The 56,144-nt window shown below is 62.8% G+C and carries 53 protein-coding genes, 1 tRNA gene and 2 pseudogenes (1 of these 56 running past the window's edge); 29 read left to right on the top strand and 27 right to left on the bottom strand.

The annotated features are described in order from the left end of the window. Positions 1 to 36, bottom strand: partial view of a hypothetical protein gene (locus A3A9_RS0119000; RefSeq protein ID WP_027060186.1) — the 5' portion only. Its footprint begins 273 nt before the window's first position; 36 of the gene's 309 nt are visible here — the first part of the coding sequence; it begins with the start codon at positions 34 to 36; its stop codon lies off the left edge, out of view. A gap of 538 nt (positions 37 to 574) precedes the next feature. On the opposite strand from A3A9_RS0119000, the gene A3A9_RS46310 reads away from it, so the two are divergent. Continuing rightward, the gene (locus A3A9_RS46310) at positions 575 to 8,659 is read left to right on the top strand and encodes an autotransporter outer membrane beta-barrel domain-containing protein (RefSeq protein ID WP_275451173.1); all 8,085 of its coding nucleotides are present in this window, start codon (positions 575 to 577) and stop codon (positions 8,657 to 8,659) included. Between the two features lie 35 nt (positions 8,660 to 8,694). Continuing rightward, complete coding sequence (locus A3A9_RS0118990; RefSeq protein ID WP_027060184.1) at positions 8,695 to 9,276, top strand: invasion associated locus B family protein; 582 nt, start codon at positions 8,695 to 8,697, stop codon at positions 9,274 to 9,276. Between the two features lie 49 nt (positions 9,277 to 9,325). Here A3A9_RS0118990 and coaBC read toward each other — a convergent pair whose 3' ends face one another. From coaBC to ubiE, 3 genes are all read right to left on the bottom strand, one after another. After that, on the bottom strand, positions 9,326 to 10,861 hold the full coding sequence (coaBC, locus tag A3A9_RS0118985; RefSeq protein ID WP_027060183.1) for a bifunctional phosphopantothenoylcysteine decarboxylase/phosphopantothenate--cysteine ligase CoaBC: 1,536 nt from the start codon (positions 10,859 to 10,861) through the stop codon (positions 9,326 to 9,328). A 66-nt stretch (positions 10,862 to 10,927) separates the two neighbouring features. Next, the gene (gene ubiB / locus A3A9_RS0118980; RefSeq protein ID WP_027060182.1) at positions 10,928 to 12,502 is read right to left on the bottom strand and encodes a 2-polyprenylphenol 6-hydroxylase; all 1,575 of its coding nucleotides are present in this window, start codon (positions 12,500 to 12,502) and stop codon (positions 10,928 to 10,930) included. Positions 12,503 to 12,572: 70 nt separating this feature from the next. Further along, a complete protein-coding gene (gene ubiE, locus A3A9_RS0118975) occupies positions 12,573 to 13,349 on the bottom strand; it encodes a bifunctional demethylmenaquinone methyltransferase/2-methoxy-6-polyprenyl-1,4-benzoquinol methylase UbiE (RefSeq protein ID WP_027060181.1) in 777 nt (258 codons plus the stop codon). 134 nt (positions 13,350 to 13,483) lie between these two features. Between ubiE and A3A9_RS0118970 the strand changes: the two genes are divergently transcribed. From A3A9_RS0118970 to A3A9_RS0118960, 3 genes are all read left to right on the top strand, one after another. Further along, the gene (locus A3A9_RS0118970) at positions 13,484 to 14,458 is read left to right on the top strand and encodes an adenosine deaminase (RefSeq protein ID WP_027060180.1); all 975 of its coding nucleotides are present in this window, start codon (positions 13,484 to 13,486) and stop codon (positions 14,456 to 14,458) included. Between the two features lie 148 nt (positions 14,459 to 14,606). Further along, positions 14,607 to 15,236, top strand: coding sequence for a uracil phosphoribosyltransferase (gene upp / locus A3A9_RS0118965; RefSeq protein WP_015315749.1), 630 nt, complete (start codon positions 14,607 to 14,609; stop codon positions 15,234 to 15,236). A 121-nt stretch (positions 15,237 to 15,357) separates the two neighbouring features. After that, positions 15,358 to 15,921, top strand: a complete 564-nt coding sequence (locus A3A9_RS0118960) for a TIGR02281 family clan AA aspartic protease (RefSeq protein WP_027060179.1) — start codon at positions 15,358 to 15,360, stop codon at positions 15,919 to 15,921. A 17-nt stretch (positions 15,922 to 15,938) separates the two neighbouring features. On the opposite strand, the gene deoA is transcribed toward A3A9_RS0118960, so the two are convergent. The 6 genes from deoA to A3A9_RS0118930 all read right to left on the bottom strand — a co-directional run bounded on the left by deoA (position 15,939) and on the right by A3A9_RS0118930 (position 22,303). Continuing rightward, complete coding sequence (deoA, locus tag A3A9_RS0118955; RefSeq protein WP_027060178.1) at positions 15,939 to 17,258, bottom strand: thymidine phosphorylase; 1,320 nt, start codon at positions 17,256 to 17,258, stop codon at positions 15,939 to 15,941. Next, positions 17,258 to 18,067 (bottom strand): purine-nucleoside phosphorylase, encoded by an 810-nt coding sequence (locus A3A9_RS0118950; protein WP_027060177.1) that lies wholly within the window; start codon positions 18,065 to 18,067, stop codon positions 17,258 to 17,260. Before A3A9_RS0118950 ends, deoA begins: the two co-directional genes overlap by 1 nt. 48 nt (positions 18,068 to 18,115) lie before the next feature. Then, the gene (gene cdd, locus A3A9_RS0118945; RefSeq protein WP_027060176.1) at positions 18,116 to 18,508 is read right to left on the bottom strand and encodes a cytidine deaminase; all 393 of its coding nucleotides are present in this window, start codon (positions 18,506 to 18,508) and stop codon (positions 18,116 to 18,118) included. Positions 18,509 to 18,574: 66 nt separating this feature from the next. Further along, on the bottom strand, positions 18,575 to 19,636 hold the full coding sequence (locus A3A9_RS0118940) for an ABC transporter permease (RefSeq protein ID WP_027060175.1): 1,062 nt from the start codon (positions 19,634 to 19,636) through the stop codon (positions 18,575 to 18,577). Between the two features lies 1 nt (position 19,637). Further along, complete coding sequence (locus tag A3A9_RS0118935) at positions 19,638 to 20,777, bottom strand: ABC transporter permease (RefSeq protein WP_027060174.1); 1,140 nt, start codon at positions 20,775 to 20,777, stop codon at positions 19,638 to 19,640. After that, complete coding sequence (locus tag A3A9_RS0118930) at positions 20,774 to 22,303, bottom strand: ABC transporter ATP-binding protein (protein WP_027060173.1); 1,530 nt, start codon at positions 22,301 to 22,303, stop codon at positions 20,774 to 20,776. Before A3A9_RS0118930 ends, A3A9_RS0118935 begins: the two co-directional genes overlap by 4 nt. Before the next feature lie 198 nt (positions 22,304 to 22,501). On the opposite strand from A3A9_RS0118930, the gene A3A9_RS0118920 reads away from it, so the two are divergent. Beyond that, positions 22,502 to 22,711 carry a SlyX family protein gene (locus tag A3A9_RS0118920; protein ID WP_027060171.1) on the top strand — a complete coding sequence of 70 codons (210 nt, stop codon included), beginning with the start codon at positions 22,502 to 22,504 and terminating at the stop codon, positions 22,709 to 22,711. A 23-nt stretch (positions 22,712 to 22,734) separates the two neighbouring features. Then, positions 22,735 to 23,127, top strand: a complete 393-nt coding sequence (locus tag A3A9_RS0118915) for a hypothetical protein (protein WP_027060170.1) — start codon at positions 22,735 to 22,737, stop codon at positions 23,125 to 23,127. On the opposite strand, the gene A3A9_RS0118910 is transcribed toward A3A9_RS0118915, so the two are convergent. The 5 genes from A3A9_RS0118910 to A3A9_RS0118885 form a co-directional block, all read right to left on the bottom strand. Then, positions 23,122 to 23,562, bottom strand: coding sequence for a GNAT family N-acetyltransferase (locus tag A3A9_RS0118910; protein WP_245279075.1), 441 nt, complete (start codon positions 23,560 to 23,562; stop codon positions 23,122 to 23,124). The two genes, A3A9_RS0118915 and A3A9_RS0118910, sit on opposite strands and share 6 nt — an antisense overlap. Positions 23,563 to 23,665: 103 nt before the next feature. Beyond that, positions 23,666 to 24,655 (bottom strand): BMP family lipoprotein, encoded by a 990-nt coding sequence (locus A3A9_RS0118905; protein ID WP_027060168.1) that lies wholly within the window; start codon positions 24,653 to 24,655, stop codon positions 23,666 to 23,668. A gap of 212 nt (positions 24,656 to 24,867) precedes the next feature. Beyond that, positions 24,868 to 25,530 (bottom strand): peptide-methionine (S)-S-oxide reductase MsrA, encoded by a 663-nt coding sequence (gene msrA, locus A3A9_RS0118895; RefSeq protein ID WP_027060167.1) that lies wholly within the window; start codon positions 25,528 to 25,530, stop codon positions 24,868 to 24,870. A 39-nt stretch (positions 25,531 to 25,569) separates the two neighbouring features. Then, entirely contained in the window at positions 25,570 to 25,893 is a 324-nt protein-coding gene (locus A3A9_RS44855) for a hypothetical protein (RefSeq protein WP_027060166.1), read from the bottom strand. 134 nt (positions 25,894 to 26,027) lie between these two features. Then, positions 26,028 to 26,684, bottom strand: a complete 657-nt coding sequence (locus tag A3A9_RS0118885; protein ID WP_245279074.1) for a hypothetical protein — start codon at positions 26,682 to 26,684, stop codon at positions 26,028 to 26,030. A 445-nt stretch (positions 26,685 to 27,129) separates the two neighbouring features. Here A3A9_RS0118885 and A3A9_RS0118880 point away from each other — a divergent pair. The 6 genes from A3A9_RS0118880 to A3A9_RS0118855 all read left to right on the top strand — a co-directional run bounded on the left by A3A9_RS0118880 (position 27,130) and on the right by A3A9_RS0118855 (position 30,873). Beyond that, positions 27,130 to 27,219 (top strand) — tRNA-Ser (locus A3A9_RS0118880). A 332-nt stretch (positions 27,220 to 27,551) separates the two neighbouring features. Beyond that, the gene (locus A3A9_RS0118875) at positions 27,552 to 28,019 is read left to right on the top strand and encodes a hypothetical protein (protein ID WP_152536136.1); all 468 of its coding nucleotides are present in this window, start codon (positions 27,552 to 27,554) and stop codon (positions 28,017 to 28,019) included. Next, positions 27,956 to 28,903 (top strand): hypothetical protein, encoded by a 948-nt coding sequence (locus A3A9_RS0118870; protein WP_152536135.1) that lies wholly within the window; start codon positions 27,956 to 27,958, stop codon positions 28,901 to 28,903. The genes A3A9_RS0118875 and A3A9_RS0118870 overlap by 64 nt, the downstream gene beginning before the upstream one ends. Positions 28,904 to 28,949: 46 nt before the next feature. After that, complete coding sequence (locus tag A3A9_RS39105) at positions 28,950 to 30,125, top strand: glycosyltransferase (RefSeq protein WP_430515889.1); 1,176 nt, start codon at positions 28,950 to 28,952, stop codon at positions 30,123 to 30,125. Between the two features lie 10 nt (positions 30,126 to 30,135). Continuing rightward, complete coding sequence (locus A3A9_RS0118860) at positions 30,136 to 30,438, top strand: hypothetical protein (protein WP_027060162.1); 303 nt, start codon at positions 30,136 to 30,138, stop codon at positions 30,436 to 30,438. Positions 30,439 to 30,570: 132 nt separating this feature from the next. Then, positions 30,571 to 30,873 (top strand): DUF982 domain-containing protein, encoded by a 303-nt coding sequence (locus A3A9_RS0118855; RefSeq protein WP_027060161.1) that lies wholly within the window; start codon positions 30,571 to 30,573, stop codon positions 30,871 to 30,873. 148 nt (positions 30,874 to 31,021) lie between these two features. On the opposite strand, the gene A3A9_RS45240 is transcribed toward A3A9_RS0118855, so the two are convergent. Then, on the bottom strand, positions 31,022 to 31,240 hold the full coding sequence (locus tag A3A9_RS45240) for a hypothetical protein (protein ID WP_152536134.1): 219 nt from the start codon (positions 31,238 to 31,240) through the stop codon (positions 31,022 to 31,024). Positions 31,241 to 31,387: 147 nt separating this feature from the next. After that, positions 31,388 to 31,624 (bottom strand): DUF6894 family protein, encoded by a 237-nt coding sequence (locus A3A9_RS0118845; protein WP_027030977.1) that lies wholly within the window; start codon positions 31,622 to 31,624, stop codon positions 31,388 to 31,390. A 220-nt stretch (positions 31,625 to 31,844) separates the two neighbouring features. On the opposite strand from A3A9_RS0118845, the gene A3A9_RS0118840 reads away from it, so the two are divergent. Beyond that, entirely contained in the window at positions 31,845 to 32,564 is a 720-nt protein-coding gene (locus A3A9_RS0118840) for a Crp/Fnr family transcriptional regulator (RefSeq protein ID WP_027060160.1), read from the top strand. Between the two features lie 40 nt (positions 32,565 to 32,604). Here the strand turns inward: A3A9_RS0118840 and A3A9_RS0118835 are convergent, their stop codons facing one another. Further along, a complete protein-coding gene (locus A3A9_RS0118835; protein ID WP_027043200.1) occupies positions 32,605 to 33,102 on the bottom strand; it encodes a ferritin-like domain-containing protein in 498 nt (165 codons plus the stop codon). A gap of 395 nt (positions 33,103 to 33,497) precedes the next feature. Between A3A9_RS0118835 and kdpF the strand changes: the two genes are divergently transcribed. The 7 genes from kdpF to A3A9_RS0118800 are packed head-to-tail and all read left to right on the top strand — an operon-like array spanning position 33,498 to position 41,710. Then, positions 33,498 to 33,587 carry a K(+)-transporting ATPase subunit F gene (gene kdpF, locus A3A9_RS39095; protein WP_032918612.1) on the top strand — a complete coding sequence of 30 codons (90 nt, stop codon included), beginning with the start codon at positions 33,498 to 33,500 and terminating at the stop codon, positions 33,585 to 33,587. A gap of 34 nt (positions 33,588 to 33,621) precedes the next feature. Then, positions 33,622 to 35,325 (top strand): potassium-transporting ATPase subunit KdpA, encoded by a 1,704-nt coding sequence (kdpA, locus tag A3A9_RS0118825; protein WP_027060159.1) that lies wholly within the window; start codon positions 33,622 to 33,624, stop codon positions 35,323 to 35,325. 25 nt (positions 35,326 to 35,350) lie between these two features. Continuing rightward, the gene (locus tag A3A9_RS0118820; RefSeq protein WP_027060158.1) at positions 35,351 to 35,566 is read left to right on the top strand and encodes a hypothetical protein; all 216 of its coding nucleotides are present in this window, start codon (positions 35,351 to 35,353) and stop codon (positions 35,564 to 35,566) included. Further along, complete coding sequence (kdpB, locus tag A3A9_RS0118815) at positions 35,563 to 37,656, top strand: potassium-transporting ATPase subunit KdpB (protein ID WP_027060157.1); 2,094 nt, start codon at positions 35,563 to 35,565, stop codon at positions 37,654 to 37,656. The genes A3A9_RS0118820 and kdpB overlap by 4 nt, the downstream gene beginning before the upstream one ends. Before the next feature lie 11 nt (positions 37,657 to 37,667). Beyond that, positions 37,668 to 38,231 (top strand): potassium-transporting ATPase subunit KdpC, encoded by a 564-nt coding sequence (gene kdpC / locus A3A9_RS0118810; RefSeq protein ID WP_027060156.1) that lies wholly within the window; start codon positions 37,668 to 37,670, stop codon positions 38,229 to 38,231. A 57-nt stretch (positions 38,232 to 38,288) separates the two neighbouring features. Then, positions 38,289 to 41,024 carry a sensor histidine kinase gene (locus A3A9_RS0118805; protein ID WP_027060155.1) on the top strand — a complete coding sequence of 912 codons (2,736 nt, stop codon included), beginning with the start codon at positions 38,289 to 38,291 and terminating at the stop codon, positions 41,022 to 41,024. After that, positions 41,021 to 41,710 carry a response regulator transcription factor gene (locus A3A9_RS0118800; RefSeq protein WP_027060154.1) on the top strand — a complete coding sequence of 230 codons (690 nt, stop codon included), beginning with the start codon at positions 41,021 to 41,023 and terminating at the stop codon, positions 41,708 to 41,710. The genes A3A9_RS0118805 and A3A9_RS0118800 overlap by 4 nt, the downstream gene beginning before the upstream one ends. A 24-nt stretch (positions 41,711 to 41,734) precedes the next feature. On the opposite strand, the gene A3A9_RS0118795 is transcribed toward A3A9_RS0118800, so the two are convergent. The 8 genes and pseudogenes from A3A9_RS0118795 to A3A9_RS0118755 all read right to left on the bottom strand — a co-directional run bounded on the left by A3A9_RS0118795 (position 41,735) and on the right by A3A9_RS0118755 (position 47,801). Beyond that, positions 41,735 to 43,171, bottom strand: coding sequence for an MFS transporter (locus tag A3A9_RS0118795; RefSeq protein WP_027060153.1), 1,437 nt, complete (start codon positions 43,169 to 43,171; stop codon positions 41,735 to 41,737). Between the two features lie 200 nt (positions 43,172 to 43,371). Next, a pseudogene (locus A3A9_RS39090) lies at positions 43,372 to 43,853 on the bottom strand (DUF992 domain-containing protein). 86 nt (positions 43,854 to 43,939) lie between these two features. Beyond that, positions 43,940 to 44,416 (bottom strand): DUF992 domain-containing protein, encoded by a 477-nt coding sequence (locus A3A9_RS0118780; protein WP_027060152.1) that lies wholly within the window; start codon positions 44,414 to 44,416, stop codon positions 43,940 to 43,942. A gap of 205 nt (positions 44,417 to 44,621) precedes the next feature. Then, positions 44,622 to 45,464 carry a tetratricopeptide repeat protein gene (locus A3A9_RS0118775; RefSeq protein WP_027030965.1) on the bottom strand — a complete coding sequence of 281 codons (843 nt, stop codon included), beginning with the start codon at positions 45,462 to 45,464 and terminating at the stop codon, positions 44,622 to 44,624. Positions 45,465 to 45,600: 136 nt separating this feature from the next. Continuing rightward, positions 45,601 to 45,879, bottom strand: a complete 279-nt coding sequence (rpsU, locus tag A3A9_RS0118770; RefSeq protein ID WP_023671138.1) for a 30S ribosomal protein S21 — start codon at positions 45,877 to 45,879, stop codon at positions 45,601 to 45,603. A 176-nt stretch (positions 45,880 to 46,055) separates the two neighbouring features. Continuing rightward, a complete protein-coding gene (locus A3A9_RS0118765; RefSeq protein ID WP_027060151.1) occupies positions 46,056 to 46,442 on the bottom strand; it encodes an SET domain-containing protein in 387 nt (128 codons plus the stop codon). 126 nt (positions 46,443 to 46,568) lie between these two features. Beyond that, positions 46,569 to 47,323: pseudogene (locus A3A9_RS41235) on the bottom strand (SDR family oxidoreductase). Positions 47,324 to 47,432: 109 nt separating this feature from the next. Continuing rightward, the gene (locus A3A9_RS0118755) at positions 47,433 to 47,801 is read right to left on the bottom strand and encodes a YrdB family protein (RefSeq protein WP_027060150.1); all 369 of its coding nucleotides are present in this window, start codon (positions 47,799 to 47,801) and stop codon (positions 47,433 to 47,435) included. Between the two features lie 218 nt (positions 47,802 to 48,019). Here A3A9_RS0118755 and A3A9_RS0118750 point away from each other — a divergent pair, with 218 nt between their 5' ends. From A3A9_RS0118750 to A3A9_RS0118715, 8 genes are all read left to right on the top strand, one after another. Then, a complete protein-coding gene (locus tag A3A9_RS0118750; protein ID WP_027060149.1) occupies positions 48,020 to 49,273 on the top strand; it encodes a sarcosine oxidase subunit beta in 1,254 nt (417 codons plus the stop codon). After that, positions 49,273 to 49,626 carry a hypothetical protein gene (locus A3A9_RS0118745; protein WP_027060148.1) on the top strand — a complete coding sequence of 118 codons (354 nt, stop codon included), beginning with the start codon at positions 49,273 to 49,275 and terminating at the stop codon, positions 49,624 to 49,626. Before A3A9_RS0118750 ends, A3A9_RS0118745 begins: the two co-directional genes overlap by 1 nt. A 109-nt stretch (positions 49,627 to 49,735) precedes the next feature. Continuing rightward, entirely contained in the window at positions 49,736 to 50,032 is a 297-nt protein-coding gene (locus A3A9_RS0118740; RefSeq protein WP_027060147.1) for a sarcosine oxidase subunit delta, read from the top strand. Next, positions 50,029 to 53,022, top strand: a complete 2,994-nt coding sequence (locus tag A3A9_RS0118735) for a sarcosine oxidase subunit alpha (RefSeq protein ID WP_027060146.1) — start codon at positions 50,029 to 50,031, stop codon at positions 53,020 to 53,022. The genes A3A9_RS0118740 and A3A9_RS0118735 overlap by 4 nt, the downstream gene beginning before the upstream one ends. Then, complete coding sequence (locus A3A9_RS0118730; RefSeq protein WP_027060145.1) at positions 53,015 to 53,599, top strand: sarcosine oxidase subunit gamma; 585 nt, start codon at positions 53,015 to 53,017, stop codon at positions 53,597 to 53,599. Before A3A9_RS0118735 ends, A3A9_RS0118730 begins: the two co-directional genes overlap by 8 nt. A 60-nt stretch (positions 53,600 to 53,659) precedes the next feature. After that, complete coding sequence (locus tag A3A9_RS0118725) at positions 53,660 to 53,890, top strand: hypothetical protein (protein WP_027060144.1); 231 nt, start codon at positions 53,660 to 53,662, stop codon at positions 53,888 to 53,890. A 78-nt stretch (positions 53,891 to 53,968) separates the two neighbouring features. Next, on the top strand, positions 53,969 to 54,754 hold the full coding sequence (locus A3A9_RS0118720) for a ThuA domain-containing protein (protein ID WP_027060143.1): 786 nt from the start codon (positions 53,969 to 53,971) through the stop codon (positions 54,752 to 54,754). A gap of 50 nt (positions 54,755 to 54,804) precedes the next feature. Then, a complete protein-coding gene (locus A3A9_RS0118715; protein WP_027060142.1) occupies positions 54,805 to 55,854 on the top strand; it encodes a Gfo/Idh/MocA family protein in 1,050 nt (349 codons plus the stop codon). Between the two features lie 9 nt (positions 55,855 to 55,863). On the opposite strand, the gene A3A9_RS0118710 is transcribed toward A3A9_RS0118715, so the two are convergent. After that, positions 55,864 to 56,144 (bottom strand): IS481 family transposase (locus A3A9_RS0118710; protein WP_027060141.1); only part of this gene is annotated, 281 nt, incomplete at its 5' end.

The raw sequence follows: 56,144 nt of genomic DNA, 5'->3' as shown, positions 1-56,144 counted from the left end.
CGATGCGAAAATCGTCGATCCTGCAGCTGCTGGCATCTGCTTATTCCCATGAAAATTACCTGCAACCGTTGATATAGGGCGTTTGTCCGGCGATGCCATGGCCAAGACGTTGTGTTGCCTGAAATCGACAGTTCCGTTGAATGAAGCGCCACTCCTGTCACGAACCATTAGATAGTCGTCATATGACGACTATCAAACGAAGGGGCCCTTGGTCAGTGTCCCTTACGTAAGTTTTCGATTTCATCCGAGTTAATTTAGTATACCCTAATTTAGCCAGCCTCACATAAGAGGCAATGCGGATAGGCTGGCCATAGTGCATGCGGACTATTTCAGAGAACAGCATTTCCAGGGCGTACACGTGTGACTTCGGCGCTGCCTTCCAGGGATAAGGGGAAGCGCTTACAGCGGGGGTAAGTGCATGGCTTTGTTGTTGAAGCGTGATGCTGCGCGTTCTCCGTCCGGCGGGTCAACCCGTCATGAACCAGGCAATGCCTTTGTCTTGGGAAGCCCCGAAAATCAGGAAGCGGCTTCGCCTAAGGAGTGCGCAGGCCGTGCGAATTACCGTTTCGCCATTTTGCCGAAACGTCTTGCGTTGTTGCTTGGCGCGACGGCGCTGGTGTGGCTTTCCTCGCTTTCGACTGGTATCGTCCATGCACAGGTTGTGATCGATCAAAATGGAGCGGCGGCGCCCGATCGTGGCGGCGGCTACGATGTCGATGGCGACAATGGTGACGACGGCCATGCTATTGTCAACACCAACAACGCGGATCAACTCAATGTCGGAGCTTCCGCCTATGTTGGCACCGCCAATGGCGGCAAGGGCGGCAATGGCGGCGAAGGCAGCATCGGCACTCCCTTGCATACCAATGGCGGTGAGGGCGGGAATGGCGGTCATGGCGGGACCGTCGACATTACCAACAACGCCAATCTTTCGACCAATGGGGACAATCACTTCGGTGTCGCCGCGACCGCCAAAGGCGGTAATGGCGGCGATGGCGGATCAGCCGATGCGGCAGCGACCGCCGAGTCCGGTGATGCCGGCAGTGGCGGGGCCGGTGGCACCGCCAGCGCCAAAGCCTCATCCACCAGCACAATCGTTACTACCGGCAATCGATCATACGGTATCTATTCGGATGCAAGCGGTGGCAATGGCGGTCAGGGCGGCGATTTCGATGTGACCGTTATCGGCGCCGGCGGAAACGGTGGCAACGGGAATTCAGGCGGTGCCGCTTCGGCCAACAATGCGGGATCGGTCGATACAGGTGGAATGTTCTCCTACGGTATGCTGGTTCGCTCGGCCGGTGGGACCGGAGGCAACGGCAGGGGCGGTCCAGGCATCATATCCAATGGCGGTAATGGCGGAGCTGCGACCAACGGCGGAACCGTCGACGGTACCAATACCAGCACCGGCAGCATCATCACCAGAGGTGATTTCGCCAGCGGCATGGTCGTGCAGTCCATCGGCGGCGGCGGCGGCGACGGGGGCGGTGCATTCGGTCTTTTCGGTGGCGGCGGCGCCGGGGCCGCCGGCAACAATGGCAACACCGCCACCGGCACAAATGATGGCACGATAACCACTAACGGCACCGGCGCAATCGGCATGCTTGTCGAATCGGTGGGCGGCGGCGGTGGCGATGGCGGCGGCGCCGTCGGTGTCGTCGCGTTAGGCGGCAGGGCGGGGGGCGGGGGTACCGGCGGTACGGTCAATGCCAATGTCGGTGGCACCATCACCACCGGCAATGACGGCCGCGGCGACGGGGCAACCGGCGTGCTGGCACAATCGGTCGGCGGCGGCGGCGGCAATGGCGGCTTCGCGATTTCGGCAGGCGCCAACATCGCGGTCGCCATTGGCGGTGGCGGCGGCACCGGTGGCAATGGCGGCGTTGTTAATGTCAATCAGGCCGGTTCTGGCGCCTCGGTCAGCACGACCGGCAGTTCTGCGATCGGCATCCTGGCGCAGTCGGTCGGCGGCGGTGGCGGTAATGGCGGTGGCAGCTTCGCAGCTGGTGCTATTGCCTCGATAGCAATCGGCGGCAGCGGTGGCGCGGCCGGCGACGGCGATACAGTGACCTACAATATTGCCAATGCGACGGTTAAGACACACGGCGTCGACTCGACCGGTATTCTGGCGCAGTCGGTCGGTGGCGGCGGCGGCAATGGTGGTTTCGCTCTCAGCGGTGCCGGCGTCGTCGCGGTCGGCGTCGGTGGCCAGGGAGATGCCGGCGGTGTCGGCAAGAAGGTAGATGTAACGTCCGGCGGCAATGTTGAGACATTCCAGGATCGTTCGTCCGGCATTATCGCACAATCGCTTGGCGGTGGCGGCGGCAATGGCGGCTTTGTCGTCGCCGGCAGCTTTGGCGCCAGCGTCGGCGTTGGTGGTTCCGGCAGCAAGGGTGGCGATGGCGGCGAGGTGTTCTTCCGCACGCCAGACGGCGGAAATCAGTCGATCACCACGCATGGAGCGGACTCGGCAGGCTTGATCGTTCAGTCGGTGGGCGGCGGCGGCGGCAATGGCGGCTTCGCCGGGACATTCGCTGCGATAGCAAATCTCGGCGTTGGCGGCAGTGGCGGCAAGGCCGCCTCAGGCGTTGCCGTACACACCACTTACAACGGCTCCGTTGAGACCTTCGGAGAACGCTCTGCCGGCATCATCGTGCAGTCGATCGGCGGCGGCGGCGGCAATGGCGGTGGTGTCATCGGCGTCAGTCTTGGCCTTACGGTGGGCGTCGGCGGCAGTGCAGCGGGCGGCGGCGGGGCCGGCGCTGTAGAGTATCATTCAGCAAGCACCATCATCACCACGCATGAAGCCGACTCGGCCGGCCTTATCGTGCAATCGATCGGCGGCGGCGGCGGCAATGGCGGCTTTTCGTTCAACCTGTCGGCCGCCGCCTCAGTCGGCATCGGCGGCAAGGCCGGCGGCGCGGGCGGCGCGAACACTGTGACCGTCAGCATCGATCATGGCACGATCCTGACCATGAAGGATCGTTCGACCGGCATCCTGGCACAGTCGATCGGCGGCGGGGGTGGCACGGGCGGCGGCACTGCGTCCGGCAGTTTCGGGCTCAATGTCAGCATTGCAGGTAAAGGTGCGGGCGGAGGCGATGGCAACACCGTCGATCTCACCAATGGCGCCGATGTCACGACAAAAGGCATCCAGTCACATGGTATCCAGGCGCAATCGATCGGCGGCGGCGGTGGTTCAGGCGGCTTCGCCCTGGCGGCTGGCGGACCATCCCTGTCGCTAGGCGGCAGCGGTTCGTCGGGCGGCAAGGGTGTGAAGGTGCATGTCGGAAACACCGGCAAGATCGACACCAGCGGCGACCTTTCCAACGGCATCTTCGCGCAATCAGTCGGCGGCTCGGGCGGCGACGGCGGATTTTCCCTTGCGGCCGGGCTTTTCGCCGCTGTCGGCGTTGGTGGTTCAGGTGGCGCAGGTGGCGCAGGTGGCGTCGTCGATGTCGTGAACAACGCCAACATCACGACCAGGGGCGCACTTTCGAATGGAATTCTGGCGCAATCGGTGGGCGGTGGTGGCGGCAATGGCGGCAGCACCGGGTCGGTTGCCGTCGGCGCCTTCGGCGCGGCGGCCGTCGCGATCGGCGGCGGCGGTGGCGACGCCAACCTCAGCGATCAGGTAACCGTCACCCATATGGGCGACATCCATGTCGGCGGAGCCGGCTCCAAAGGTATCCTTGCGCAATCCGTCGGCGGCAGCGGCGGCAATGGTGGCAATGCCTATTCCGGTGCCTTCAGCGCTGGTTTCTATGCGTCAGGGGCGTTAGGCGTCTCGGTAGGCGGCACCGGCGGGAACGGCGGTCCCGGCGGCAAGGTCACTGTAAAGGCGGATGGCAATATCATCGCAGACACCGATGCAGTCGGTTCGGGTGGCATCGTTGCGCAATCGATCGGCGGCGGTGGTGGCAACGGCGGGCGCGCAGCGACCATGACTGGCGCCGTCAGCACCAACGTCAGCATCGCCCTCGGCGTGACGGTCGGCGGTTGGGGCGGCGATGGCGGTCGCAGCGACCTGGTGATCGTCGAGACCGGCCAAAAAAGCGGCGGCAGCATCGTCACCAGCGGCTATCAAGCTGTCGGAATTCTCGCCCAGTCGGTCGCCGGCAGCGGCGGCAATGGCGGCGATTCCTGGGCGGCGGCGGGCGGTTTCGGTGCCAATGTCAGCGTCAATGCAACGGTCAGCATCGGTGGCGGCGGCGGTAAGGGCAATATCTCCGGCGATGTCCATGTGACCAACGCAATGACGGTGCAGACCGCCGGCGACATGAGCGCGGCGATCCTTGCGCAGTCAGTCGGTGGCGGTGGCGGCAACGGTGGTTCCACCAACGGCGCGACGGCGGATCTCAGCGGCAGCGACGTGAACGTCGCGGTCAATGTTGGTGTCGGCGGCGGCGGCGGCTCGGGCAATACGTCGGGCGCGGTCGATGTGATCAACAGCGGCAACCTGACAACGACGGGCGACTTCTCCTCGGGCATCGTGGCGCAATCGCTGGGCGGCGGCGGCGGCATGGGTGGGGCGAGCAATGCCAAGGCCTTCCACGTCGGCGGCACCAGCGACACCAGCGTCACCGTCAATGTCGGCATTGGCGGCAAAGGCGGTTCCGGCAACGACGCGGCGTGCTCGAAACTGGACGGTGGCGGCAACGTCATCTGCACCGGCGTGCATGTCGACAATTCAGGCGAGATTCGCACCCAGGGCTTCAATTCGATCGGCATCCTGGCAATGTCGGTCGGCGGCGGCGGTGGCGGCGGCGGTGCGGCCTCGACCGACGAGGAGATCGTCGGCGGCGGCAGCGAAGGTGACACGTCGGTGGGCATTGGCGCGGCGATCGGCCTTGCCGCCGGCGGCGCCGGCAATGGCGGCACGGTTTCGGTGACGAACCACAGCCTGATCGTGACGGATGGCGCGGATTCATACGGCATCTCAGCCAATTCCATAGGCGGCGGCGGCGGCGTTGGCGGGTCGGCGACATCGGGGGTCATTGGCAAATATGCAATCGGTGGCGCGCTTGGCGGCGCGGGCGGCGGCGGCGGCAACGGTTTGCAAGTCGATGTCACCAATCTTGCCTCAGGCGAGATCTGGACCAAGCAGGAGCGATCTATCGGCATCTTCGCGCAGTCGGTCGGCGGTGGCGGTGGCGCTGGCGGTGCTGGCCAGAGCACCGGCAAGACGGACTCCTCGGAAGTGAGCGTAAATCTCTCGCTTGGCGGATCAGGCGAGGTTGCCGGCAATGGCGGCAAGGTGAACGTTGAGAACGACGGCTATATCCATACCGAGAAGGCCTATTCGCATGGTATCCTGGCGCAGTCGATCGGCGGCAGCGGCGGCGTCGGCGGTGCTTCAGGCACCTCCGCCAAAGATGCAAACGTGGCCATAACATTCAGCCTCGGCGGTGCTGGCGGTGCCGGCGGCTTCAGCGATCTCGTTCATGTCACCAACGCCAAGTCGGGCACGATCCTGACAAAGGGCGACAATTCTTACGGCATCTTCGCCCAATCGATAGGCGGCGGCGGCGGTGCGGCGGGCGGTGGCTCGACAGAGACGGGCAGTGCCGAGACTTCGGTGACGTTGTCGATCGGCGGCTTGGGTGGCTCAGGCAGCCGCGGCGGCGACGTGCTTGTCGACAATCATGGCACGATCACAACCCTGGGCTATCTCTCGCACGGCATCTTCGCGCAATCGGTCGGCGGCGGCGGCGGTGCATCGGGTGCGGCCGCCAATGCATCCAAGGCCGATATGACAATCGGCGGCGCGTTTTCTGCTCTGGCGGGCGATGCCGCAAATGGCGGCCATGTCACCGTGAACAATGACGGCGCCATCGAAACCATGAAAGACGGGGCTATCGGCATCTTCGCCCAATCCATCGGGGGCGGCGGCGGATACGGCGGCGTGGTGTCGGCCGACACGGCCGGAGAGGATTCGGTAGCACTGCAACTTGGCGGCCTTGGCGGCCGGGGCGGCAATGGCGGCAATGTCGACGTCACCGTTTCCGGCAGCATCATCACGCATGGCGAGCGCGCGCACGGTGTGGTCGCGCAATCGGTGGGTGGAGGCGGCGGCTACGGTGGCGATGCCAAGGGCAAGAGCTCGAATGCGCTGGCGATTGGCGGCACCGGCGGAAAAGGTGGCGACGGCGGCGACGTCACTGTCATCCGCACGGGCACCATCACGACGACCGGCAAGGACTCCATTGCGATCTTCGCGCAGTCGGTGGGTGGCGGTGGCGGCATCGGTGGTGCCGGCTTTGGCCGCTTCGGCGCCGATGATGATGGTGGCGGGCCGAATGCCATTGGCTTCAACACGCCCGGCGGCACCAAGGGCACGGGCGGCATCGTCACGATCATCCAATCCGGCGCGATCGAGACCGATGGCGACCGTGCGCATGGCATCGTTGCCCAGGCGGTCGGCGGCGGCGGCGGCGCCGGCGGCACGGATTCGCTGACCATGGGCGGTTCGGCGGCCGGCTCGCGAGGCGGCATCGGCGATGCGATGGCAGCCTCCGCAAGCACCGACAGCCAGGTCTGGGTCAAGGGCGCAAGTTCGTATGCAATGTTTGGACAAAGCGCCACCGGCATCGGCGACGCGCATGCCGTTACCCTGACCGCGGGTGACAGCCTATTCGCACAGGGGGCTGATTCCGTGGCCGCCTATGGCGAAAGCACAGCCAAGGGCGCCAAGGGCAACATCGCCATCAATCTGAATGGGCAGTATACGATTGGCGGCGCGGGAACCGGTGTGGCGGCTATGCTGGTCGGTGGTGCCGACAACACGCTGACCAATCACAGTCTGCTCTACGCGATGGGCGCAACGCCAACATTTCAGATCCAGGCTTCCCAGCTTCCGGCGTTCAAAACCTTCCTGGTGGCGCCGGGTCCGGTGGTGCCGACAGACGCGATCCTGGAATCGCTGCTGGACCAATTCAGTCCGTTCGCCATCACCGGCACGTCGGGCGATGACCATGTCGACAATTCGCCGATGGGCGGCACCCTCGGCCGCGTCATCGGCAATATCGATCTTGGCGGCGGCAACAACAGCTTCCACAATTTTGCGGATGCCTCGATGGTCGGTCTCAAGACCATCGATCTCGGCGGCGGGCTGTTTACCAATGACGGACTCTATACCAACCAGGGCATTGGTGTGGTTGCGACGGTCAATGTCGGCGGTGGCTTCACTCAGGATTTTGGCGGCAAGTTCGTCACCGATATCGACCTCAACAGCCAGACCACCGATGCTGTTGTCTTAACTGATACAGGCAAGTTCGATGGCACCGCGCCTCTCAACTTCCTGTCCATCGACAAGTTGTTTACCAGCTACAAGGTCGCTACGGGCTCTGCGATGACCGACGACGGCATCGTTGCAACGATGCCCGTGGAGCATCCGGCGGCAGGCTTCAATTTCGTGTTCAAGGTCGAAAATAGCACCGATCTGGTGCTTACCACCAACAACCAGACTTTCCTCCAGCTGGCGCAAGATCCGCAAGCCGGCGTCAGCGATCCGGGCGTGTACCAGATGGCGCAGTATCTGGATGACGTCGAGGCAGCGTCGACTCCGGACAATCCGATGGCGCGGCTGATCAATCTGTTGCGCTTCCTGCCGAGCAAAGCAGAGATTGGCGCCGCTTTGACCCGGCTGACGCCGCACTATGCCGTGCATACGTTCGACATGATCAACCGCGAAGCCGAAACCATGTTGGAGACGGCGCGCGAATGCACCGGTCCGGCCTCCAAGAACCAAGATGGGCGCTGCATCTGGGCAACGATTACCCCGCAGGGCGAATACAGCCGTGACGCGGGTGCGGGAACCACCAGCCGCGATGATACCGAAAAAACAATGTCGCTTGGCGGCATCGGCGAGATTGGCCAGAACTGGTCGCTGGGTGCCACCATCGGCCGCACCGAGTTCGATTCCAAGATTGGCTTTAATGGAGCCCAGCTGTCGGAGACCACCGGTGAGGCCTGGCAGGCCTACGCGCTGGCCAAATATACCAACAAGAATTACTTCGTCGACTTCGCAGTCGGTGGCGGTACGGGTTCGTTCAAGGGTGAACGCGACACCCATATCGATCCGGCATTCTTCATTCCCGGCGAAACGTTGGTGGGCGATTATCTGGATGAGCAAAAGCTGCCAGGTATCGGCAGCAGCGTTACCTACACGCAGAAGACCGCGATGTTCGGTGGTTCGGCGCGGTTGGGCTTCACCCAGGAGATGGGTGCGTTCTATTTGCAGCCGACCGTGCAATTCGACGCGCGATGGTTGCGTGTCTCAGGCACGGAGGAGGGCTCGGTCGCGGCTTTCAACTTCGACGGCTCGGCCAATACCTACTATTCCGCAACGCCTGCGCTGGAGATTGGCGCCGACATTCCGATCAGCGACCTCGCCAGTGTCCGCATCTACGGCAAGGCAGGGGCGGAGTTTTCCAACAAGGAGTGGGAGATCGAAGGCCGCTTCGCTGCGGCGGAGAATCTGCCCGGCAATCCTGCATTGCACTTGACGGAAGCCGTCGATTCGCCGCTCTATCGGGTCGGCGCCGGCATAGAGCTGAATGGCGTCAACGGCGTCGGCTTGTCGGTCAGATACAATGGCGCCTTCGGTGAAACGGTAAAACAGAACGCGGTCAGCGCGTCTCTCAAGGTCAGTTTCTAGCTGGCTCGAGACGGAGCCGGGCGGGAGGGGGCTTGATGAGGAAATACGCGTATTTTGCAGCGATGCTGGGTGTTGCCGCTATTGTCGGTCCGCCGGCTGTTGCCGCGCAGACCAAGGGCGACAAGGTGGCGGCAACGCCGCCCGCGGTAGCGGATGTTCCGCAACTGCCCGGCGGTGCATCGGCCTTGTCCGAAACCCACGGCGACTGGACGGTCAATTGCCAGATATCGGGCACGAACAAGGTCTGCAGCCTTTCGCACCAGCAGTTCAACAAGCAAAACAACCAGCGCCTGCTGGCGATCGAGCTGTCGAGCAAGACCGGTGACGATGCGACGGGAACCCTTGCGCTGCCGTTCGGCCTGGCCTTGGCCAAGGGCGTCAACCTGACCATTGATGACCAGAAACTGGATGGCAGCCTGCCGTTCAACACCTGCCAGGTGGTCGGCTGCCTGGTGCCGGTGGCTTTCGATGGCAATGTCACGCCACTGCTCAAGGCAGGCACCACGCTGAAGATCGACGCCTTCGCGGCGGATACCGGGCAAGCGGTGAGCTTTTCCATTCCGCTCAATGGTTTTAGCGGGGCGCTCGCCCGCACAGCGGAACTCCTGGCCAACTGACGGCTTAGACCGCTGTAAGCAACAGAGTGTTGACGCTTCCGCCAACACCTCACACGACAATCGTTTTCAACCGCTCGGCAATGAGGGCGGCGAGCCGCGCCGCCACCTCGTCCTTGGTCATCTCGGGCCATTCCTCGACGCCGGCCTTCGATACGATCCGCACCCGGTTGCGATCACCGCCCATCACGCCTGAAGGGCCGATACCGCTTTCGTGCGACACATCGTTGGCGACGATGAAATCGGCGCCTTTCTTCCTGAGCTTGGCCTCGGCGTTACGCAGGAGATCCTGCGTCTCGGCAGCGAAGCCGACGACGAGGCCGGGTCGCTGGCTGTGATGACCGACGCCTGCCAGGATGTCGGGATTTTCGACCATGCGCAGCACGGGCGGGCCTTCGCCCGCCACCTTCTTGATCTTCTCGCCGGCCGAATTCTCGCTGCGCCAGTCAGCGACAGCAGCGACGAACACTGCCGCGTCGGCGGGCAGAAGCTGTTCGACCGCATCGCGCATCTCCTGCGCGCGCTCGACATGGACGGTCTTCACGCCGGCTGGATCGGCGATGCCGACGGGGCCGGAGACAAGGCGCACATCAGCGCCGAGCCTTGCCAAAGCCGCCGCGATGGCGTGGCCCTGCTTACCGGATGAACGGTTGGCGATATAGCGCACCGGGTCGATCGGTTCGTGCGTCGGGCCGGAAGTGACGATGATCTTGCGGCCCGTCAGCGGCCTGGGGCCAGCATCGAGCAGCGCTTCGACCGCGGCGACGATCTCCAGCGGTTCGGCCATACGGCCTTCGCCGGCCTCGTTGCTCTCGGCCATCTCGCCCCTGGCCGGGCCGACAAAGGCAATGCCGTCCTTGCCCAGTGTCGCGCGGTTGCGGCGGGTGGCCGGATGTGCCCACATTCTGGGGTTCATCGCCGGCGCCATCAGCACCGGCTTGTCGGTGGCGATGAGCACGGTCGAGGCCAGATCGTTGGCGTGGCCGTTGGCAAGCTTGGCCATCAAATCGGCAGTGGCGGGAGCGACCACCAAAAGATCGGCCTCGCGCGACAGCCTGATGTGACCGACATCGTGCTCGTCATTGCGGTCGAACAGTTCGGTGAAGACATGATCGGCCGAGAGCGCGCCGACAGACAGGGTGGTGACAAATTCCTGCGCCGCAGCGGTCATCACCACCCGCACAGCCGCGCCACGCTCGCGCAGACGGCGGATCAGGTCGAGCGCCTTGTAGGCGGCGATGCCACCGCCGATAATGAGCAGGATGCGCTTGTCGGAGAGGCTCGTGAAACCCGCTCTTTGCAGTCGTCTGCCAAATTCCAGGATTTCTTCCGCCGTAACGACGTCCTCGTCCCGCTCGGCTTGGCTGACCGCTTTGACGACTTTGGGATGTTTCAGTCTCTGCCCGAGCGCCAAGAATTCATCGCGGGACGCTTTTAATCGCCCAGCCCCATCCTGCAACTCGGCAAGCGTCATCTCGCGAAGGGCGTCCCGCACCTCCTGTTCCATCGAGACGCCACGCGCTGCAGCGCGTTCGCGAAGCGCTTGCTTCACGCTGTCATCCAGGTTGCGGATAGTGATAGTACTCATGGGGTAGCTCCCTAGCCTAAATGTAGGTCAAGGGCACGATGCATGCAATGCTAGCATTGCATGCACTCAAAGCAACTTCCAGGCAATATATATCAGCGTCAGCGCGATCACCCACAGGGCCGCGCGGCCGGAGCGGCTGTAGCGGGCCTCTGCCTTGCCGATGGCGTGGGCGGTGGTTTCGTCAAAGCGCAGGCCGTGCTCGGCCATCAGGTCGATCTCGCGCGACAGCCGGTCGGTGCGCGCCGCAAGTTCGGGTATCTGGCGGGCGAGCGTCAGCAGCGCCTTGGCGCCGTCGCGGGCATCGATCATCATGCCGCGCGGGCCAAGGTTGCCGGCGATCCAGCCGCCGACCACCGGCTCGGCCGTCTTCCACATGTTGAAGGCAGGGTCGAGCGTGCGCGCCACGCCTTCGACCACGACCATGGTCTTCTGCAGCAGGATCAGTTCGGGCCGCGTCGCCATATCGAAGAGTTCGGTCACCTCGAAAAGCAGCGTCAAAAGCTTGGCCATCGAAATGGTCTCGGCCGGCTGTCCGTGGATCGGCTCGCCAATGGCGCGGATCGCTTGCGCGAAGGCCGCGACATTGTGCTGGCGCGGCACATAGCCGGCCTCGAAATGGACCTCGGCGACGCGCAGATAATCGCGTGTGATGAAGCCGTAGAGGATCTCGGCGAGGAAGCGGCGCTCCTTCTTGCCGAGCCTCCCGGCGATGCCAAGATCGACGGCGACGATGGTGCCGTTTGCCTCGACGAACAGATTGCCCGGATGCATGTCGGCATGAAAGAAGCCGTCGCGCAGGGTATGGCGCAGGAATGACTGGATGAGGTTGGCGGCGATTGCCTTCAGGTCGTGCCCCGCAGCCTCCAGGCCGGCAATGTTGTTCATCTTGACGCCGTCGACCCATTCCATGGTCAACACGTCGCGGCCGGTGCGCTCCCAGTCGACGGATGGCACGCGAAAACCGGGGTCGTCCCTGGTGTTCTCACCGAGTTCGGAGAGTGCCGCCGCCTCCAGGCGCAGGTCCATCTCAATCTTGGTGGTCTGCGCCAGCGTCTCGGTGACCTCCACCGGCCGCAGCCGGCGTGAGGAGGGGATGTATTTCTCCTGCAGGCGAGCGGCGAGGAAATAGCTTTCGAGATCCTGGAAGAAGCGGCGCCGCACGCCCGGCCGGATCACTTTGACCGCGACCTTGGTGGCAACGCCGTCACGGACGGTGTCGGCGGCATGGACCTGGGCGATCGAGGCGGCGGCGACCGGGTCGCCGAACTCAGCATAGAGATCGCCGATCTTGCGCCCGAGCGAGGCTTCGATGGCAGCGACCGCCTCGGCCTTGGGGAAGGTGTGCATCTTGTCCTGCAGCATGGCGAGGTCGAGCGCCATGTCGTTGCCGACGACGTCGGGCCGTGTCGCCAGGAACTGGCCAAGCTTGACGTAGGATGGGCCAAGCCGGACCACGGCCTTGGCCAAACGGTCGCTGCGCTCATAGTCCAGCGCGCGCCGGCGGGTGAACAGCCGCGCCAGCCGCCAGCCGAGTTTCGGCAGGCCGGTCAGTTCCTCGCCCGGCAGAGCGGCGACGACGCCTTCGCGCACCAGCACCCAGCCGGCCCGTACGAGCCGAAATCCTGCGCTGACGGTGCTCATGGCCGAGCCCATCCTGCCGGTTCTTCGAACCGGCACAAGCCATAGTCAGGATGGGAAATGCGGTGCAGCCTCAAAGCTTCCAGCCCGAATGCAGGGCCGCGATGCCGCCGGAATAGTTGCGGAAGGAAACGCGGTCGAAACCGGCGCGGGAAATCATCGCCGCGAAATTCTGCTGGTTGGGGAATTTCGCGATCGATTCGACCAGATAGGAATAGGGCTCGCCATCGCCCGTCACCATCTTGCCGATTTTCGGGATGGCGTTGAACGACCAGGCTTCATAGACCTTGTCGAGCAGCGGCATCTCGACCTCTGAAAACTCCAGGCACAGGAACCGCCCGCCCGGCTTCAGCACGCGGAACGCTTCGCTGAGCGCGACATCGATGCGCGGCACGTTGCGAATGCCGAAAGCGATGGTGTAGGCATCGAATGTGGCGTCAGGGAAGGGCAATTCCTCGGCATTGGCTTCGATGAAATCCGTATTGCCGGACAGGCCTTTTTTTTCAGCACGGTCACGGCCGACGGTAAGCATCGAGCCATTGATATCAAGCACGGTGGCATGGGCATGGCCGTGGCTGGCGTCAACAATGCGGAAGGCGATGTCGCCAGTGCCGCCGGCCACATCCAGGACCTTCCAGCCGGCGCGCTTCGGCGGATTGAGCCATGTCACCATGGCGTCCTTCCACAGCCGGTGCAGGCCGGCCGACATCAGATCGTTCATCAGGTCGTAGCGGTTGGCGACCTTGTGGAAAACATCGTTGACCAGGGACTGCTTCTCGCCTTCCCCTACACGCTTGAAACCATAAGAGGTTTCCATGCCGCCCGCGGCCGTGGTTCTCTCAACTGACATTTTTTTGATCCGTCATAAAACCGGCGGGACCATAGCCGATCGATGATGCGGGCGCTATTGTTTAAGGCGCGGTGTTCAGCCGCGCTTCCAGGTGGTGGGTTTTCAAGACCTGGACTGACCGACGGGATGTTTGAATGCCTTTGAAAGCGGAACTGCACTGCCATATTGAAGGGGCAGCGGCGCCAGAGCTTGTCATCAGCCAGGCGCAGAAATACGGCAAGGACACTTCGCCCTACATTCAGAACGGTTCGTTTGTCTGGCACGATTTCACCTCGTTCCTCGCGGCGTACGATTTTTCCGCCGACCTGTTCCGGAGCGAAGAGGATTATGCCCGGCTGGCCGATCACTATCTGACCAGCCTGGCCCGCGATGGCGCCATCTATTCCGAGGTGTTCACCTCGCCGGACCATGCGACGAGGGCAGGGCTGTCGCCCAAGGCCTATACCGACGCCCTTGGCGAAGGCATGCTCCGCGCCAAGGCCAAGACCGGCATCGAGGGCCGCATGATCGTCACCGGCGTGCGTCATGTCGGGGTCGAATCGATCGAACGGGCGGCACGCTTCGCGGCACGCTGCGGGCATCCGCTGGTCACCGGCTTCGGCGTTGCCGGCGATGAGCGCATGGGCGAGATGGAAGACTATGTCAGGGCGTTCGAGATCGCCCGCGAGGCCGGGCTCGGCATTACTATCCATGCCGGCGAACTGACCGGCTGGGAGACCGTGCAGTCGGCACTCGACCATATCAAACCTTCGCGTATCGGCCACGGCGTGCGCGCCATCGAAAACCCGGACCTTGTGCGGCGCATTGCCGACGAAGGCATCGTGCTGGAATGCTGCCCCGGCTCCAACATCGCGCTCAAAGTGTTCGACAGTTTTGCCGATCATCCGTTTCCGGCGCTGCAGGCGGCAGGCTGCAAGGTGACGCTCAACTCCGACGACCCGCCCTATTTCTGGACCTCGCTGAAGCGCGAATACGACATCGCCGCCGAGCATTTCTCGATGAACGAGAAAGCGCTGGCAGCTGTCACCAAAACGGCTATCGAGGCCGCCTTCGTCGATCGGAAGACCAAGACCGCACTTCTTGCCCGGCTGAATGGTGCGGCGCGCTGATTTCTTCCGACAAAGCTGTGGTCGATGCGGGCCAGGCGGTTCCTTGGCCGGTGCATTGCCGCTAGGGTTCGCTCAAGCAGCTTGAAGCGCGACACATCCGAAAGGATTGATGCGCGCAGTTTCGAGCGACACGCATCAGGAGAACACCATGAAGGGCGTCACCGTCGTCGACCATCCGCTTGTCCAGCACAAGCTGACCATCATGCGCAAGAAGGAGACCTCGACGGCCGGCTTCCGGCGGCTGCTGCGTGAGATATCGCTGCTGCTCGGCTACGAGGTCACGCGCAATCTCGAACTGACGACGACGACGATCGAGACGCCGATGGAAACCATGGAAGCGCCGACGCTGGAGGGCAAGAAGCTGGTCTTCGCTTCGGTGCTGCGCGCCGGCAACGGCTTGCTCGAGGGTCTGCTCGACCTGGTGCCGGCAGCCCGCGTCGCCCATGTCGGCCTCTACCGCGACCACGAAACGCTGGAAGCGGTCGAGTATTTCTTCAAGGCACCGAGCGACCTTGCCGACCGGCTGGTGATCGTCGTCGATCCGATGCTGGCAACCGCCAATTCGGCTATCGCGGCGATCGACAAGCTGAAGGAGCGCGGCGCCACCAACATCCGGTTCCTGTGCCTTTTGGCGGCGCCCGAAGGCATCGAGCGCTTCACCAAGGCGCATCCGGACGTTCCGGTGTTCACCGCTTCCATCGACCGCCAGCTCAACGAGAAGGGCTACATCATGCCCGGCCTCGGCGACGCCGGCGATCGCATGTACGGGACGAAGTAATACCGGGCAAAGTTGCCTGTTGCGATTTACCAAATGTTTACGCAAAGACATGGTTTCGACGCCCGTTAAAGCGACGAACACCATACAGGGCTAAAGGATCGGCCATCACAAAGGCCGATCCATGCTGCGCAAGCTTCTCATCCTCAGCGTTTTCGCCGGCACATCGGCATCGATCCCCGTCGTCTATCAGGCAAATCCGCAGATCTTCGAAAACCTGCTGAAATCGGCCACGACGGCCAAGCCCAACGCCGAGCAGCAACCAGAAGTCAACCTCGCATCGGTTCCCGACAAGCCGGTGGCGCCGCTGCCGACCGGCCGCAAGGTCGTCGTTGCCGCGGACGGGCGCGGGCACTTCTCGTCGACCTTCAAGCTCAATGGCCGTCAGGTCGACGGCATGATCGACACCGGCGCCACTCTGGTCGCGGTCAATACGTCAACGGCGCGCCGGATCGGGCTATCGCTCAATCCCTCCGATTTCAGTCATGAGGTCAGCACCGCCAACGGCTCGATCAAGGCGGCCGTGGTGATGATCGATCGCCTGCAGATCGGCAGCATCAGTGTCGATGATGTGCAGGCCATCGTGCTCGACGACAAGGCACTGCAGACCAATCTGATTGGCATGAGTTTTCTCAATCGGCTCGGCAAATACCAGGCCGAGAACGGCACGCTGCTGCTGGTGCAGTAGTAGCCACCTCGCTCCGATCAGCTGCGTGGAAGAATCCTTCGGATGACCGACTTGTCGGCGGCCGGCTTCGACGTGCCAACCGTATAGGCCGAGAGAACGGCGGCGGCGGCCGCCTCGGCATCGGAGGGTGACCGGGCGTGGACCAGCGCCAGAGCATCTCCGGCATGTACTTCGGCGCCTATGGGCAGCAGCCTGGTGATGCCGACGCTGGGGTCGATCTTGTCGTCCGGCCGTGTGCGCCCGCCGCCCAGGCTAACCACGGCAAGGCCGATGTCGCGGGTGGCGATGCCGGTGACGAAGCCGTCCGTCGTTGCCCTGACCGCGAACTCTGTTGGCGCCACGGCCAAGTACTTTTCCGGTCTCTCGATAAAATCCGCCGGGCCGCCAAGCACCGCCACCATGCGGGCGAAGGTGGCAGCGGCGCGGCCGCTGGCGAGAGTCTCGGTGGCGCGCCGCATACCGTCCTGGTTGGACAACACCACGCCCGCCGACTGTAGCATTTCGGCCGCCAGCGCCAGCGTCACGTCCTCCAGGCGCTTGTCGCGCAGACGGCCGGTCAGGAAATCGACGGCATTGCGCACCTCCACGGCGTTGCCGGCGGCGGAAGCCAGCGGTTCGCTCATGCCGGTGATCAGCGCCGAGACCTTTAGCCCGGCGCCGCTGGCGACCTCGACCAGGCTGTTGGCGAGCGCGGTTGCGTCGCGGGACTTTTCCATGAAGGCACCGTTGCCGACCTTGACGTCGAGGACCAGCGAACCCAGCCCGGCAGCCAGCTTCTTCGACAGGATCGAGGCGGTGATCAGCGGCACCGATTCCACCGTTCCGGTGACGTCGCGGATGGCATAGAGACGGCGGTCGGCCGGCGCCAGATCGGCGGTCTGACCAATGATGGCGCAGCCCGTTTCCAGCACTGCCTGGCGAAACAGCGCGATGTCGGGCTGGCTGATGTAACCGGGAATCGCATCCATCTTGTCCAGCGTGCCGCCGGTATGGCCAAGGCCACGGCCCGAGATCATCGGCACGTAGGCGCCACAGGCGGCGACGATCGGCGCCAGCATCAGCGAGACATTGTCGCCGACGCCGCCCGTCGAATGCTTGTCGGTGACCGGGCCGGGCAAATCCGACCAGTCGAGCACATCACCGGAATCGCGCATGGCGAGCGTCAACGCCACGGCCTCGTCGCGGCTCATGCCGTTGAAGAACACCGCCATGGCGAAAGCCGCGACCTGGCCATCGGTGACGGCGCCTGAGGTCACGCCATCGACGAAGGCAGCGATTTCACCAGCAGACAGCCTGTGGCCGTCGCGCTTGTGGCGGATGATTTCCTGCGGAAGCATCAGCTCTCCAGCAGCCCGTCGCGAAACGCACGCTGCAGGACCGTTGCCAGCCGCGACCCGCCAACCGGCGCCATGTCCTTGGTCTCCTGGTGCGAAAGCTCGGCCCCGGTCATGCCGGCCGCCAAATTGGTGATGACCGAGCAGGCGGCGACGCGCAGGCCAAGGAAGCGGGCGAGAATGACCTCCGGCACGGTCGACATGCCCACCGCGTTGGCACCCATGACGCGCGCCATGCGGATTTCGGCCGGCGTTTCGAAACACGGGCCGGAAAACCACATATAGACACCCTGGTGCAGCGCGGTGCCGGTCGCCTTCGCCGCCCGTTCGATCGCCCTGCGGATGCCGGCATCATAAGCTTCGGTCAGGCCGACGAAGCGGCGGTCGCTCGGCTCGCCGATCAGCGGATTGCTGCCGGAGAAGTTGATGTGATCCGTGATCAGCATCACCGAGCCCGGCGGCATGTCCGGATCGACCGAGCCGGCGGCGTTGGTGAGGATCAGTTTCGTGATGCCGATGCCGGCGAGCACTTCCAGCACCGGGCGCATCGCTGCCGCGTTGCCGTGCTCGTAATAATGGGCGCGGCCGGACAGCATCAGCACCGGCACGCCGGCAAACAGCCCGGCCACGACTTCGCCGGCATGGCCGCTGACGCCGCTCTTGGCAAAGCCGGGCAGGTCGGCATAGGAGATGCGGATGGGATTCTCGACCTGGTCGACGAGGCCACCGAGGCCCGAACCCAGCACCAATGCCGTCGACGGCGCCAGGCCGTCCAGCCTTTCGATAAGATGGTCCACGGCCTTTTCGGTCATTGCAGCCAGCTCGTCATTTCAGCCAATTCTTCATTTGAGCCAAAAACGTCATTTGAGAATATCGCCGCGAAAACCGTAGGGCAGCATATCGCCCATGGTCACGGTCTCGGCGACGCCCGTGTTGTCGCAGAGATAGAGTTTGGTGTCCGGCCGGCAGAATTCCGCCAGCCGCTGACGGCAGCCGCCGCAAGGCGAGCATTTGGCCATGCGTTCGGCAAGAACGGCGATTTCGACGATTCTGCCGCCGCCGCCCATGATGTAGTGGCCAAGCGCGGTGGTTTCGGCGCACCAGCCCTCCGGATAGGAGGCGACCTCGATGTTGGCGCCGGCGAAGACGCGCCCATCCTCGGTGCGCAAGGCAGCACCCACCGGAAATTTCGAGTAGGGCGCATAGGCCTTGGCCATGGCGGTCTTGGCCGCTTCGAACAGATCATGCGACATTCAGCTGTTTTCTCCGATGATCGTGTCCAAAACCCGGCACTCGCCTCGCGCCGGGCCATCGACTCCTCAGCGCTCCTTGACGTAGGGCACGCCGCCGGCGCGCGGCGGGATCGCCTTGCCGATGAAGCCGGCTAGCAGGATAACGGTGAGGATATAGGGCAGCGCCTGCATGAACTGCACCGGTACCTTGCCGATGATCGGAAGCGGCGAACCCTGCAGGCGGATCGCCGCCGCATCGAGGAAGCCGAACAGCAGGCAGGCGAACATGGCGTTGACCGGCTTCCATTTGGCGAAGATCAGCGCGGCGAGCGCGATATAGCCCTTGCCGGCGGTCATGTCCTTCACGAAGCCACCATTCTGCACCATCGACAGATAGGCGCCGGCGACGCCGGTGAGAATGCCGGTGCAGATCAGCGCGCGGTAGCGCAGCCAGGCGACCGAAATGCCGGCGGTGTCGACGGCGGCCGGGTTCTCACCGACAGCACGCAGCCGCAGGCCAAAGCGGGTACGAAACAGCACCCACCAGGTGAACGGCACCATCGCAAAGGCGAAGTAGACGAGGATAGAATGGCCGAGGATGAGCTCGGCAAACACCGGACCGAAACCTGGAATCCTTGCAAGTGCATCGAACAGCAGTGCTGGAAGATAAAGGATGAGACCGCGTAGCGAAGCCAGGAGATCGGCGGAGCTGAAGCTGTAGGTCGCAAGGAAGTTCGAGATCACATCCGCGGTGATCGATTCGAACCGTTCGCCCGGCTGCAGCGCCGGTGTGCGGCCACCCTGCTGGAACCAGGCCTGACCGAGGATGATGGTCGAGCCGGCGGCGATGAAATTGATGGCCACGCCGGAAACGATCTGGTTGCCGCGGTGCGTGATCGAGGCGAAACCGTGGATCAGGGCAAACGCAACCGAGATCAGGATGGCCATGCCGAGGCCGAGAAAGGCCGAATGGAACACGGAAGCCGCGGCGGCACCGGCGAAGGCGCCGACCAGCATCTTGCCTTCGAGGCCGATGTCGAAGATGCCGGCACGCTCGGAATAGAGGCCGGCGAGGCAGGCGAGCAGCAGCGGCACCGAGAGCCGGATGGTGGAGTCCAGAACCTGGACGACGGCGTTGAGGAGGTCCATCTCAGGCGCCCTTTCCCTTGACCGCTTCCATGCCGACGGATCGCGGGCTGAACGAGGCGAACAGCGCCTGGATGTAAGGCCTGAACATGTGTTCGAGCGCGCCGGCGAACAGGATCACCAAGCCTTGAATGATGACGATCATGTCGCGGCTGATCGCCGGCATCTCGAAGGCGAGTTCGGCGCCGCCCTGATAGAGCATGCCGAACAGGATCGCCGCCAGTACGATGCCGACCGGGTGCAGGCGGCCCATAAGTGCCACGGCGATGCCGACGAAACCGGCGCCGGAGACGAAGTCGATCGCGACATTGTGCTGGTCGCCCATGACCGGATTGAGCGCCATCATGCCGGCCAGCGCACCCGAGATCATCATCGCGGTGATGATGATGCGGGTCTCCGAAATGCCGGCATAGCGCGCAGCCTTCGGGCTGTGGCCGTAGGTGCGCATCTCATAGCCGAGCTTGGTGCGCCAGATCAGCAGCCAGACCAGGAAGGCCATGACCAGCGCCAGCAGGAAGGTGACGTTGAGCGGCGCCGAACGGATCTTGGCGCCGAACAGCTCGATGATCCAGTTGAGCTTCGGCAATTCCGCGCCGGCGAAGAAGTTGCGTGTCTGCGGCGCCTGCGAGGCCGCCGGCTTCAAGGGGCCGACCAGCAGGTAGACCATGATCGAGGCGGCGATGAAGTTGAACATGATGGTGGTGATGACGATGTGCGAGCCGCGCCTGGCCTGCAGATAAGCGGGGATCAGCGCCCATAAGGCGCCAACGACCGCCGCAGCGACGATCGCCAGCGGGAATGTCAGCCACCAGGGCAGCACGCTGTCGAAAGACAGGCAAACGATGGCGATGCCGAGGCCGGCGATATAGGCCTGCCCCTCGGTGCCGATGTTGAACAGCCCGCAATGCGCGGCAACCGCCACCGAAAGGCCGGTGAAGATGAAGGTGGTGGCATAGAAGAGGGTGAAGGCAATGCCTGTTCCCTTGCCGAAGGCGCCCTCGACCAGGATCACGGCGGCGCGGAATGGGTTCTCGCCGACCAAGAGCACGACGAAACCGGCGACGATGAAGGCCACCGACAGGTTGATCAGCGGGATCAGCCCATAATCGGCCCAGGCCGGCAATTTGGCGTAAGGCGTGCTCATGCGGCGGCCTCCTGCTCGACGCCTGCCATCAGCAGGCCGAGTTCGCCCTCCGTCGCCTCCGGGCCGCGCTCGCCGACGATACGGCCGGCAAACATCACCAGGATGCGGTCGGAGAGCGAACGGATCTCGTCGAGCTCGACCGACACCACCAGCACGGCCTTGCCCTGATCGCGCATGGCGATCAGCCGTTTGTGGATGAATTCGATGGCGCCGACGTCGACGCCGCGCGTCGGCTGGCCGACGATGAGCACGCCGGGGTCCTGTTCGATTTCCCGCGCCAGCACGATCTTCTGCTGATTGCCGCCGGAGAAGTTAGCGGTCTTCAGGCGCGGATTGCCGGGACGGATATCGTATTTCTCGATCTTGTCTTTGGCATCGGAGATGATGGCATCGACGTTGAGGAATGGCCCTTTGAGATAGCGGGGGTCGTCATGATAGCCGAGGATCGAATTCTCGTTTTCCTCGAAGGCCAGCACCAGCCCGACATGGTGGCGATCCTCCGGCACGTGTGCCAGCCCGCGGTCGCGCAGCTCGCCCGGATCGGCGGCACCGGTCAGGTCGATCGGCTTGCCGTCGAGCGTGACCGAACCGGAAACGGCACGCCTGATGCCGGAAATCGCCTCGAGCAGTTCGGATTGTCCGTTGCCGGCGACGCCGGCGATGCCGACGATCTCGCCGGCGCGGATATCGAAGGAAATGTCGTCGACCATGGTGACGCCGCGCGAATCCTTGACCGTCAGGTTCTTGACCGCGAGCTTGACGGCGCCGGCTTCGGCTTCGCCCTTCTCGACCCGCAGCAGCACGCGACGCCCGACCATCAGCTCGGCCAGTTCCTCGACGGTGGTCTTCTTGGTCTCGCGGGTCGCCACCATCGTGCCCTGGCGCATGACCGACACCGTATCGGTGATGGCCATGATCTCGCGCAATTTGTGGGTGATCAGCACCACCGTCTTGCCCTGTTCCTTCAACTGCTTGAGGATGCGGAAGAGGTGGTCGGCCTCGGCCGGGGTCAGCACGCCCGTCGGCTCGTCGAGGATCAGGATCTCGGCGCCGCGATAAAGCGCCTTGAGGATTTCGACGCGCTGCTGCAGGCCGACCGGCAGTTCCTCGATGATGGCGTCAGGATCGACTTCGAGCCCATATTCACGTTCGAGGCGTTCGAGTTCGGAGCGCGCCTTGGCGATGCTGCGCTTCAACAGCGCATCGCTTTCGGCGCCGAGAATGATGTTTTCCAGCACCGAGAAATTGTCGACCAGCATGAAATGCTGGTGCACCATGCCGATGCCGAGCGCGATGGCGTCGTTGGGCGTCTTGATCGATGCCGGCTTGCCGCCGACGCGGATCTCGCCGCTGTCGGCCTGGTAGAAGCCATAGAGAATCGACATCAGCGTCGATTTGCCGGCGCCGTTTTCGCCGACGATGCCGTGGATGGTGCCGCGCGCGATCTCCAGATTGATGTCGCGGTTGGCGCGCACGGCGCCAAAACTCTTGTTGATGCCGATCAGTTCGATAGCGGCTTGCGCCATGCAGCCAGTCCCACTCTTATTTTTTTATCGCTTGGTCAAAATGCCTAGCATGACGCTCCGCCCATGCCAATTGGCCGGAGCAGCTCCACTCTCGGCAAATCCCGGTGCGCTTGTCAATTTCCAACGTGTCGGTGGCCTTCATATTCGCTAATATGACAGAGCCGAAATCGGCATCTTGATGAAAGCCAGGGATTGCCAATGACCATGCCCGCCGACCGGCTGACGACGCTGGAAATCCGCGCCGCCGAGCAGGAAAACACCATCGAGGAGCTGTCAGGGCAGATCGCCGAGCAGTGGACGGTGATCGAACGCATGCAGCGCAAGCTCGACGCGCTGACCGACCGCTTCCTGGCGCTGGAGGAGCAGTCTTCAGCCGACGTGCCTGTGACCAAGCCGCCGCATTATTGAGGAAAAACGGGAGGGCGCAAACCATGGCCGGTGAAAGCGACCGCATCGCAAGGGCTGGCGACTATGTGCTCGGCCTGATGAACGACAAGGAACGCGAACGGGCCGAACGCGACCTGGAGATCGACCCTGCCTTCCGCGACGCGGTGGTGCGGCTTGCGGAACGCATGCATGCCTTCGACCGCGCTGAACGTTCCGGCGACGATAATCGCTGGCGGCTGATCTCGCAACGCATCGCCGAACTGCCGCAGATGCGTGTGATTGGCCAGGACGGGGCGAAACCAACGCCGGTGATCCGCAGCCTGGGCCGCCGGCCTTACGGCGTCGGCGTGCATTCGCTTGGCGGCCGGCGCGGCGTGGTCATCGCCATGGTGCTGATCGCTGTCTTCGCGCTCGGCTATCTCGTGGGCCGGTTATAGCCGGAGTTCGCGCGACATCAGCAGCATTGGGTGGCCGTCCTGCTCGAACGGCTCGGCGACCGCCCAACCGAGCCCGGCATAAAAATCGCGCGCTTGCCACGTGTAGAGGTAGAGCTTCTCCACACCGATCGAGGCGGCGTGCGCTTCGATGGCCGCGACCAGCGCGCGGCCGATCCCCTTGTTGCGGTGATGGTGATCAACGACCAGGCCGGCCAGCCACGGCGTCAGCTTGTGCGCGGGTTCCAATTCGTGGCGAACCAGCAGGCATGTCCCGACGGGTACATCGCCGATTCGGGCCACAAGCGCTTTCTCGAAGCCGTCGCCGGCCAACAGCAGGCGGAGCCCGGCGGCGTCTTCGTCCGGCGTCCTTGCGCTGCCCTCGAAAAAGGCGGCAACGCGCAGTCGTGCCACGGCGTCAACGTCGCTTCCGGTCATGGGTTCTATGATCGGCGTCACTATTGCCTCGGTCGTCAGACTTCTTCCAAAAACAAAACCGCCGGGACAAGGCCCGGCGGTCCGAAAAATTGGTGTCTGCCGATCAATAAGGGCAGGCGTTGTCGGCCGTGTAGTCGTGCACCTGGATCTTGCCGGAGATGATATCGGCCTTGGCCTTCTCGACCGCCGCCTTCATCTCAGGAGTCACCAACGCCTTGTTGTTGTCGTCCATGGCGTAGTCGACGCCGCCTTCCTTGAGGCCGAGGTTTTGCAGGCCGCCCTTGAAGGTACCGTTCTTGCCATCCATGAAGGTGGTGTAGACGGCAACGTCGACGCGCTTCATCATCGAGGTCAGCACCTTGCCGGGCTGCAGGCCGTTCTGGTTGGAATCGACACCGATGCCGAGTTTGCCGGCATCCGCCGTCGCCTGCAGCACGCCGACGCCGGTGCCGCCGGCAGCCGCATAGACCACGTCGGCGCCCTGGTCGATCTGCGTCTTGGCGATCTCGCCGCCCTTGGCCGGATCATTCCACGCTGCCGGCGTGTCGCCGGTCATGTTCTGGATGACGTCTGTCGCACCGGCCGACTTGGCGCCGCCGACATAGCCGCATTCGAACTTGCGGATCAGCGGGATGTCCATGCCGCCGATGAAAGCGACCTTCTTGGACTTCGAAGCCATCGCCGCCATGATGCCGACGAGATAGGAGCCCTCATTTTCCTTGAACACCAGCGAGCGGACATTGGGCATATCGACGGCATCGTCGATGATGGCGAAGTTGAGGTCGGGATAATCTTTCGCCACCGCTTTCAGCGCATCTTCCCAGGCAAAGCCGGCCATGACGATCGGGTTGCGGCCGTCCTCGGCGAAGCGGCGCAGCGCCTGCTCGCGTTGCGAAGCGTTGGACACTTCGAACTCGACATAGGGCGTGCCGGTCTCGGTCTTGAATTTCTCGGCGCCATGGAAGGCAGCCTCGTTGAAGGATTTGTCGAACTTGCCGCCCAGATCATAGAGGATGGCCGGCTGGACATCCGCGGCGAAAGCCGGAAGAACCATTGCGGTTGCGGCCAGGAGGCCGAGAACGATACGTTTCATGTGATCCACACCCTGTCGGTTATTTTTTCCGTTACGCACCGCCTGGCTGCCCGGTTCACCGGCAGCCACGCGACGTCAGCCAGGAGTGTATTCCCCTCCCGCTCCTGGGCAATCTGGCACGGCCCGAAACAAAATTCACGCGGAATTTTGACCTTTTGGAAAAGCATGCCACGGGCGAGCTGCACCGCAGGCCAAAGCTTGCGCGGAAGCGATCAGGCGGTGGCGGCCGGCATGGCGCAGGCGATGCCCGTGCCCTTGAGGTTGCAATAGCCGTAAGGGTTCTTCGCCAGATATTGCTGATGATCGGCCTCGGCGAAGTAGAAGGCGGGCGCCGGCGCGATCTCGGTGGTGATCCTGCCATGGCCGGCACCGCGGAGCGAGGCTTCGTAGGCAGCGCGCGAGGCGCTCGCCGCCTGGAATTGTGCATCGCCAAGCGTGTAGATCGCGGAGCGGTAGGTGGTGCCGACATCATTGCCCTGGCGCATGCCTTGCGTCGGGTCATGGCTTTCCCAGAACACCCGCAGAAGCTCGGCATAGGAGATCGTCTTGGGGTCGAAGACGACCAGCACCACTTCGGCATGGCCGGTGAGGCCGGTGCAGGTTTCCTGATAGGTCGGATTGGGCGTGATGCCGCCGGCATAGCCGACGGCCGTGACCCAGACGCCTTCGATCTGCCAGAATAGCCGCTCGGCGCCCCAGAAACAGCCGAGCCCGAACATTGCCGTCTCAAGCCCATCGGGGTAGGGGCCTTTCAGCGGCCGTTTCAGGACATGGTGCTTTGATGCAGTCGGAACCGTCTTGGCGCGGCCCGGCAGCGCCTCGGACGGCTTCGGCAGATGGAGCTTCCTGTTCAGCATGTCGCTGAGAAAGAACATGCGCGGCCTTCCTTCCCTGGGGTGCACTCAAGAAATAGGTCAGTTGGTGGCGAATTGGTTGGTGCGCCGCTGCCGGCGGTAGCCGATGGCGTAAAGCAGGAAGGCGAGCACCGCGAATACGGCAAAGCCCGGCTGGTTGAGCACCCAGGCGATGGCGCCATCCCACACCAGCGGACTGGCCTTGGCGCGGACGAAGGTTTCGAAAGCCGCCCGCGTGTCCGGCGAGACGGCCAGCCAGCTGGCGTTGAGCGGGGTCAGAACGAGGGCTGAGGCCGCTACGGTGCGCGTCGTGTCAAGCACCGCCATGATGACGGAAACCGACAGCGCGACCATGGCGGCAAGACGGAAAACGAAGCGAAACATCAAGCTCTCCCCCGGTCGATCCCATACGTTTTTCAGGCATCTCCGGCACCAGCGAGAAATCATCTCCGGCACCAGCGAGAAATAGAGTGCGCAGCGCCTGCCCGCAACCGCGATACGCGAATTTGAAGGTCTCCCTATGCCACCGGTTTGCGCTTGCGCCGGTGAACCAGCCAGACGGCGAGGATGCCACCGACAATGGCGCCGACCACCAGCCCGCCCAGGCCGAAGAAAGCGGCGAAATAGCCGCAACCGCCTTCGAAGCAGCTGACCTGCGCGACATCGGCGATCACCGAACCGGCCAGGAAGCCGCCCACGGCGCCGACGGCGGCACCCAGGACGATGCCGAGCAAGGCGGCGGCAATGGAAACCAGGATCGGCGGCGCTTCGGTTTCCGGTTTCGCATAAACGGTCTCGGCGCCGGAGCCGTGGCGCAGCAGGTAGATGCAAAGCAGGCCGACGCCGATCTCGATGGCGGCAATGCCGAGGCCCCTGGCGGAGAAGACGAAATCGGGCACAGCAAGCACATAGGCCTGCCTTGCCAGCACCCAGACGATGAGGGCGATCTGCCAAATGGTGAAATGGCGGGGGAAGCGCCCTGAGCGGCCAAAGGCAAGGCCGAGCAGGTAAAGCCCCCAAAGGATGATGACGACATCGGCGATGAGCCCGCCCAGCAGGAAATAGAGGATCTTGTCCGGCAGGCCGGAATTTCCGACCAGCCACCAGGCCGACGCGAGGCCATAGACCGACCACGCCATGACGAAGATGAGCCAGCCCACCGGGACGTAAGACAAGTCGCCGCCAAGACGCCCGATCGGCGCCTGTCCCCCCGGGATTCCACTGCCTGGTTGTTCACTGCTGGATGTCATATCCGGACGATGCCCCCGCAAAGCCTCTTTATCACTCGACAGGCGGCCGGCGGCGAAGTCAAGCATGGCCCGCCTTGCGGCCTTGCCTGTGCACACCATTCGGGGCGGTGGCACCTCGAAAACGGGTGCGACGGCGGCCTCGCGAAACGCTGTCTCGCCGGCAAAGCGAATAGACTGCCGTTATGGCTTGGCATTCGGCGCGGGATCGACTAGATGAGCCCCGCGCCTGTTGCTTCGACGGCTCAGGTGCCGGGGAAGGATGTCTGCTGGTTGGGCGGCATCCATGGTGCGGGCATTCCGCATCGAATCCCCACGGAGATGCATCTCCCCAACCCGCGCGGCGAAACCGGCTAGCGCGCCATGCAAGGACGGAGAGGTGGCCGAGTGGTTGAAGGCGCACGCCTGGAAAGTGTGTTTACGGGAGACCGTAACGCGGGTTCGAATCCCGCTCTCTCCGCCATTCAACCGGTTGCACGACAGCGGAATTGACGAAGTCGTCAGGGGGCCAGACTGGATCTCGACGAGCCGACGATGTCATTTAACATTGTATCCAATTGGATACAGCCCAGCTTTATTAGAACTCGATGATTGAGCCGAAGCTCCGCGTCACGTAGCGTAACCGTCAGGCTGCGGAAAGTGGCGGGGTGGCGCGTGCCACCTCAGGGGCCGGGTGGGAAATGCGTAACCGTGGCGTGTCGGTCAAAGCACCGAGACGATCCTTGTTGCGGACGGTGGATTCACCCGCTCCATCCGCAAAATCGGATTCGGACCTGGTACCAAATGAATTCAACCATGAACCCGGCCGTCGGGAGTTTCGTCACCCGCCGAGTCTCCATCATGATCGGCTGCCTCGCCTTGCTGACTGCGCTGGCAGCCTTGTGGCCAGTTTATCGGGCGTTTTTAAATATCGAGATCGATACCAACGAGGGCTGGAATGCTTACTATGCCGACGCGGCGATGGGGCGGATGCCGCTCTATGCTTCTGCCCATCAGCTGATCGCCAATAATTATCCGCCGCTTTCCTTTTATATCGTCGGCGGCCTGGGACGATTGATCGGCGACCCTGTTCTGGCCGGGCGGTTGCTGTCGCTCGCAGCCGTCCTGGTGATCGCCTTGGGCGTTTTCCGCGCCGTCCGCCTGCTGGGCGGCGACGCCACCTCCGCAAGCGTCGGCGCGCTGTTTTTTGGCGCCACCATGTGCCGTTTTTTTACCGCTATGTCGGGATGGATGATCCGCATTTGCTGGCGCAAGCGGTCATGACGGTTGGCTTCGTTGCCTTCCTTCAGGCCAGGTCGCAGGATCGCGGCTATGCCCTGCCCATCCTTCTGATGGTGGGCGCGGGGTTCATCAAACACAACATCGTGGTGATGCCGTTGACGGCGATGATCTGGCTAGGCATCAATCGGCCGAGACAGTTCGTGAAATCGTCGCTGCTGGCGGCATTCGCCATCGTCTTGGGATTTGCTTTTTGTTACCTCGCCTTCGGCCCAGACTTTTTCAGCAATTTGAGGTCGCCGCGCGCCTATATGTTAAAACACGCCCTCGGCGCGATCGGGCATCTACAATGGATTGCCGTGGGCCTGGCGGCCTGGGTTTACGTGGGTATTACGCGCAGGGCCGATCCCAATATCCGGTTCTGCAATCTCTTGAACACGCTCGGCCTCGTGATGTTCTTTGTCCAGAAAACCGGCGATGGCGTGGCCTATAACGCGCAATTCGAACTGGTTTTCGGCGTGTCCATTGCCACTGGCCTCGCATTCGCGCAAGCGCCGCTTTTGCCGCTCGCCCGGCGCTGGTCACCGGAGAAGCTGCAATTCATCCTTCTGATCGCCATCTGTCTTCGCCTGCTGGCGTCAGCACGGCTGGAACCCGTGCAGTTATTGATGGACAACGGCTTTCACGCGGAAATAGCCGCGCGCGAAGCCGCAATGTCCGCCACGGTCGCCCGTCTCAAAAACACCCCCGGCGACACAACTTGTTCCAGCACGCTGGCTAACTACAGGTCGGGAAAACCTTTCATCGTTGATCCCTTCTATACCCACCAACAGATTATCGCCGGCCGTCTTCCTCCCGATGCCATCGCCCAACTCGTCGCCGGCGGAAAGTTGACGATCGTGGAATCAGACCCCCTTCTTCGTTGGTGAGTTTCCTTCATGGTACCCCTGCGGGACCAAGCTCAAATAGCCGGGAGTGATTTTGAACATCGATGTCCGAGACAATCAAAATGCGAAGTCGCATTTTGCCCCAATGGTTTCAGTAATCATTCCGACATTCAATGAATGCGCGAATGTTTCCAAGATCGCTGCGGCTATTGGAATTGCGCTCAGGGGAAAAGACCACGAGATCGTTTTTGTAGACGACGACTCCTTTGATGGAACGAGAACTGAAGTTGCAAAATTGGCCGCCTCAGTCCCCGGAATTCGACTCATTCATCGCATCGGCAGGCGTGGGCTTTCTACTGCCGTCACCGAAGGTATGCTCAGCACGACCGCTCCATTAATGGTAGTAATAGATGCCGATCTCCAACATGACGAGAGCATTATACCGGAAATGCTTTCATTTCTCGAAAATAAAACCGCCGACCTTGTGGTTGGATCAAGGTATATCGAAGGTGGAGGTCTTGGCTCTTGGGGTAGGCGCCGTGTGCAAATTAGTGCCCTTGCAACATGGCTAGCCAAGATGGTGACCAAAAACGATCTCAGTGACCCGATGAGCGGCTTCTTCGCTATTACGAGATCTGCTTTCGATAATTCGGTCAGGGATTTGTCAGGTCAAGGCTACAAAATCCTGTTGGATATCTGCGCTTCTTCAAAATCTCCGCTGAGAATCCGGGAGGTCGCTTACCAGTTTCGGACGAGGCAAGCTGGCGAGAGCAAGTTGGATGCATTGGTTACATGGGAATACCTGATGCTGCTGGCCGACAAACTGGTCGGCCATATCGTTCCAGCGCGCTTCATATCTTTTTCCCTGATAGGCGGCCTCGGCGTTTTCGTTCATATGATTGTGTTGTCGGTGCTTCTCGCCACAGGCCTTGCCGATTTTGTCGTCGCTCAAGGCATCGCCACAGTCACCGCGATGGTATTCAATTTCTTTGTAAACAACACGCTAACCTATCGTGATAGACGCTTGCGGGGTGTCAAGGCGGTGATATTTGGCTTGTTCAGTTTTATGCTCGTATGCTCCATAGGTGCATTCGCAAACGTGGGCATTGCAAACTACCTGTTCGCGAACAACCACTATAGATGGTGGTCGGCAGGTCTGGCCGGTATCCTGCTAGGCGCCGTTTGGAACTACGCTGCCACGTCAGTCTTTACCTGGAGGGTAAGAAAACGCCCGAGCGATGCCACAAACGAACCCAGCGTGTAGACCAGCAAGGATGACCGGGATCTGGTTCAAGAGGATTGGGCCGGAAGCCAGTCCAGCCAGGACAATATACCCGTCGCCGGGCACCGGTGGTGAATATGCAAGCCGCGCTGTCGCCTGGCTCGACATCGTCATCAATCTGGGCCTGCTCTTCGGCCTCTACAACGCCCGCAAGGCGCTTATGGGCGCGGCTCCCGCCGACTATCGCTGGAAAGTCGGCACGCCGCTCGACTGGGCGGCGATGGTCTCCGGCATCGGAATGCTGCTGATCCGCGTCAGTAGCAGCCATGGCTGGTGGACCGGGCATTTGATGTAGTCGGGAATAGCCGATAGCAGGAATAAAAGCGTCCGACTGGAACCTCCTGGCCCACCGCGCGTTTCACGGCGTCCCGTCCGTGGACCAGCCCGGATATCTCTCCTGGCGCTGCGCTAATCAGGAGCCTGCTTCATGCACGACAAGCTGTTTCATTCACCGGTCGCACTCACCGTCGGCCTGGGCTTCAAGCGCGAGATTGCCTCGCTGGCCGAAATGCACGATTTCCTGACCAATTGGACGACCGCGCGGCGTGGTCCGCTCTACCGCAATGCGGTGAAGGCATGTGATCTCGCTATTCCGGGCTACGTCACGACAGAGCAAGCGCGCCAGGCGCTGGCCGAATTCGCGCAGGCTTCGGGCATACTGTGGCCGGACCTTGAGCCGGCCGTCGGCGTCCACGCCGTTGCCCGTGGCTACGGCGGCTACGCCGCCTGAGAATTGATGCCATCTCCCATAGTGGCGGCCAACTCTCCAGCGGCCACCACGGAAAACTGACCTGGCTCTCCCGAGCCGGGCTTTCATTTTTCTCCCACCTGCGAAATGCCCAACGTTCCAGCCAAGGCTGATCACGTTGATCGGCTGATCATCCGCTTTGCGTGATGGTTCGATTTGTCGGACGTTGGTTCCCGCCCTCCTTGTTGGAGTTCGCCGGCCCGGTCTCATCGCTTGGCTGCGCGGCGAGGCGCAGGGCTCTCAGCCTCGCCGTCTTTTCTTCGCGGGCCTTGCGCTCGGCATCAATCACGATCTGCGATTCACGCTTGGCGCGTTCGTCCCGATGCGTATCGACTTTCGCGCGGGTCATGGCCTTCACTCCATCTTTTGTCGCGCCGGTTTTTCACCAGCGCCCGCTTTGGCCTTCCTACCGCCGCGCAGGATGCAGCGGGGGAGCAAGGCCGGCTATTACAAATGATGGTTCGGAAATCTTATCCGCGATGCCCGTAGTGAATCGTCAGTCGCACCACCCCGAAGACACGACGAGCGATGCTTCGAAGATCTGGCGCCCGTCCTCGTCGCGTACCTTGACGGTGATCGCGGTGTGGTCGTTTTCGATGATCTCGTCGCGGACGATGTCGGGCAGGATGCGGATCGCTTCGCGCCGCATGCGTTCGCGCGTTTCGAAGACCTGGCCGTCATCATCGACCGTCAGACCGTCGCCATTGTAGAGGTCAAGAAAATATCGAGGCATGATGGGCTGGACCTCAAACGGATGAAATGGCGAGATATTCAACCGACAATTCGCGGGCCGGGCAGTTGTTCCACCAATGGTGGCATTTGCCGTGGAACAAGCGGGTCCAACAAATGTTAATGCCCATGAGCAGCCAAGGGCCTAGTTCATGCAAAGCCGCCTTGCTTCCGACAGAAACACTTGGGCGTCGGCCCCTGAAGCCCTTTCGCCGGAGGTTGCGGTGCTTGAATCCCTTTATCTGAATCTCGGCCAGCACGACGCGCTGTCCGACGCCGAGAAGGCGCTGCTGGCCGGCGCCATGACCTTCGAGCGGCATTTCGCCACCGGCCAGGACATTGTCGCTTCGGGATCGCGGCCGACCTACTCGACATTGATTCTCGACGGACTGGCGGCGCGCTACAAGGTGCTGGAGGATGGCGGCCGGCAGTTCACCTCACTGCAGGTGCCCGGCGACTTCGTCGATCTCCATGCCTTTCTTTTGAAGACTATGGATCACGGCATCGTCGCCTTGTCGCCCTGTCATGTCATGTTCGCCGATCACGGCCGGCTTCGGACGATGACCGAGCAGGCGCCGCATCTGACCCGGCTGCTTTGGCTGGACACGCTGGTCGACGGCGCCATCCACCGCGAATGGATCGTCGCCATGGGACGGCGCTCCAAGACCTCACATCTGGCCCATCTCGTCTGCGAGCTTTTCGTGCGACTGCAGGTGGTGCAGCGCACCAACGGCATGAGCTTCCATCTGCCGCTGTCGCAAGCGGAGATGGCCGATGTACTCGGGCTTTCGGTGGTGCACATGAACCGGGTCATCGGCGCCTTGCGCAAGGTTGGTGTCGTCAGCTGGGCAAACCACACGGTGACCATTTTGGACTGGCACCGGCTGCAGGAAATCGCCGAGTTCGATCCGACCTATCTGAGCATGATGCGAGAGCCGCGTTAGGTCATTCTGAACGCGGCCCTCTGATCATGTGCGGGAAATCCTAGGCTGCTTCAGCCGCGACATTGACCGCCGACTCCGCGATCGTGGTCAGCGCCTGGTCGGTAGCCTTTTCTTCCTTCAGCGTCGCTTCGAGAAGCGTCACGGCTTCGTTGAGGCCGAGCTCGCCAGCCCACGTCCGCAGCGTGCCATAGCGTGAGATCTCGTAGTGTTCGACCGCTTGCGCGGCGGCGAGCAGGCCGGCATCAAGGGCAGGGGATCCCTTGTACTCCTCCATGATCTCGGCACCTTCCTCGGTGATGCCCATGATGGCGGCACAAGTCTTGCCAACCGGCTTCTTGCCGATGACGCCAAAAACCTTCTCCAGCCTGGCGACGTGGCCTTCGGTTTCGGTGCGGTGTTTTTCGAAGGCGGCCTTCAGCTCGGCGCTTTGCGCGGCCTTGGCCATTTTCGGTAGCGTCGCCAATATCTTCTTTTCGGCGAAATAAATGTCCTTCAGCGTGTCATGAAACAGGTCGTCGAGCATTTTCTGTTTTGCCATCGTCATCTCCTTCAGGTGGTCCCTCAGGTCGACAATCTCGCATCGAAGGATTTGTTCCGGTGGTTCGGCCAATGAACGACCACCAGGAGCGGACCGGCAAAATCTTTATAAAATTCCTATTTCTTTTCTGTCCGCGCCGTCTCGAACCTTTATGGCGATCGGGTCCATATTCTCCAGGGAACACGCAGCTCGGTTACGATGATCTATCGTAACGGAGTGGTTCCATATGGATTTCGGTCTGCGAACTGCAGTCCTGCAATGCAAAGCGCAAATAAAACGAAGATAAGGAATACGCACGATGGATATCGTCGTTATCGGGTTAGAGATTTTGTTTTTCGCTCTCTCCATCGCCTACATCAAGGTCTGCGACATTCTTTGAACCGGAGGATCGCAACATGCTTCTCGACTATATCCTCGGTGGCGGTGTGACCCTGTTCCTGCTCGCCTATCTGACATACGCCCTCGTTCGCCCAGAACGCTTCTGACGACAACCGAAGCCAGGCACGGAAAGCTACTCCAATGACACTCAACGGATGGATACAAATCCTCGCCTACTGCGTGGTCGTCGTTTTGCTGGTGAAGCCGCTCGGCGGCTATATGTACCGCGTTTTCAACGGCGATCGCACATTTCTCTCGCCAATCCTTGGGCCCGTCGAACGGGCCCTTTACCGCATTTCGGGAACCAGCGAGCGCGAGGAACAGCACTGGACCGCTTATGCGGCAGGCATCATGTTCTTCAGCCTGGCCAGCTTCCTGGCGCTTTATGCCTTGCAGCGCCTGCAAGGCGTCCTGCCCTACAATCCGGCAGGCGTGCCCGCCGTTGAGCAGACCCTTTCCTTCAACACCGCCGTCAGTTTCGTGACCAATACCAACTGGCAGAATTACGGCGGCGAAAGCACGATGTCCTACCTCGTGCAGATGGCCGGCCTGACCGTGCAGAACTTCATGTCGGCGGCGGTCGGCATCGCCATCGCGGTGGCGCTGATCCGTGGCTTCGCCCGGCATTCGGTCAAGTCGATCGGCAATTTCTGGGTCGATATGACCCGCTGCACGCTCTACATCCTGCTGCCGCTCAGCATTGTGCTCACCCTTGTCTATGTCTGGCTGGGCATGCCGCAGACGCTCGGGCCCTATGTCGACGCCACCACGCTCGAAGGCGCCAAGCAGACCATCGCTCTCGGCCCGGTCGCTTCGCAGGTCGCCATCAAGATGCTCGGTACCAATGGCGGCGGCTTCTTCAACGCCAATGCCGCGCATCCTTTCGAAAACCCCGATGCGATCTCCAACTTCATCCAGATGGTTACGATCTTCGCGCTCGGTGCGGCGCTGACCAACGTCTTCGGTCGCATGGTCGGCAACCAGCGCCAGGGCTGGGCGATCCTGGCATCGATGGGCGTGCTGTTCATCGCCGGCGTCGCCATCTGTTACTGGGCGGAAGCCTCGGGCAATCCGCTTGTCCATGCGCTCGGCATCGACGGCGGCAACATGGAAGGCAAGGAGAGCCGCTTCGGCATCGCCCTGTCGGCATTGTTCGCGGTCATCACCACGGCCGCATCCTGCGGCGCTGTCAACGCCATGCATGACTCGTTCACCGCGCTTGGCGGTCTGATCCCGATGGTCAACATGCAGCTCGGCGAAGTCATCGTCGGCGGCGTTGGCGCAGGCTTCTACGGCATCCTGATGTTCATCGTCGTCGCCGTCTTCGTCGCCGGGCTGATGGTCGGACGTACGCCCGAATATCTCAGCAAGAAGATCGAGGCCAAGGAGGTCAAGATGGCGATGCTCGCCATCCTCTGCCTGCCGCTGGCGATGCTGACCTTCACAGCCATCGCGGTCGTGCTGCCAAGCGCCGTGGCCTCGATGGCCAATGGCGGTCCGCACGGCTTCTCCGAAGTTCTCTATGCCTACACTTCGGCGGCCGCGAACAACGGCTCGGCCTTTGGCGGCCTTTCCGGCAACACGCCCTGGTACAACATCACGCTCGGTATCACCATGTGGATGGGTCGCTTCTTCGTCATCATTCCAGCGCTTGCCATCGCCGGCTCGCTGGCGACGAAGAAGACGGTGCCCGCCTCCGCCGGTACCTTCCCGACCGACGGTCCGCTGTTCGTCGGCCTGCTGGTCGGCGTGATCCTGATCGTCGTCGGCCTGACCTTCTTCCCGGCGCTGGCGATCGGCCCGATCGTCGAGCACCTGGCCTCCATCCATGGGCAGACCTTCTGAGAGCGCCCCGTCTTGGGTCAAAATCATGTCCTGGTTCAAAAACATGCGACGCAACGTTGAGCATCGGACCGACAGGGAGGGGGAGACAATCCCCCCTCCTTTCCCGACCGTGTCCACCTTCCTCGGCATCGCGGCAGTCATGATCGTGATCTGGCTGCTGGTCTATGGGCCGCCGCATCTTCCTTCGGCATCCGATCGATCGGTGCCTGCCAACAACATCGATACTGGAGCCAACAAATGAGCCAGTCCAAATCCGCGGTTATCATGGATTCCCGCATCTTGTGGCCCGCCATCGGCGGCGCCTTCAAGAAATTGAACCCACGCACTCTTATCAAGAACCCGGTGATGTTCGTCGTCGCCGTCGTCTCGGCGCTGACCACAGTTCTGTTCGTCAGAGACCTGATCACCGGCGGTGGCGATTTCAAATTCACGCTGCAGATCATCATCTGGCTGTGGTTCACCGTGCTGTTCGCCAATTTCGCCGAGGCGGTCGCTGAAGGCCGCGGCAAGGCCCAGGCCGACTCGCTGCGCAAGGCGCGCACCGAGACCCAGGCCAAGCTTCTGGCCGGCGAGGACAGGACCAAGTTCAAGCTGGTTCCCGGCACCAGCCTGAAGGTTGGTGACATCGTGCTCGTCGAAGCCGGAGACATCATCCCGTCGGACGGCGAAGTGATCGAAGGCGTCGCCTCGGTTAACGAGGCCGCGATAACAGGTGAATCGGCCCCCGTCATCCGCGAATCCGGCGGCGACCGCTCGGCCGTCACCGGCGGTACGCAGGTGCTGTCCGATTGGATCCGCTTGCGCATTACCGCGGCCTCCGGTCACACCTTCCTCGACCGCATGATCTCGCTGGTCGAAGGCGCGGAACGCCAGAAGACGCCGAACGAGATCGCGCTCAATATCCTGCTGGTCGGCATGACGCTGATCTTCGTGCTGGCCACGGCGACGATCCCGAGCTTTGCCTCCTATTCCGGCGGCTATATCTCGGTCACCGTGCTGGTCGCGCTGTTCGTCACCCTGATCCCGACCACCATCGGCGCGCTGCTGTCGGCGATCGGCATCGCCGGCATGGACCGCCTGGTGCGGTTCAATGTGCTGGCCATGTCGGGCCGTGCCGTCGAGGCGGCCGGCGACGTCGACACGCTGCTGCTCGACAAGACCGGCACGATCACGCTCGGCAACCGCCAGGCGACCGAATTCCGTCCGGTCAAGGGCGTCACCGAACAGGAACTGGCTGACGCGGCCCAGCTCGCCTCGCTCGCCGACGAAACGCCGGAAGGCCGCTCGATCGTCGTCCTGGCCAAGGAGAAATACGGCATCCGTGCCCGTGACATGGCAACGCTGCATGCAACCTTCGTTCCCTTCACCGCGCAGACCCGCATGAGCGGCGTCGACGTCGACGGCTCTTCGGTGCGCAAGGGCGCGGTCGATTCCGTTCTTGCCCATGTCAATCAGTCAACGGTCGCTGCCCACGGCACGCGCCCAAGCAGCGAGTCCGTCAAGGATCTCCAGGCGGTCGCCGACGAGATCGCCAAGTCCGGCGGCACGCCGCTGGCGGTCGAGCGTGACGGGCGCCTGCTCGGCGTCATCCACCTCAAGGACATCGTCAAGGGCGGCATCAGCGAGCGCTTCACGGAACTGCGCCGCATGGGCATCCGCACGGTGATGATCACCGGCGACAATCCGTTGACGGCGGCCGCGATCGCGGCGGAAGCCGGCGTTGACGACTTCCTCGCCCAGGCGACGCCCGAGGACAAGCTGAAGCTGATCCGCGACGAACAAGCCAAGGGCAAGCTGGTCGCCATGTGCGGCGACGGCACCAACGATGCGCCCGCCCTTGCCCAAGCCGATGTCGGCGTCGCCATGAACACCGGCACGGTTGCCGCGCGCGAAGCCGGCAACATGATCGATCTCGACAGCGATCCGACCAAGCTCATCGAGATCGTCGAGATCGGCAAGGCCCTGCTGATGACGCGCGGCTCGCTGACGACCTTCTCGATCGCCAACGACGTGGCCAAGTACTTCGCTATCATCCCTGCCATGTTCGCCGTCTTCTACGTCGCGCCGGGACAAACCACCGGCCCGCTGCAGGCGCTCAACATCATGCATCTGGCGACGCCGGAGAGCGCCATCCTGTCCGCCATTATCTTCAACGCGCTGATCATCATCGCGCTGATCCCGCTGTCGCTGAAAGGCGTCAAATATCGTGCGATCGGCGCCGGCGCGCTGCTCAGCCGCAACCTGCTGGTCTACGGCCTCGGCGGCATCATCGTCCCCTTCGTCGGCATCAAGGCGATCGACATGATCGTCACCGCCCTCGGCCTCGCTTAAGGAACAGGTCCATGCTCACCCAGATAAGACCCGCGATCATCATGATCGTCTTTTTCACGGTCCTGACCGGCCTGATCTATCCGATCGGCATGACCGGCATTGCCCAGGCGCTGTTTCCGCACCAGGCCAATGGCAGCCTGATCGTGAAGGACAAAACCGTCATCGGGTCCGAGCTGATCGGCCAGGCCTTCGCCAGCGACAAATATTTCCATGGCAGGCCTTCGGCCGCCGGCAATGGTTATGACGCTACAGCCTCCGGCGGTACCAATCTCGGCCCGACCAACCCCAAGCTGATCGACCGCATCAAGGGCGATGCCGAGAAGCTGAAGGCGGAGAATCCGAACACGCCGGTGCCAATGGACATGGTGACGACGTCGGGCAGCGGCCTCGATCCGCAGATCAGCCCGGAGGCCGCCTATTTCCAGGTTCCGCGCGTCGCCAAGGCCAGGGGCATCGACGAAGCCAAGGTCAAGGCGCTCGTCGACGGCCAGGTCGAAGGCAGGGAGCTTGGCTTCATGGGAGAGCCGGTGGTCAACGTGCTGGCGCTCAACATCGCGCTGGACGCCGCGAAATAGTGAATGGCGGGCGCCGGGGATCGACAGTATCCCCGGCGCCATTCATGATCGGTTCTGATGCCGGAAGACAGAAGCAACGAAAACAGGCCTTCCCCCGACGCGCTGCTCGAGCATGCAGAGCGGGAAGGGCGCGGCCGTCTGCGGATATTCCTTGGCGCGGCGCCCGGTGTCGGCAAGACCTACGAAATGCTGATGTCGGGCCGCGCCAGGCTGGCTGATGGCGTCGATGTCGTGATCGGCGTCGTCGAGACGCATGGCCGCAAGGAAACCCAGGCTTTGGTCGAGGGTTATGAGATCATTCCCCGCCGCAAGGTCGACTACAAGGGGCGCATGCTCGACGAGATGGATATCGACGCCATCATTGCCCGGCGCCCGGCGCTGGTCCTCGTCGACGAACTCGCCCACACCAACGCGCCCGGCAGCCGCCATCCCAAGCGCTACCTCGACGTCCAGGAAATCCTGACGCAAGGCATCGATGTCTACACGACGCTCAACGTCCAGCATGTCGAAAGCCTGAACGATGTCGTCGCCCAGATCACCAAGGTCAGGGTCCGCGAGACGGTTCCAGATTCCATCATCGACCAGGCCGACGATGTCGAGATCATCGATCTCACCCCGGACGACCTGATCAAGCGGCTAGAGGAAGGCAAGGTCTACTTCCCCAACACCGCGCAGCGCGCCATCGAGAATTATTTTTCGCCCGGCAACCTGACGGCCCTCAGGGAACTGGCGCTGCGCCGCACCGCGCAGCGCGTCGATGAGCAGTTGCTCAATCACATGCAGTCTCATGCCATCCAGGGCCCCTGGGCGGCTGGGGAAAGGGTTCTCGTCTGCCTCGATGCGCGCCCGGGCGGCGCGGCCCGTATCCGCTATGCGCGCAGGCTGGCCGACCGGCTGCGTGCCCCGTGGACGGCACTGCATGTCGACAGTCCTCGCTCGGCCAGCATGCCCGAGGAGGACAAGGACCGGCTCGCGAACAATCTGCGCCTCGCCCAACAGCTCGGTGCCGAGGTGACGACCATTCCGGGTCAGAATGTGGCGCAGGACATCGTGCGCTATGCGACGGCGAACAATTTCACCCATATCGTGGTCGGTCGGCCGACCCGGTCGCGCTGGCGCGAATTGATCGAGGGATCGCTGACCTATGATCTGATCCGCAACGCCGGCGACATCAGCGTCCATGTCATTTCGGGAACCGAGCGCAGCACCGAGGCGCCGTCGAGGAACGTCAGGACAGCGGACGAGCAGACGCCATTCCAGATCTGGCCCTATCTCATGGCCACCGCCTATGTCGCCGGCTCGCTCGCCTTCGCCGTCCTGCTCGACCAGTTTCTCGATGTTCGCAACCTCGCGATCATCTTCCTCATCGGGGTCCTGGCGTCGGCGGTGACCGGCGGTCTCTGGCCGGCTCTGTACGCTTGCCTCGTCAGCGCCCTTGCCTTCAACTATTTCTTCTTGGAGCCGCGCTACACGCTGACCATCCGGGACCCTGAGAGCATCGTCGCGCTCGGCGTGTTCCTGGTTGTCGCCGTCATTGCCAGCAATCTGACGGTGCGCGTGCAGCGCCAGGCAGTCGCCGCCCGCTCACGGGCACGGGCGACGGAGGACATCTATCTCTTCTCCAAGAAGCTCGCCGGTGCCGGCACGCTCGACGACGTTCTCTGGGCCACCGCTTTCCAGATTGCCTCGATGCTGAAGCTGCGGGTGGTGCTGCTTTTGCCCGAAGACGGCACCATCACCGTCAAGGCCGGCTATCCGCCTGATGACACGCTGGCCGAGGCCGACATCGCCGCCGCCCGCTGGGCCTGGGAGCACAACCGCGCCGCGGGGCGCGGCGCCGACACGCTGCCTGGCGCCAAGCGCCTCTATCTTCCGCTGCGCACAGGGCGCACGGCAATCGGTGTCGTCGGCCTCGACAATGACAAGCAGGGCCCGCTGCTGACGCCGGAGCAGCAGCGCCTGCTCGACGCGCTGGCCGACCAGGCAGCGGTCGCCATCGAGCGCATCCAGCTGGTCGCCGATGTCGACCGGGCCAAGCTCCTGGCCGAGGCGGACAGGCTGCGCTCGGCGCTGCTGACCTCCATTTCGCATGATCTGAAGACACCGCTCGCCGCCATCATGGGAGCGGCCGGCACGCTGCGGGAATTCGCGCCGGCACTTCCTGAAGAGGACCGGGCGGAGCTGCTGACGACCGTGCTTGACGAATCCGAGCGGCTGAACCGCTTCATCGCCAACCTGCTCGACATGACCAAGATCGAGTCCGGCGCGATGGAGCCGAATTTTGCTTACCATTATGTCGGCGATATCGTCGGCTCCGCCCTGCAGAGGGCCAGGAAAATCATCGGCGAGCACAAGACGGAGGTGGATATCCCCCCGAATCTGCCGATGTTGAAAGTCGATCCCGTCCTGTTCGAACAGGCGCTGTTCAATCTCCTCGACAATGCAGCGAAATACGCGCCGGCAGGTTCGACGATCCGCGTGCAGGGTTGGACCGACGATGGTTCCGTCAGCCTGCAGATCATGGATGAAGGGCCGGGCATCCCCCCCGGCGATCTGGAACGGATTTTCGACACGTTCTACCGGGTGCGCAAGGGCGACCAGGTTCGCGCCGGCACCGGGCTCGGCCTGTCTATCTGCCGCGGCTTTATCGATGCGATGGGTGGCACGATCACGGCGGCAAACCGAACCGACCGTTCGGGCGCGGTTTTCACCATCAAGATGCCGAAGCCGACGAACCCGCCCGATCTCGGCGTCACCACGACGGACGACAATGATGTGGGTGATTTGGCATGACGAACGCGAATGTCAGGATATTGGTTGTCGATGACGAGCCACCGATCCGCAAACTGCTTCGGGTCGGCCTCGGCAGCCAGGGCTATGCGGTCAGCGAGGCGCCGAACGCCAAGACGGCGATCGAGCTGATGGACGAGGAAAAGCCGGATCTGGTGCTGCTTGATCTCGGCCTGCCCGGTATGAGCGGCCATGAGCTGCTGCGCAAATGGCGTGACGACGGCCTCGACATTCCCGTCGTCATCCTCTCCAGCCGCACCGACGAGGCCGGTATCGTCAACGCGCTCGAACTCGGCGCCGACGACTATGTCACCAAGCCGTTCGGCATGAACGAGCTGGTGGCGCGCATCCGCGTGGCGTTGCGGCACAAGTTCCAGCAGCAGGGCGAGAAGCCGGTTTTCCAGAGCGGTGACCTCAGCGTCGACCTGGTCAAGCGCATCGTCAAGGTCGAGGGCAAGGAGATAAAACTCTCGCCGAAGGAATACGACATATTGCGCATCCTGGTGCAGCATGCCGGCAAAGTGCTGACCCACCATTTCATCTTGAAGCAGATCTGGGGCGACTCGACCGACGTCCAGTATCTCAGGGTCTATGTCAGGCAGCTCAGGCAGAAGATCGAGAAGACCCCCGACCAGCCGCACCACATCACCACCGAGACCGGTGTCGGCTATCGACTGCGGGTCGACTGAGACAACCTCTCCACTGAACCTGCGTCAGCCGATGGCTTCCAGTGGCCGGTTTGGAGTCGCGGATGCCCGCAAGGCCGCCAGGCAGCCGAGAAGGCCAAGTGGCACGAAGGCAAGGAACAGCCAACTCGCGACATTCGCAGCCGCGTCGTGGTTCAGCCCTTGCGAGAAACCGCTGGCATTGGCGACGATGCCGGCAAGCGCGGCACCCACGGCATAGCCGATGCGCTGCATGGTTGGCACCGCGGCCGAGGCGATGGTCTGTTCGTCGTCGGGCGCGGAGGCGACAATGACGCGGGCCAGGAACGGCCATGCAATGCCAAAGCCGCCGCCCTGCAACAGGGCGCAGACCAGGATCAGCGGGATCGAGCCAAGGGGTATCGTATAGGCGAAGCCGGCGATGCCCGCCGCGATCATCAGCGCGCCGACGACAATGATCAGCCGCTCGCGCCGCGGCGGGGCGTTGGCGACGAGGATCGACAGGATCGACCAGGCGATCGATTCGGCGGCGATGATGTAGCCAGTGGTCAAAAGCGGAATGTCGTGCAGGCTGGTTAAAAGCAGCGGCCCGTAGACGCCGAAGGAGACGGTCGCCACCGAAAAGGCGGCAACCATGGTCATGCCGGCGCCAACCGGCGTGCGCCACGAGAACAGCCGCGACGGGAACAGCCGCGAGCGCGGCTTCAGCCCGTCGATCAAGAAGAACAGCGCCAGGCCGGCGAGGCCAAGCACGATCAGCAGCGAGGAACGCAGCGGCGCGATGTCGACGCCGGCCGAGGCGATCAGCACCACGGCGACCGCGAGGCAGGCAAGGGCTGCAAACGGGAAGGGCGGCACCTTGGCGGCGCTGGGAACGGGTCGCGTTGCCTCTGGGGTGTCGAGCACGATGAAGCTGGCCAGCGCCATGGCCGTGCCGCCGAAAGTGAAGACGCCGAAGGCCCAGCGCCATGACAAAAGCTCGGTCATGACCGCCCCCAGCAGCGGGCCGCTGAAGGCGGCGACACCCCAGATCGCCGACATGATGCCGAAAAGCTGCGGCCAGATGGCGCGCGAAAACAGCCGCTCGACCGAGACGTAGGCCAGCGACACCAGCGCGCCGCCGCCAAGCCCTTCGACCAGGCGGCCGGCAAGGAACAGTTGCATGGAGGGCGAAGTGGCGCAGATCAATGCCCCGGTGGCATAGAGCAGGGCGGCGACCACCATGTTGGTGCGCAGCGCCACGTAGCTCACCAGCCGTCCGGCCGCGGCGCCAGCGACGATGGCGCCGAGCTCATAGACCGCCAGAGACCAGCCGACGAGCTGTACCCCGGCCATTTCACCGACCATGGCCGGCATGACGGTCGCCACCATCGTCTCATTGGTCGCGTGCAGCAGGATACCCAGGCTGATGAAGCAGAATCGCGCCAGATCGCCGCTCGCCCACAATGCGCGCCAGTCGACCCTGTTTGTAGCGATTTCAGTCATGTCCACCCCTGCCTTGCATATCCCGACGCCGTCGCATGGCACCAGAAGCCAGCAAGGCTTTCCGGCAGGACCATGCGCATCGGGATCGAGATGTTGCTTCAGTGGAGCAGGCTTGTAGGACCTCAACCGCAGTTGAGCTCAAGCGGTTTTTGACAGTTTTTTGCGGCCGACTGCTGCGATTGCCCGTCGTCGTAACGCGATCAGTTCTCGGTGCTGCGCAGCTGGAACTGGCTGACGCCGATGGCGAGGTTGATGCCGGTCTGCGTCTGCAGGCTGAGCGGCTGGAGGGTAAAAGCCTGCGAGGAGCCGCCGACCAGCAGATTGGCGCCGGCGCCTACGGCCGCCGTCACCTCGGCGCTGGCGCCGACATAATCGCCCGCCAGTGCGCCCGGTGCGTAGATGTTCTTCAATGGTGTCAGCACCAGCCACTGCATCACCGTCTGCTTGGTGGTGCCGATGTCGAGGCCATATTTGTTGACGACGCCAAAATAGGCTTCAGGCGCGAAGGTCTTATCGGCCGGGGTGAAGGTGCAGCTCAAATCCTTGCTCGAGCCGAAGATATAGCCGGTGCCGCCTGCTATGGCGCATTCAAGCCTGCCGAGTTCGACACCCGGTCCTGTGCTTGCGCCACGCCGGCGAGCAAGGTTGTGATCACGGCAGCGGCAATGGCTGTCTTCGGCATACTGTTCCCCTCAAAATCAAACGGCGCGGAACCAGTCTATCCGGTTCCGCGCCGCAGAGTAGAGAGGAGCGCATGGCTCCATGCAATCACTTGAACGAGTGGATCAGCTCAAGCGAGGTCACGGCCACGGCGAGATTGACGCCGGTCTGCGCCTGGACGCTGAGCGGCTCCAGCATGAAGGCGCTGTTGAAGCCACCGACCAGCAGATTGGCGCCGCCGCCGGTAACGACACTCGCCTCGGCGTTGACGCCATAATAGCTGCCGGCGAGATCGCCTGCGTCACGGTCGCGGGTCGCGGCAAAAACCGCCCAGATCAACTGGCCCTGATGCGTCTGGCCGAGATCGAGGCCGATCTTGGAGATGACGCCGGTGTAAACCTCAGACGGTCCATGGTGATACGGACGGAAGACGCAGGACACGCCCTTGTTGGAGGCAACGATGTAAGCAGTGCCGCCATCGATGGTGCAGTCGAGCGTGCCGAGCTGCAGCTTGCCGGCGCTGGCCGGGGCGACGGCGAATACCGTCGTGGCGAGGGCAACTGCACAGGCGAGTTTCTTGATCATGGGAGGGTCCTTTCGCAAATAACTTCGATTAACGGCTTGAGTGGTCAGACCGTTCCGTCGAAAACTTGGCGTGAACAAGGCAAGCGTTAACAGCTTGTTGCTGGGGTTAACGCGCGGTAGCCGGACTGCGTCTTTTTGGACACGCACAGGACGGTGCATTTGGATGCCCCGCGCTTTTGCGCAGGGCAGCTGGCGAAATCGGAGATCAGCTGACGCGGGCGAGGCCGTCCTTGGCCGGCTGGTAGCTGGGGTTGAGGCGCACGGCTTCGCGATAGGATTTCGCCGCCTTGGCCTTGTCGCCGCGCCGCTCGTAGATCAGCGCCTGGTTGGCCCAGGCCTCGGCGTTCTGGCCGTCGAGCTTGATGGCCATGTTGAAGTCGGAGAAGGCATTGTCCTCGTCGCCCGTCGCCAGGTAGGAGAGGCCACGGCCGTTGTAGGGCTCGGCCGCGTCCGGCGCCAGCGAGATGGCTGTCGAGAAATCCTCGATGGCGAATTTGTGCTGGCCCTGGCTCTGATAGATCAGGCCGCGATTGTGATAGGCGCGGGCGTCGGTCGTATCGAGCTGGATCGCCTTCTGGAAGTCGTTGAAAGCATCCTGGGTGCGGCCTGCCTTGCGGTAGAGATTACCACGGCCGATATAGGCGGCGTCGTAATTGCCGTTGATCTGGATCGACTTGTTGTAGTCGTCGAGCGCGGCGGGCTGATTGCCGAGGAAGCGCTGGATCAGCGCCCGGTTCGAATAGGCCTGGTAGAAATTCGGATTGAGCTGGATGGCCTGGTTGAAATCCTTGAGCGCCGCCTGGTACTGGCCGCCACGGCCATAGGCCGAGCCGCGCACATTGTAGCCTTCAGGGTCCTGGGGATTGCGCTGGATCACCGCCGACAGCGAGGAGATGTTCTCGCTCGAGCCTTGCGCCTTGTCGATGTTGTTGAATTCGCCGGCCGGGCCCGATGTCTGGCAACCGGCAAGCACCAGTCCGGAAAGCAGGGCCGCTGCCAGGGCGAAACCACGCAATGCGGTCCCGCGCTCCACGCTCGTTGCGTTCATGTCTGCCCTGTCCTCACTTGTGCCGTCGTCAGGTCCGGATCCCCCCTCCGGGCCGGGTCACGTCAAAACAAAAAGGTGGCGGCGATTCCGCATCGCGCCACCTCTGATATCCTTCGAAAAGGACGAAAAATAGGCGTTAGAACCGCGGCGGGCGCGGAGCACCACCAGGACCACCGGCGGCGCCAGCAGCAACCGGGCGCGGCGTCATCGGCAGCAGACCTTCGCGCTGGGCGCGCTTGCGGGCCAGCTTGCGGGCGCGCCGCACGGCCTCGGCCTTTTCACGGGCGCGCTTCTCGGAAGGCTTCTCGTAGTGACCGCGCATCTTCATTTCGCGGAAAATGCCTTCGCGCTGCATCTTCTTCTTGAGCGCGCGAAGCGCCTGATCAACGTTATTGTCGCGGACGAGTACCTGCACGGGCAATCCTGTCTTTCGGGTTTGATATCAACAGGCAAGCGGCCATAGCCACTAGCCTCCGCGGCGGTCGACACCACGAATTGTGGCGGCTGATAGCAGAATCAGGCCGCGCTGTCCACAGTCGAAATGCAGGACAACAGCCAAATTGCCACGGTCGCCCCGACATAGGGCGCCAATTAGGCCGTGGCCAGGTGCAGCCGTTCGAAATCCTCGAAGAACTCGCCGTAGTCACAAGTGATCTCCTCGCCGGCGGCGATGTCGCGGGTCGCGGTCGCGCCGCCATACTGCGAAAAATCGGTGTTCGGTGTCGCCGAATGGTTCATGAAGCGGCCATTGTCGACCTCATAGACCATGAAACCCGGCCGATCCGGGCTCGGATAGGCGTAGCGGTCGAGCAATTCCTTCAGAGGCTGGGGTGCGGCCTCATATTTGTCCTTCGGGATCAGCCGGTCGAAATCCGGGTCAAGCCGCCAGATCGAGGCGCCTTTCCGGATTGGCTCGGCGGCGAACATGCCGACGCCCTCGATTGCGCTCTGGGCGACATAGGTTCGGATCAGCATCATGGTTCCAGGACCTGTTTTGGCAAGAAGACCCGTTTCGACAAAACGGAATCGCCAAATCGCGTTGAAAAAGCAAGTCCGGCAGGCTGCGTCAAAGCGACGAACCAGCCTGTTCGCCGCAAAAATCCTTCACGTCCGGTTGATCGAGACGCCGCCATCGGCAAACAGCGCGGTTCCGGTGGTGAAGCTCGAGGCGTCGGAGGCGAGATAAAGCGCCGAGCGGGCGATCTCTTCCGGCTGCGCCATGCGCTTCAAGGCATGGATACCTTCGACGAAAGCGCGGGCTTCGGGTGTGGTCGTCGTCGCGCCGGGGGTGTCGGTGCCGCCAGGCAGCAGCGCATTGACGCGCAGGCCTTTTGGTCCGTACTCGGCGGCCAGCACCTGCGTCAGGCCTATCAGGCCGGCCTTGGCGGCGGCGTAGGCGGCCATGCCCGGCATGCCGGCGGTGTAACAAAGCTCGAGGTGAAGATCAGCGAGCCGCCACCGCGTTCCAGCATGGCCGGTATCTGGTATTTCGCGCCGAGAAAGGCGCTGGTCAGGTTGATGTCCATCGTCTCGTGCCACGTCGCCGGCATCCTCTCGGGCAGCTGCGCCATCAAGCCGACGGCACCGGCATTGTTGAAGGCGATGTCGAGGCCGCCGAAGCTTTCGACCGCCAGATCGACAAGGGCTTTCGCATAGGCCTCGTCCCTGACGTCGCCGGCAAGAGCGATGGCCGTGCCGTCGGCGTCTTTGATTTCAGCGACCAGCGTGTCGAGCTCTGCCTGGCGCCGCGCGGCGACGACGATCCTGGCACCTTCGTCGGCAAAGAGCTTTGCCGTGGCGCGGCCGATGCCGGAACTGGCGCCGGTGACGATGGCGATCTTGTTGGCGAGTGCGAGCATCTCTCTTGTATCCCTGTTTCGCGCCGGTCTCGCCGGCAATCGGGATGTTTGGTCGCAGGTGGGGCGGGTTGGAGCCACCCGATACCTGCGAAGGCGTCGGCGCCCTGAACTATTGCTTTAGCAGCCAACCCAGCCGGTCGAGCGAAAATGCGTAGCTGATGGCGATGAGCAGGGCGACGATGAGGCCCGTGGTTGTGTAACCCGCGGCATAGAATCCGGCAGCGCCGCCGAACAGGATGATCAGTTCCAGCGCCAGTCTTACCGTGCCCGGCACAGGCACCGGTGCGCGGCCCGACCGGCTCGGGTCATTGAGCACCGCAAAAGTACCCCACAGCGCGGCTGCAATGAGCGGCAAGGACAGAGCGAGGATCCAACGCCACCATCCCTCGGAGAGGTTCCAGCCGGCGACGCCGAGACCGAGCAAGGCGGCAAGTTCCAGCAGGAAGCGCAACGTCAGATTCCACCAGGCATTGTCCATAGCCGTCCTCCAGAATTTCGCGACAGGCAATGTGGCTGAAGGCCCTCATGGGAGCCAGCCCAAGTGCGTCCTTTTCCACCGCGGCGCAAAACGGCAAGCGCCGTCGCAAACAGCGCAAGGGTGGAAGCGCTGTTTCGCTAGTGATACACCTCGCGCGCCGGGGCCGAGTGAACGCCCCGATGCCATTTGCGAGACCTTTTCGGCGGGAGGCCAGGACGTTGAAAAAATATTCGGTATTCGCCATCGCCCGGGAGGCCATGCGCGGCCACAAGGGCTGGGAGGAACAATGGTCCTCACCTGAGCCCAAGAAAGAATACGACGTCATCATCGTCGGCGCCGGCGGCCATGGCCTGGCCACCGCCTATTATCTCGCCACCGTGCACGGCATCACCAATGTCGCGGTGCTGGAAAAGGGCTGGCTCGGCGGCGGCAACACCGGCCGCAACACCACAATCATCCGCTCCAACTATCTCTATGACGAGAGCGCCGGGATTTACGACCACGCACTGAAGCTGTGGGATGGGCTCTCCCAGGAACTCAACTACAACGTCATGTATTCGGCGCGCGGCGTCATGATGCTGGCGCACAATGTGCATGACATCCAGGTGCTGAAGCGCCACGTTCATGCCAACCGGTTGAACGGCATCGACAATGAATGGCTGTCGCCGGAACAGGCGAAGGAATTCTGCCCGCCGCTCAACATTTCCAAAGAGGCGCGCTATCCGGTCGTCGGTGCTGCCCTGCAGCGACGCGGCGGTACGGCGCGCCATGACGCGGTGGCCTGGGGCTATGCGCGTGGCGCTTCGGCGCGCGGCGTCCACATCATCCAGAATTGCGAGGTCACCGGCGTCAAGCGCGCACCGAACGGCGCCGTCATGGGCGTCGATACGACGCGTGGCTTCATCGGCGCCAAGAAGGTCGGCGTGGTGGCCGCCGGGCATTCCTCGGTCATCATGAACATGGCCGGTGTGCGCATGCCGCTGGAAAGCTATCCGCTGCAGGCGCTGGTGTCGGAGCCGGTCAAGCCGGTCGTGCCTTGTGTGGTGATGTCGAACACCGTGCACGCTTATATCTCGCAGTCCGACAAGGGCGAGCTGGTGATCGGCGCTGGCACTGACCAGTATGTCTCCTATTCGCAGACCGGCGGCCTGCACATATTGCAGCATACGCTGGACGCCATCTGCGAGATGTTCCCGATCTTCACGCGTATGAAAATGCTGCGGTCCTGGGGCGGCATCGTCGACGTCACGCCGGATCGTTCGCCGATCCTGGCCAAGACGCCGGTGCCCGGCCTCTACGTCAATTGCGGCTGGGGCACGGGCGGCTTCAAGGCCACACCTGGCTCGGGCCATGTCTTTGCCCACACCATTGCAAGGGACGATCCGCATCCGATCAACGCGCCCTTCACCATCGAGCGCTTCCGCACCGGCCGCCTCATCGACGAGGCGGCAGCGGCGGCGGTAGCGCACTGATGGCTGTGGTCGAGATGACCCGGAAACAAAATGTTTTCTTTCTCTGGGCCGGTGCGGCAGGGTTCGCAACATTTTTTGGGGCAGCGGGAATCAACGGTCTGATTTTCTTCTCCGGGCACGGCAATTCGGTCTTTCAAAATGTTCTGCAGGCAGCAATGCCATTTATAGTGTTTCCAGCTTTTATCTCATTGGTCTGGTTCGGCATAATGCCAAGGGCAGGAACTATGATGTATCTAGCGGGGGTGTTCGATGATCCTAGATATAGGTACATGTATACGTGGGACTTATTCCGCTTTTTGTTTTTGGTCACCGACAACCCAAGGGTTGTATTGAAAGAGCGGAGTGAAAATTGACTTGTATGCGAAACTCCGTATCAGCCGTGCAGCTGGGTCATCTCAGTGTCGACCGGCCTAGTCGAGAGCTTGTCAGCTGCTGCTGCGATAGTCCGTTGAGGGGAAAAACATGCTGCTGATCCGCTGCCCCTATTGTGAGGAAGAGCGCCCGGAGCTCGAATTCCGCAACGCCGGCGAAGCGCATATTGCGCGCTCGGCCAATATTGCGGGCGAGAGCGACGATGACTTCGAAAAGTTCTTCTTCATCCGCTCGAATCCCAAGGGCATCATCTATGAGCGCTGGCGGCACATGCATGGCTGCGCGCGGTTCTTCAATGCCGTGCGCGACACCGTCACCGACAAGTTCGTGATGACCTACAAGGCCGGCGAGCCGAAACCCTCCAAGCTGCCGGGAGCTGCAAAATGAGCGGCGCGTTCCGTATCCCGAGCGCCGGTCGCCTGAAGCAGGCCAAGACGGCAGGGTTCAGCTTCGATGGCCGGTCCTATACCGGCATCGAGGGCGACACGCTGGCTTCGGCGCTGCTCGCCAACGGCGTGCATCTGGTCGGCCGCTCGTTCAAGTACCACCGGCCGCGCGGCTTCCTGTCGGCCGGCGTTGAAGAGCCCAACGCGCTGGTGCAGATCGTGCGCGACGATGCGCGTAAGACGCCGAATGTGCGCGCCACCGTGCAGGAGCTTTATGACGGGCTAGCCGCCAACTCGCAGAACCGCTGGCCGTCGCTGGCCTTCGACGTCGGCGCGGTCAACGACATTGCGTCGCCGATGTTTTCGGCCGGCTTCTACTACAAGACTTTCATGTGGCCGAAGGCGGCCTGGAAGAGCCTTTACGAGCCCAGGATCCGCGAAGCCGCCGGCCTTGGCGTTTCTCCAGACAAGCCTGATCCCGACCATTATTCCTCCCGCTACGCGCATTGCGACGTGCTGGTGCTGGGCGGCGGTGCCGCCGGCATCGCGGCGGCACTGGCGGCGGCTGAGACCGGCGTGCTTGTCATCCTGGCCGACGAGCAGGCCGAATTCGGCGGCAGCCTGCGTTTCGAGAGCGGCGCGAAAATCGATGGCCAGGACGGTTTTGGCTGGGCGCAGGCGGCGATCGCCAAGCTGAGCGCCATGGACAATGTTCGCGTGCTGTCGCGCACGACGGCGTTTGGCTACTATGCGCAGAATTTCGTCGGCCTGGTCGAGCGCGTCAGCGATCATCTGAAGGCCCCCGGCCATGACTTGCCGCGTGAGCGGCTGTGGCAGGTCCGCGCCAAGCGCGTGGTGCTGGCTTCCGGTGCCATCGAGCGCCACATGGTGTTCGCCGACAATGACCGGCCGGGCATCATGCTGGCGGGTGCAGCGCGCACCTTCCTCAACCACTATGGTGTGGCGGTCGGCAGGAATGTCGGCGTCTACACCGCCAATGATTCCGCCTATGCCGCAGCGATCGACCTTAAGAAGGCCGGTGTCAATGTGGCGGCAATCGTCGACCTGCGCGACCATCCGACCGGACCGGTGATCGACGAGGCGAGGGCGCTCGGCATCGAGGTCAATTTCGGCCGCGCGGTGATCCGCGCCGGTGGCAAGCTGCGGGTGTCGTCGATGACAGTGCAGCCGAAGAATGGCGGCGGCGAACGCACCATCCCGGTCGATGCGATCCTGATGTCGGCCGGCTGGACGCCATCGGTGCATCTGTTCTCGCAGTCGCGCGGCAAGGTCGCCTTCAACGACGAGACCAAGCGCTTCGTGCCGGGCACCTATGCGCAGGATTGTGTTTCCGTCGGCGCCTGCAACGGCACCGACGGGCTGTCGGCATCGGTCGACGAGGCCTATGCGGCTGGCGCCAAGGCGGCCAAGGATGCAGGCGCCAAGATCGCCAAGGGTACGAAGCCGAAGGTCGATGCCTCGGAGAGCTGGTCGCGCGGCATGCTGGGCGCGGCTCCCGGCGCCGGGCCGGACAAGACGGTCAAGGCGTTCGTCGATTTCCAGAACGACGTCACCGCCAAGGACATCCGCCAGGCGGTGCATGAAGGCATGCGCTCGATCGAGCATGTCAAGCGCTTCACCACCAACGGCATGGCGACCGACCAGGGCAAGACGTCCAACATGCACGGTCTGGCGATTGCCGCCGAGACGCTGGGCAAGCCGATCCCCGAGGTCGGCCTCACCACTTTCCGCGCGCCCTATACGCCGGTCACCTTTGGCGCGATCGTCAGCCATGCGCGCGGGCCGCTGTTCGATCCGACACGCAAGACGGCGATCCATCCCTGGGCCGCGGCACAAGGTGCCGTATTCGAGGATGTCGGCCAGTGGAAGCGAGCCTGGTATTTCCCCAAGGGCGGCGAAGACATGCATGCCGCGGTCGACCGCGAATGCGTCGCGGTTCGCACCAAGGCCGGCCTGTTCGATGCTTCGACGCTGGGCAAGATCGAAGTGGTCGGGCCGGACGCGGCCAAGTTTATGGAACTGCTCTACACCAACCCGTGGGAGAAGCTGGAGCCGGGCCGTTGCCGCTATGGCATCATGCTGCGCGAGGACGGCTTCATCTATGATGATGGCGTCGTCGGCAGGCTGACGCCGGACCGTTTCCATGTGACGACGACGACAGGCGGTGCGCCGCGCGTCATGAACCACATGGAGGACTATCTCCAGACCGAGTTCCCGCATCTCAATGTCTGGCTGACCTCGATCACCGAGCAATGGGCTGTCATCGCGGTGCAGGGGCCAAAGTCGCGCGACATCATCGCGCCGCTGGTCGAAGGCATCGATATGTCCGATGAGGGGCTGCCGCACATGTCGGTGCGCGAAGGCAAGATCTGCGGCGTGCCGACACGGCTGTTCCGTATGTCGTTTACCGGCGAGCGCGGCTTCGAAGTCAACGTGCCGGCCGACTATGGCCGAGCCGTCTGGGAAGCGCTGTGGGCGGAGGGCCAGAAGCACGGTGCTGTTGCCTATGGCACCGAGGCGATGCACGTGCTGCGCGCCGAAAAGGGTTATATCATCGTCGGCCAGGACACGGACGGCACGGTGACGCCGAACGATGCCGGACTGGACTGGGCGGTCGGCAAAAAGAAGACCGATTTCGTCGGCATCCGCGGCATGGCGCGGCCGGATCTGGTCGCCAAGGGCCGCAAGCAACTGGTTGGTCTCAAGACCAAGGACCCGAAAGTGGTGCTGGAAGAGGGCGCGCAGATCGTCGAGAATCCCCAGCAGGCGATCCCGATGAAGATGATCGGCCATGTCACCTCAAGCTACTGGTCGGAAAATTGCGGCCGCTCGATCGCGCTGGCGCTGGTCGCCGGCGGCCGTGACCGGATGGGCGACACGCTCTACGTGCCGATGCCGAACGGGGTGATCGAAGTGGAGGTTACCGGCATGGTGTTCTTCGACGAGACGGGAGGGCGCCTCAATGGCTAAGGCTGCTGCGAAAAAAGCAACAACCGTCGCAACACCGTCGGTCGAGCGCCGTCCGGCTCTGATTGGGCGCAGCACCACGGCGCCGAGCGTCAAGGTCGAGATCCTGCCGCCGGCGGAGCGCATCTCGCTGCGCGCGCCGGAAGCTTCGGTCGCAGCGCTTTCGAAGGCGCTTGGGCTGACCTTGCCGAAGAAGCCGAAAACCTCGGCGTTAAAGGCAGGGCGCACTGCGTTGTGGCTCGGCCCCGATGAATGGCTTGTCATCGATGAGGCTGGCAACGATCCGCTCGCCGATTGCACAGGGGTTTCCGCCCTGCATTCGGCCGTTGGCATCTCGCATCGCAACATCGCGATATCAGTTGCTGGCACGGGGGCGGCCGCAACGATCAATTCAGGGTGCCCGCAGGATCTGTCGCTCGAAACCTTCCCGGTGGGCGCGGCCTCCCGCACCATCCTCGGCAAGACCGAGATCGTGTTGTTGCGCACGGCCGATAACGCCTTCCGGGTCGAGTGCTGGCGTTCCTTCTCGGACTATGTCTTTACTTTCCTCTCCGAGGGAGCGCGCGACGCGGCGGTCTGATCCAGGAACGTTTTGCCGCGCGCGTCCGTTGTGCGGCAACAAGTCGAGGGAGAAGTGTCGATGCCGTCAAAATCCGCGCCGAAGTCGCCGGTGAAAAAGACGCCCGCCGTCCGCTCGCTCGAACATGAGCAACGCGAAGCGCCAAGCGCCGAAGAGGAACTCGAGGAAGGCCTCGAGGATACCTTCCCGGCCAGCGATCCAGTGTCGATCACTGGCTCGGCCATTCCGGGCGCGCCCGCCAAGCCGGGCAAGGCCAAGACCGTGGCAGGCCAGAAAACCCGCAAGCCCTGATTTCCCGCAATTCTGGTCGAAGGTATCTTCCCAAGACCTCAGCAGATGCGATATTCAAAGCGCTTTGGAGAGGAAAAAATGCCTGTTAAAGCCGTTGTCTGGGGCGAGAACGTCCATGAGCAGACCAATGCCGCCGTGCGCGACCTCTATCCCCTGACCATGCATGGCACGATTGCCGCTGCCCTCAACCAGGACAAGGGCATCGAGGCGACCACCGCCACCTTGCAGGAACCCGAGCACGGCCTGAGCGAGAAGCGCCTGGCAGGCACCGATGTGCTTCTGTGGTGGGGCCATGCTGCGCATGGCGAGGTCAAGGACGAGATCGTCGAGCGCGTGCAGAAGCGCGTCTGGGAAGGCATGGGACTGATCGTGCTCCATTCCGGCCATTATTCGAAGATCTTCAAGCGGCTGATGGGCACGCCCTGTTCGCTGAAATGGCGCGAGGCAGGCGAGCGCGAGCGTGTCTGGGCGATCAATCGCAACCATCCGATCGCGCAAGGCATCGGCGAATGCCTGGAGATCGGCGAGACGGAAATGTATGGCGAGCCGTTCGCGGTGCCGGAGCCGCTGGAGACGGTGTTCGTCTCCTGGTATGAGGGCGGCGAGGTGTTCCGCTCCGGGCTGACCTACCAGCGCGGCGCCGGCCGCATCTTCTATTTCTCGCCCGGCCACGAGACCTATCCGATCTACCACAATGAGGGCGTGCAACAGGTGCTGCGCAATGCCGTCCACTGGGCGCACAACCCGGCGCCCGCATGGTCCGGCATCACCAATGCGCCGAACGTGCCGACGGACAAGGCCAAGGAGAAGATCGTGCAGAAGGGCTTGCGCTTGCATGCCGACGGCGACAAGGGCTTGAGTTGATGGTGGGGCTTGAGTGATGAGGGGCTTGAGTTGATGGGGGACCTGATCTGATGCATCGCCTGCTCTTGCTCGGCACCGGCTGGATCGCCGGACATCATATCGAAGAGTTTGCAAAGGTTCCTGGCTGCGGCATTGTCGCCTGTGTCGATCAGCTGCCTGGCCGCGCGGCGGCGTTTGCCGCTGCCAACAAGATCGGCGTTTCTTTCGAGAGCCTCGAAGCGGCGATCGCCTGGGGCGATTTCGACGCGGCCATCAACGCGACGCCGGACGGTGTGCACAAGGCGACGACACTGGCGCTGCTTGCCGCGGGAAAACATGTCTTTTGCGAAAAGCCACTGGCGCCGAACCAGGCCGACGCGCTTGCCATGACCGAAGCGGCCGAGGCAGCCGGCCTCGTCAACATGGTCAATCTCACCTACCGCAATTCACCGGCGATCCAGGAAGCACGGCGTCTGGTGTTGGCCGGCGCGATCGGCGAACTGCGCCATGTCGAGGCGAGCTACAAGCAGAGCTGGCTGGTCAGCAAATCCTGGGGCGACTGGCGCGTCGAGGACAAGTGGCTGTGGCGCCTGTCGACCCAGCATGGTTCGACCGGGGTTCTGGGTGATGTCGGCATCCATATTCTGGACTTCGCCACCTATGGGGCGGCCCAGGATATTGTCAGCCTGCACGCTGATCTGGTGACGTTTCCGAAGGCCGAGGGTGAACGGATCGGCGACTATGTGCTCGACGCCAATGACAGTGTGGCGATGACGGCACGGCTGACATCCGGCGCGCTGGCGACAATCATGGCGAGCCGCTACACAACCGGCCATGGCAATGACCTTTCGCTGGCTTTGCACGGCACCAAAGGAGCGCTCAAGGTCGAGACCGATGGCAAGGCTGCGCGGCTGTCGGCGTGCCTGGGAGAGGACGTCGATGTTCAGCTCTGGCGAGAGCTGGGCCTGCCGGATGCCAAGCGCAACGCCCAGCGTTTTGTCGACGCGCTGGATGCCGGGGAGAACGGCGACCCATCCTTCCGGCGCGCCGCCGACATGCAGAAGTTGATCGATGCAGCCTTCGAGAGTTCAGCGGCCAAGCTGCCGATCTCGATCGGCTGACATACTCACCTAGATGTGGAGCCTCAACAGGTTGTCCTCGGTCCAGCCGAGGCGGCTGATTGGTGTTAGTGACTTTAGGCTGCCGTGCGGACGATGCCAATTGTATCTGTGAAGCCAGACTGGAAGCTCGGCTGCACGGCTATCTGAGGTCGGATAGGCGACGGCATAAGCCCACTCCCGCAGGGCGGTCTGAATGAAGCGTTCGGCCTTGCCGTTGGTTTTTGGCGTATATGGCTTTGTGCGCACGTGCTTGAGCCCGAGCTTGCGGCAGGCTCTGGCGAAGGCCTTCG

Origin of the sequence: Mesorhizobium loti CJ3sym, from assembly GCF_000472785.1 — a bacterium.
GTDB lineage: Bacteria > Pseudomonadota > Alphaproteobacteria > Rhizobiales > Rhizobiaceae > Mesorhizobium > Mesorhizobium loti_E.
Note: the sequence above shows the minus strand (reverse complement) of the source record. Positions and strands in the feature narration are given on the sequence as shown.

Excerpts from the sequence above, each read along its gene's own strand:
- cdd (WP_027060176.1), bottom strand. The coding sequence starts at position 18,508 with ATGTCGCATGATCTGTTCGAAGCGGCCAAGACCGCCATGGCCAAGGCC.
- A3A9_RS0118755 (WP_027060150.1), bottom strand. The coding sequence starts at position 47,801 with ATGGACAATGCCTGGTGGAATCTGACGTTGCGCTTCCTGCTGGAACTT.
- A3A9_RS0118740 (WP_027060147.1), top strand. The coding sequence starts at position 49,736 with ATGCTGCTGATCCGCTGCCCCTATTGTGAGGAAGAGCGCCCGGAGCTC.
- A3A9_RS0118800 (WP_027060154.1), top strand. The coding sequence starts at position 41,021 with ATGACGAACGCGAATGTCAGGATATTGGTTGTCGATGACGAGCCACCG.
- A3A9_RS0118950 (WP_027060177.1), bottom strand. The coding sequence starts at position 18,067 with ATGACCGAAAAGGCCGTGGACCATCTTATCGAAAGGCTGGACGGCCTG.
- A3A9_RS0118765 (WP_027060151.1), bottom strand. The coding sequence starts at position 46,442 with ATGATGCTGATCCGAACCTATGTCGCCCAGAGCGCAATCGAGGGCGTC.
- A3A9_RS0118910 (WP_245279075.1), bottom strand. The coding sequence starts at position 23,562 with ATGACCGGAAGCGACGTTGACGCCGTGGCACGACTGCGCGTTGCCGCC.
- ubiB (WP_027060182.1), bottom strand. The coding sequence starts at position 12,502 with ATGAGCACCGTCAGCGCAGGATTTCGGCTCGTACGGGCCGGCTGGGTG.
- A3A9_RS0118735 (WP_027060146.1), top strand. The coding sequence starts at position 50,029 with ATGAGCGGCGCGTTCCGTATCCCGAGCGCCGGTCGCCTGAAGCAGGCC.
- A3A9_RS0118745 (WP_027060148.1), top strand. The coding sequence starts at position 49,273 with ATGGCTGTGGTCGAGATGACCCGGAAACAAAATGTTTTCTTTCTCTGG.
- A3A9_RS0118855 (WP_027060161.1), top strand. The coding sequence starts at position 30,571 with ATGCACGACAAGCTGTTTCATTCACCGGTCGCACTCACCGTCGGCCTG.
- A3A9_RS0118780 (WP_027060152.1), bottom strand. The coding sequence starts at position 44,416 with ATGATCAAGAAACTCGCCTGTGCAGTTGCCCTCGCCACGACGGTATTC.
- A3A9_RS0118805 (WP_027060155.1), top strand. The coding sequence starts at position 38,289 with ATGCCGGAAGACAGAAGCAACGAAAACAGGCCTTCCCCCGACGCGCTG.
- upp (WP_015315749.1), top strand. The coding sequence starts at position 14,607 with ATGAAGGGCGTCACCGTCGTCGACCATCCGCTTGTCCAGCACAAGCTG.
- deoA (WP_027060178.1), bottom strand. The coding sequence starts at position 17,258 with ATGCTTCCGCAGGAAATCATCCGCCACAAGCGCGACGGCCACAGGCTG.
- A3A9_RS0118795 (WP_027060153.1), bottom strand. The coding sequence starts at position 43,171 with ATGACTGAAATCGCTACAAACAGGGTCGACTGGCGCGCATTGTGGGCG.
- A3A9_RS0118720 (WP_027060143.1), top strand. The coding sequence starts at position 53,969 with ATGCCTGTTAAAGCCGTTGTCTGGGGCGAGAACGTCCATGAGCAGACC.
- ubiE (WP_027060181.1), bottom strand. The coding sequence starts at position 13,349 with ATGTCAGTTGAGAGAACCACGGCCGCGGGCGGCATGGAAACCTCTTAT.
- kdpB (WP_027060157.1), top strand. The coding sequence starts at position 35,563 with ATGAGCCAGTCCAAATCCGCGGTTATCATGGATTCCCGCATCTTGTGG.
- A3A9_RS0118860 (WP_027060162.1), top strand. The coding sequence starts at position 30,136 with ATGACCGGGATCTGGTTCAAGAGGATTGGGCCGGAAGCCAGTCCAGCC.
- A3A9_RS0118725 (WP_027060144.1), top strand. The coding sequence starts at position 53,660 with ATGCCGTCAAAATCCGCGCCGAAGTCGCCGGTGAAAAAGACGCCCGCC.
- msrA (WP_027060167.1), bottom strand. The coding sequence starts at position 25,530 with ATGTTCTTTCTCAGCGACATGCTGAACAGGAAGCTCCATCTGCCGAAG.
- A3A9_RS0118940 (WP_027060175.1), bottom strand. The coding sequence starts at position 19,636 with ATGGACCTCCTCAACGCCGTCGTCCAGGTTCTGGACTCCACCATCCGG.
- A3A9_RS0118905 (WP_027060168.1), bottom strand. The coding sequence starts at position 24,655 with ATGAAACGTATCGTTCTCGGCCTCCTGGCCGCAACCGCAATGGTTCTT.
- kdpC (WP_027060156.1), top strand. The coding sequence starts at position 37,668 with ATGCTCACCCAGATAAGACCCGCGATCATCATGATCGTCTTTTTCACG.
- A3A9_RS0118835 (WP_027043200.1), bottom strand. The coding sequence starts at position 33,102 with ATGGCAAAACAGAAAATGCTCGACGACCTGTTTCATGACACGCTGAAG.
- A3A9_RS0118715 (WP_027060142.1), top strand. The coding sequence starts at position 54,805 with ATGCATCGCCTGCTCTTGCTCGGCACCGGCTGGATCGCCGGACATCAT.
- A3A9_RS44855 (WP_027060166.1), bottom strand. The coding sequence starts at position 25,893 with ATGTTTCGCTTCGTTTTCCGTCTTGCCGCCATGGTCGCGCTGTCGGTT.
- A3A9_RS0118920 (WP_027060171.1), top strand. The coding sequence starts at position 22,502 with ATGACCATGCCCGCCGACCGGCTGACGACGCTGGAAATCCGCGCCGCC.
- kdpA (WP_027060159.1), top strand. The coding sequence starts at position 33,622 with ATGACACTCAACGGATGGATACAAATCCTCGCCTACTGCGTGGTCGTC.
- A3A9_RS0118935 (WP_027060174.1), bottom strand. The coding sequence starts at position 20,777 with ATGAGCACGCCTTACGCCAAATTGCCGGCCTGGGCCGATTATGGGCTG.
- A3A9_RS0118990 (WP_027060184.1), top strand. The coding sequence starts at position 8,695 with ATGAGGAAATACGCGTATTTTGCAGCGATGCTGGGTGTTGCCGCTATT.
- A3A9_RS45240 (WP_152536134.1), bottom strand. The coding sequence starts at position 31,240 with ATGACCCGCGCGAAAGTCGATACGCATCGGGACGAACGCGCCAAGCGT.
- A3A9_RS0118915 (WP_027060170.1), top strand. The coding sequence starts at position 22,735 with ATGGCCGGTGAAAGCGACCGCATCGCAAGGGCTGGCGACTATGTGCTC.
- A3A9_RS0118930 (WP_027060173.1), bottom strand. The coding sequence starts at position 22,303 with ATGGCGCAAGCCGCTATCGAACTGATCGGCATCAACAAGAGTTTTGGC.
- A3A9_RS0118960 (WP_027060179.1), top strand. The coding sequence starts at position 15,358 with ATGCTGCGCAAGCTTCTCATCCTCAGCGTTTTCGCCGGCACATCGGCA.
- coaBC (WP_027060183.1), bottom strand. The coding sequence starts at position 10,861 with ATGAGTACTATCACTATCCGCAACCTGGATGACAGCGTGAAGCAAGCG.
- A3A9_RS0118820 (WP_027060158.1), top strand. The coding sequence starts at position 35,351 with ATGTCCTGGTTCAAAAACATGCGACGCAACGTTGAGCATCGGACCGAC.
- A3A9_RS0118970 (WP_027060180.1), top strand. The coding sequence starts at position 13,484 with ATGCCTTTGAAAGCGGAACTGCACTGCCATATTGAAGGGGCAGCGGCG.
- kdpF (WP_032918612.1), top strand. The coding sequence starts at position 33,498 with ATGCTTCTCGACTATATCCTCGGTGGCGGTGTGACCCTGTTCCTGCTC.
- A3A9_RS0118730 (WP_027060145.1), top strand. The coding sequence starts at position 53,015 with ATGGCTAAGGCTGCTGCGAAAAAAGCAACAACCGTCGCAACACCGTCG.
- A3A9_RS0118845 (WP_027030977.1), bottom strand. The coding sequence starts at position 31,624 with ATGCCTCGATATTTTCTTGACCTCTACAATGGCGACGGTCTGACGGTC.
- A3A9_RS0118775 (WP_027030965.1), bottom strand. The coding sequence starts at position 45,464 with ATGAACGCAACGAGCGTGGAGCGCGGGACCGCATTGCGTGGTTTCGCC.
- A3A9_RS0118875 (WP_152536136.1), top strand. The coding sequence starts at position 27,552 with ATGAACCCGGCCGTCGGGAGTTTCGTCACCCGCCGAGTCTCCATCATG.